The sequence below is a fragment of the Kitasatospora sp. NPDC057904 genome, assembly GCF_042887925.1.
In the GTDB taxonomy this organism is placed as follows: Bacteria; Actinomycetota; Actinomycetes; order Streptomycetales; family Streptomycetaceae; genus Kitasatospora.
In genome coordinates this window covers 88,043-145,713 of record NZ_JBHVOL010000010.1, presented here as the reverse complement: position 1 = coordinate 145,713, position 57,671 = coordinate 88,043, and the positions used below count along the sequence as shown (strand labels likewise).

Sequence of the window (57,671 nt, the reverse complement as noted above, 5' to 3'; positions counted from 1 at the left end):
TTGGGGCCGGGGGCGGAGTGCCACAGCGAGGCGAGCAGGTGGGTCTTGCCGACGCCGTAGCCGCCGTCGAGGTAGACGCCGGCCGGGCCGGTGGGCGCGGGGGCGCTGCGGCGGAACCAGCCGCGCTTGGGCGCGGAACCGTTTCCCGCGCCGAGGGTGCCGGCGAACTGCTCCAGGACCTGGACGGCCTCGTACTGGCTCGGCTGGGTCTGGTCCGGGATGTACGTCCCGAAGCTCACCTCGGCGAACCGGGGCGGGGGGACCATCTCGGCGACCAGGCGCTCGGCGGGCACGACGGGGCGGCGGTCGGTCAGCGCGACCGGGGCGCCGGGCGCGGGCGCGGCGGCTATGGATTCGGTCGCGGTGGCGGGGCGGGGAGCTGCGGGCACGTTAGTAGAGGGTACGCCTGCTCCCGGGCCCCTCCGACCCCGCGCCGGGGGCGGCCGGTGGAACACTGGCGGTATGCACCTGTTGATCAGCCCGCTGACCGAGCCGGTCGCCGACCCGGGCTCGCTGGAGTCGCTCGCCGCCCTCTACGCGTACCCCGACCAGGTGAATCGGGGCCGGCCGTGGCTGCGCGCCAACATGGTGGCCGGACTGGACGGCGGCGCGAAGCTCGACGGCCTGTCCGAGGGACTCTCCGGGGACGCGGACAAGCGGATCTTCGGGGTGCTGCGCGCGCTGTCGGACGTCGTGCTGGTGGGCGCCGAGACGGTCCGCACGGAGGGCTACCGCCCGGCCCGGGCCCGGGCCGAGTTCGCGGCGGCGCGGGCGGCGGCCGGGCAGGCCCCGGCCCCGGCGATCGCGATCGTGAGCCGGTCGCTGGCGCTGGACCTGGACGCGCCGCTGTTCACCGAGCCGCTGGTCCGGACGGTGGTGATCACCACCGAGGACGCCCCGGCCGAGCGCCGCCGGGCGGTGGCCGCGGTGGCCGACCTGGTGTCGGCCGGGCAGGGTTCGGTGGACCTGCGCGCGGGCGTGTCCGCCCTGGTGGAGCGGGGCTGGACGCGGCTGCTGACCGAGGGCGGCCCGCGCCTGCTGGGACAGCTGGCGGCGGCGGGCCTGCTGGACGAGTTGTGCCTGTCGCTGGCCCCGTTGATCACGGGCGGCGACGCGCCGCGCATCATCCACGATGCGGAAATGCCTGACGTGCGGACGATGCGGCTGGTCTCATTGATCGAGCAGAAAGGATTCCTCTTCACCCGCTACCTGCGTCACCTGCGTTCGGATGACCCCGTGACCCCCTGATCGCGATCCCGTTCCCCTTGGGGGCCTTTCGTCCGCGCGGCCCGCGTGCCGGGTGAGCAGCGAGCCGAAAGCTTCCGCCGGGCACTATGGGATGCGATGCCGGGGCCCGGGGGCCGGCCACTGGAAGGGACTCACGTGTTCAAGACGGTACTGATGATCGAAAAGGCGCTCTCCGACGCGGACGTGGAGCTCGTCACCACGCTCCACAGCGACGAGAAGGTCTCCTTCGTCGTCCTGATGCAGCCGCGCGGCCGGCAGGACGAGCTGCTGCGGGCGCTGGACGACGTCGCCCTCGGCCACCTGGACAAGGTGGTGCACGAGCACGACGAGTCCGAGAGCGGGCCGACGGTTGCGTCCGAGTCGCTCGAACACAGCCTGCGCCACCTGCGCCGGGCCGGCGCCGAGGCGGTCGGCGAGCTGGTCGAGGACAAGCCGCTGGAGCGCCTGAAGGCGGTGGTGCGCGACCAGGACGCCGACGAGGTCGTCGTGCTCACCTCCCCGCACTTCGTCGAGGAGTTCTTCCACCGGGACTGGGCCTCGCAGGCCCGGCACAAGGTCGGCGTCCCGGTGCTGCGGCTGTTCGCCAGCGACTCCTGAGCCGACCGACCCGACCCCGACCTTGGTGCAGAATCGTCCTTGCGGTCCGTCCGCGAGGACGATTCGCACGTCGCCCCCGCGGGCAGCGCCCGCCCGCCCACCCAGCCCCCGCCCCAACGGAGCCCCGCCTTGAACGACGCCGCGCACGACCTGCACGCCCCGCACTTCATCGGCATCGGCGGCGCCGGCATGTCCGGCCTGGCGAAGATCCTCGCGGTGCGCGGTGCCAGCGTCTCCGGCAGCGACTCCAAGGAGTCGGAGACCGTCCTCGCCCTGCGCGCCCTCGGCGCGACCGTCCACGTCGGCCACGCGGCCGAGCACGTGCCGGACGGCACCAGCAGCGTGGTCGTCTCCAGCGCGATCCGCGCCGACAACCCGGAGCTGGCCGCGGCCCGCGAGCGCGGCATCCCCGTGGTGCACCGCTCCGACGCGCTGGCCGCGCTGATGGGCGGGCGCCGCGCCCTGGCCGTCGCCGGCACCCACGGCAAGACCACCACCACGAGCATGCTCGCCGTCGCCCTCGGCGAGCTCGGCCTGGACCCGTCCTACGCGATCGGCGGCGACCTCGACGCGCCGGGCTCCAACGCCCACCACGGCACCGGCGAGATCTTCGTCGCCGAGGCCGACGAGAGCGACCGCAGCTTCCACAAGTACGCGCCCGAGGTGGCGATCGTGCTCAACGTGGAGCTCGACCACCACGCCAACTACGCGTCGATCGAGGAGATCCACGAGTCGTTCGAGACCTTCGTCGGCCGGATCACCCCGGGCGGCACCCTGGTCGTCTCGGCCGACCACGACGGCGCCCGCGAGCTCACCGCCCGGGTCGCCGCGCGCGAGGGCCTGAACGTCGTCACCGTCGGCGCCGCCGAGGACGCCGACCTGCGCGTCCTGTCGGTGGTCGCCCGCGGCATGACCAGCGAGGTCACCGTCCTGCTGGACGGCGCCGAGCTGACCTTCACGGTCTCGGTGCCCGGCCGCCACTACGCGCACAACGCCGTCGCCGCGCTGGCCGCGGGCGTCGCGCTCGGCGTGCCGGCCGCCGACCTGGCCAAGGCGCTCGGTGCCTACACCGGGGTGCGCCGCCGGCTCCAGCTCAAGGGCGAGGCGGGCGGCGTCCAGGTGATCGACTCCTACGCCCACCACCCGACCGAGATGGCCGCCGACCTGGAGGCGATCCGCGGGGCCGCCGAGGGCCGCGTCCTGGTGGTCTTCCAGCCGCACCTGTTCAGCCGCACCCAGCAGCTCGCCGAGGAGATGGGGCAGGCGCTCGCGCTGGCCGACGCCTCGGTCGTGCTGGACATCTACCCGGCCCGCGAGGACCCGATCCCGGGCGTGACCAGCGAGCTGATCATCGACGCGGCCCACCGGGCCGGCGCCGAGGTCACCGCCGAGCACGACTTCGCCGCCGCCCCCGCCGTGCTGGCCGGCCTCGCCCGCCCGGGCGACCTGCTGCTCACGATGGGCGCCGGGGACGTCACCAACCTCGGCCCCGAAATTCTGAAGCACCTCGCGAACGTTGCCTCCAACGTCTGACGCACGCCGACGGGAGCCGTGATGAGCTACGAGATCGAGAAGACCGAGGCCGAGTGGCGCGAGCAGCTCAGCCCCGAGGAGTACCACGTGCTCCGCGAGGCGGGCACCGAGCGCCCCTTCACCGGCGAGTACACCGACACCAAGACCGTCGGCGTCTACGCCTGCCGGGCCTGCGGCACCGAGCTGTTCAGTTCCACCACGAAGTTCGACAGCCACTGCGGCTGGCCCTCGTACTACGCGCCGCTGGCCGGGGACCGGGTCCAGTACATCGAGGACACCTCGCTCGGCATGCGCCGGGTCGAGGTGCGGTGCGCGCGCTGCGGCGGGCACCTCGGACACGTCTTCGAGGGCGAGGGCTACGGCACGCCGACCGACCAGCGCTACTGCATCAACAGCGTCTCGCTGACGCTGAAGCCGGTCGAGGACTGACCGTCCGCGAAGGGCCCGGACGTCCGTACGCGGATGTCCGGGCCCTTCGCGTGGTCAGACGACCGGGGCGAAGCGGACCGGCAGGTTCACCAGGGCGCGGTGGAAGGGCCCCGGGCGCCAGAGCAAGTCCTGGGTGGGCAGCGTGAGTTCGAGGTCGCTCAGCCGGCTGGTCAGCTGCTCGATCGCCGAGATCGCGATCAGCAGGGCCGGGTCCCGGGCCGGGCAGGCGTGCGGGCCCGCCGCCCAGGCCAGGTGGGCGCTCTCGCCGCTGCGCAGCTCGGCGCCGTCGGTCGGCGGCGCCGCCTGGTTGTTGGCCGCCGCGTAGGAGACCAGCATCAGCGTGCCGGCCTTGATCTCGCGGCCGTGGAAGGTGATGTCGTACCGCGGGTAGTGCGCCGACAGGTTGGCCAGCGGCGGCTCGTGCCACAGCACCTCGTCGATCGCCTGGTAGGCGGTCATCGCGCCGCCGAACAGCGAGCCGGCGTAGCGCTCGTCGGTGAGCAGGCGCAGCAGGGCGTTGCCGATCAGGTTGGTGGTCGGCTCGTGCCCGGCGATCATGGTCAGGGTGATCTGCCGGATCACCTCGTCGTTGTCCAGCCCGGCCGGGTGGGTGACGAACCAGGAGGTGAGGTCGTGCCGGGGGCGCCGGCGCCGGTCGGCGACCATCTCGGTGACCACGGCGAGGAGGTCCCCGTAGGCGGCCACGGCCTTCTCGGTGGACTCGATCATCTTGGAGATGCCGGCCACCAGGCGGTCGCTGTGCTCCTCGGGCACGCCGAACCACGTGTTGAAGACGAAGACCGGCAGCTGGCGGGCGTACTCGGCGATGAGGTCGGCGGTGCCGGCGGCCTCGAAGCGGTCGATCAGCCGGTGGGCGACCTCGCCGACGCGGCGCTGGAGCACGTGCGGTTCGAGCAGCCTGAGGCCGTCGGTGATCACCGCGCGGTAGCGGTCGTGGACCTCGCCGTCGCTGAACAGGGCGGTGGGGCGGTAGCCGAGCACGACCAGGAGCGGGGAGTCCGGCGGGACGGTCCGCTGCCAGGCCCGGGAGTCCTTGGAGAAGGTGTCGGTGTCGCGCAGGAGGTCCAGCGCGGCCTGGTAGTCGGTGACGAGCAGGCCCTCCACGCCGGGCGCGACCTCGACCGGGGCGACGGCGCCGTGGCGGCGCAGCCGGTCGTAGACCAGGTGCGGGTCGGCGGCGAACACCGGCCCGTAGATCGGCGTCGGTCGGGTCTCGGTGGTCACGGTCCCTCCTGGGGGTCCGGGCCGGCCGGCAGGCCGTGCAGGACGTGCTCGGTGAGCGCGATCAGCGCGTCGAGGCTGGCGCCGCGCTCGCGGGCGTCGCAGAGCACGAGCGGGGTGTCGGGGTGCAGGTCGAGGTGGGCGCGCAGGACCTCGACGGAGTGGACGGGCGCGTCCGGGAAGCCGTTGACGGCGACGGCGTAGGGCAGGCCCTGCTCCTCGACCATGTCCATGATCTCGAAGGAGTCGGCGAGCCGGCGGGTGTCGGCGAGCACCAGGGCGCCGAGGGCGCCGCGGGCGATGTCCTGCCAGAGCGGGAAGAAGCGGCGCTGGCCGGGGGTGCCGAACATGTAGAGCACGACGTTGCCGGGCAGGGTGAGCCGGCCGAAGTCGACGGCGACCGTGGTGGTGGTCTTCTCCGGCAGGTCGGCGAGGTCGTCGACCGGGCGGCCGGTCTCGGTCATCGCCTCCTCGGTGTGCAGGGTGGCGATCTCCGAGAGGGTGCGGATGAGCGTCGTCTTGCCGACCCCGAACGGGCCGGCCACGACGACCTTCATCAGCGTCTGGTCCGGGTCGGGCAGGTAGCCCACCCGGCTGGGCCGGTCGGCCGGGCCGCCGGGGGCCGGGTTACCGGAGCGTGCGGAGTCCAACGAGGAGCCTCTCGACGATGGAGCGGTCGGTCTGCTGGGCGCGCGGGATCGGCGCGCGGGCGTTCAGGCAGCCCGCCTCGACCAGATCGGCCGCGAGGAAGACGGTGGCGCTGACCGGCAGGCGCAGGTGCGCGGCGGCCTCCACCACGGTCAGCGCGCCGGGGCGCAGCAGCTCCCAGAGCCGTTCGTGTTCGTGTTCCAGCCCGTGCGGCGGTTCGGCGCGGGCCGCGTACAACACGGTCAGCCGCTCGAAGCCGGCGCTGCCGGGGCGGGTGCGGCCGCCGGTGGCGAGGTAGGCGGGCACCATCCGCCTGCGGGGTACGCCGGTCATGACCGGGGTGTGCCGTCGGGCTGCCGGGCCGGGCTCGCGAGCGCGCGGCCCAGGGCGGCGACCTGGACCTGCATCTGGTAGGCCACGTTGCCGAGCTGGGCCTCGGGCGTGGTGAAGACGGCGAGCGAGGTGTTCTCCCCGGCCGGGACGACGACGGCGTAGCCGAGGTCGGACTCGACGACGGTCTGGGCCAGCCGGGGCTGGGCGGTGTCGGTGAAGGCGCTGGTGAAGGCCCGGGCGGCGGCGTGGACGGTGGCGGTCATCGCGGCGACCCGCTCGGCGGAGGCGCGGCCGAGCCCGTCCGAGGCGCCCTCGACGAGGCCGTCCCCGGTGGCGATGACGGCGTGCAGCACCCCCGGGAGCTCCAGCAGCGGGGTGAGCACCCACGAGATCTCGTCGGTGGCGGTCGGGCTGGGCGTGCTGCTCACTGCGCGGCTCCTTCGGGGGTGGGGCCTTCGCCCGCTGACTGGGGTGCGCCCGTGGACGGGGGTTCGCCCTGGGGCGGGGTGGCACCGTCCCGGGCGGCGGCGGCCACGGCGGCGCGGCCCTCGCCGGTGCCCTGCTGGAGCGCGCTCCAGTGCCGGGCGGCCCGCTCGGGGGTGCGGGCGGGCGCCCCGGGGGCCTCGGCCGGGCCGGGCCCGGCGGGACGGGCGGGGGCCTCGGCGGGCCCGGCCGCGGGGGCGGCGAGGGGCTGGCGCCGGCGCCGGCTGGGCAGGTCGCTGCCGTCGCCGGGGCGGGCGGTGTCGGGCCGCCCCGCGACGGGCCGTCCGGCGGCGGCGGACGGCACGACGTGCATGGCGGGCGCCGGGTGCGGGCCCGGCTGGTGGTGCCGGTCGGCGAGCGGGGGCAGCCCGGCGTCCTCGCCCGCGTCGCGCATCGGCGGGACGGCCTGGACGGTGGGCGCGGGGGCGGGCCCGGCGCCGGCCCGCAGCGGCAGCGGGGTGAGCACCGACAGCGGCTGCCCGTCGTCGACGACGGTGACGAGCGCGGCCGGGATGCGCAGGATCGTCCGCATGCCGCCGTACGGCGAGGGCTCGATGTGGCAGGAGAAGCCGTACTGGCGGGCGAGCTTGCCGATCACCGCGAAGCCGGTCTTGGGCGGGTTGCCGAGCTCGGTGAGCAGGACGTCGGGCGGGCCGGCCAGCAGGCGGCGGGCGCGGCGAAGCTGGTCGTCGTCCATGCCGATGCCGCTGTCGTCGATGATCACCAGTGCGCCGCGGCCGCCCTGCTGGACGGTGACCGGGACGTCGGTCTCCGGGTGCGAGTAGGCGGTGGCGTTGGCGAGCAGTTCGGCGACGGTGATGGCGAGCGGCTCGGCGGCGCGGGCGACCACGGCGAGGCGGTTCTCCCGCAGGTGGTTGGCGACCTTGATCCGGGCGTAGCCGGGCACCCGGGAGAGGGCGCCGACGACGACCTCGGCGAGCGGGGAGTCGCTGCGGGCGAGGCCGGGCCAGGCCTCGCAGAGGACGGCGACGGTCTGGATCCGGCGCAGCGCGACCTCGTTGCGGAAGTCGACCTCCAGCAGCCGGGGGTCGTCGTTGTCGTCCTGGAGCTGCTGGACCAGGCTCTGGATCTGGTAGAGCAGCGTCTGGATCTTGGAGGTGGCGCCGCGCATCGCGGCGCGGGCGGCGGCGTCGACCCGCTCGCGCTCGTCGGTGATGGCGCCGGCCGCGGCGTCCAGGACGGCCTGGAGGGCCTCGGTCGCGTCCGGGCCGACGACCTGCGCGGACAGCGGGCCGACGGCGGGGGCGTTGACGTGGCTGAGCCGCACCGCGGTCGCGGGCAGGCGCTCGTCGGCGAGGTGGCGGACCTCGGCGAGCAGGGCGGCGCCGCGCTCCTCGGCGACGGCGAGGCGGCGCTCGGCCTCGGCGGCCCTGGTGTCGGCGGCGGCGGTGCGGCCGTCGGCCTCGCGGGTGGCGTCCCGCGCGTCGCGGGCGGCGTCCTCGGCGGCGCGGCCGCGCAGTTCGGCGTCGCGCGTGCGCTCCTCCGCGGCCCGGTAGCGGGCCTCGGCCTCGTCGGTGGCCTCGCGGGCGGCGGCGGCCGACTCGTGCAGCCGGTGCTCGGCGCGGGCGAGCCGTTCCTCGGCGGCGCGGGCGCGCTGCTCGGCGACGTGGGCGCGCTCCTCGGCGACGGCCGCCCGGGTGGTGGCCCGGGCCCGGCCGCGGGCCAGCACGCCCGCCGTCGCGGCGGCCAGCACCGTGGTGATCAGCGCGATCAGCGCGATCTGCGTCATGGGTGTCCTCGGGGGGTTTCCTGCTGGCTGGCTGGTGGCGGGCCGGGCCCGGTCAGTCCCGGTAGCCGATTTCGGGGAGGAGCCGCCGGGCGCGGACGGAGTCCTCGGCGATCTCGCGCGCGACGAGGGCGACCTGGGTCATGGCCTCCAGGACGTTCGGCGCCTCGCCGCCGTCCAGGTGCCGGTACTCGGCCGCGACGGTGAGCACCAGCCGCTCGGGCAGGCCGAGTTCGGGGTGGCGCTGCTCGGCGATCACCCGGCGGGCGGCGTCCAGCGCGGGGATTCCTGCGGTGTGCAGCGCGTGGGTGCGCTCGCGGACGTACGCGAGGTAGGCGATGTGGGCGCGGACGCCGTCGCGGTCGAGCACCGGGCCGTGGCCGGGGACGACGGTCTCGGCGCCGGTGTCGAGGATCCGCTCGCACGCGGCGACGATGTTCTCCAGCGGGCCGGCCCAGTGCGAGGGGTGGTCGCCGGGCTGCTCGGCGGTCGACCCGAAGATGACGTCGCCGGCGAACACCGTGCGCCGGTGCGGCAGGTGGACGATCAGGTCGCCGCCGGTGTGGGCCGAGGGCAGGGCGATGACGTGCACGGGGTGCTCGCCCACCGTGAGTTCGAGCTCGCCGGTGAAGACGGTGTCCGGGCGCACCGGCTCGGTCTGCGACCAGTCGAAGCCGCCGAAGTGCTCGCGCAGGTAGCCGCCGAGCGGGGAGTCCGGGTCGCCGCCCGCGACGAGCGCGTGCTGCTGCTGCGGGGTGGGCTCGTAGTGGATGTGCTCCAGGGCCTCGCGGGTGGAGATCACCTCGGCGTCCGGGACGACGCCGGCTCCCCAGAGGTGGTCGCCGTTGGCGTGCGTGACGATCACCCGGTCGACGGTGACGCCGTCGGCCAGCACCCGGCGGCTCGCGGCGAGGAACTCCGAGGCCAGCGCCGGGTCGTAGGGGGTGTCGATCCAGAGCGCGGTCTTCCGGGAGGTCAGCAGCCCGCAGTTCGCCAGTCCCCAGCCCCGCTTCGGGGGAAGCCACACGTGGAGGTCGTCGGCGATCGCGCTCAGGGAGGCACGGTTGATCGTCATGTGCGCGATTATGCCGACGATGTGTCAGGAGCGGGGCAAAACCTGTGCGATCGCCGCGAGTTCGTGCCCCAGACGCTCCCGAACCGTCCGGATTCGTGCCATCTGGTCGAGACCAATCGTCTCACTCGGCGGGACGGTACGTGGACACCGCGAACTGCCGCGGCCCACGCGGCCCGGCCGTCAGGGCAACTTCGTCAGGGCAGCTGCGTCAGGGCGGCCACGTCAGGGCGGCCACGTCAGGGCAGCGGCAGGATCCGGCACACCTCGACCGTCACGTCCACCGTCTCCAGGCCGATCACCCGCCCCTCGACCGCGACGAATCCTTTCTCCCCCGAGCGGAACAGCGCCGCCAGCGGCGACTTCCGGCCCGCCCCCGCGAGCGCCTCCACCGCCATCGCGGAGCCGAACGCGAACACCCCGCACAGCACGACGCACGGCGCGTGCCGGGGCGTTCGGGTCACGAAGATGAAGCCGTGGTCCCGGATCAGCTCGTCGGACGCGTTGTACAGCGCCTCGAAGGTCATCCCGCCCCACCGGGCCCGCGCCGCCTGCGGGTACTCGATGCGGAAGTCCGGGAACACCGCGCCCAGCACGCCCTCGGTGTACGGGTTCACGCTCGGGCCGCCGATCGAGAAGGTCGGCATCCGCGGATCCTGCGCGCCGGCCGCGACCAGCTCGATCGTCGCCTTCCGGTTGACCTTGCGGAGCAGGTCGATCAGCTGGGCGATCGCCCTGGCCTCCGCCATCGGCATGAACAGCACGTTCTTCGGCGCCCGGGCGGTCAGCCGCAGGCCGTCCCGGGCGAAGGCGAACTCCGCGGCCTCGATGCTCGGGGTGATGATCTGGACCCGGCTGTACGGCGCGAGCAGCGCCCGGAGGAAGCCGTACCGCAGGAACAGCCGGGTACGGGCGAGGGAGCGGGCCGCGAGGAAACCGATCACGGCCGGGACCGATGCGATCAGCACTTGGAGCAGGATCTCCATTTGATCCCCCGGAGGAAGACTCGACCACGAACTGTGCGCCCTGGTTAAGTCCCCTCCCGTGGCCGGAAATACCCCACTCGCGCCGATTCGGAGCGTCACGATCCGCGCACGGACGGTCACCCCAGGCGCTTGATCCCCTTGCGCTCCCCCGCGCAGCGCTGGTACCCCAGCCAGGCGTTGACCGCGAGCATCGGCGCGTTGGTCGTGTCGTTGCTGGTGTACGCGTGCCGGTAGCCCGCCGCCGCGGCGAGCCGCAGCGACTCCAGCTTGGCCAGCTTGCTCAGGCCGCGGCCGCGGAACTCCCGGCGGCAGGCGGTGAACGCGGACCAGTAGCGGTCCGCCCCGTCGGTCTGCGCCAGGGTGAACGCCGCCGGTACGCCGTCCACCACGGCGACCACCGTCAGGGCCGGGTCCAGGTCGGGCCGGGCCCAGTCGCCCCGCAACCACTCCTCGTAGTCCAGGGCGTCCATCGTCACCTCGCCGGGTTCGTCCCGGATGGCCTCCGCCTCCACCAGGAACAGCGGGCGCGGATCGTCGGCCCAGTCGGTGGCCGGGCGCAGCTCGACGCCGGCCGGCCGCACCGGCGCCGGGGGCAGCGGCAGCGTCAGGTCCCGCTCGCCGAAGTGGGCCGCGCTCCCGAGCTCGTAGCCGCGGGCGGCCGCGAAGGCCAGCGAGTCGGGCTCCTCGTCCAGCCAGCTGTGCAGTTCGGTCACCCCGTGCGCGGCCAGGTGCCGTTCGGCCGCGGCCAGCAGCGCGGTCGCCGCGCCGCGCCGGCGGAACTCCGGCAGCACGCTGCCGTTGGCGTGGCCGAGGCCGGTGGTCGACGTACCGAGGGTGAGCCCGCAGCGCACCGCTCCGACCACCCGGCCGTCCAACTCGGCGACGATGGTGCGGAAGTGCTCGTCGGGGTTCTGCCGGGCGTTCGCCCAGAGCAGGGCCTCGGCGGTCCACACCAGGTGCTCGCGCCCGGCCCGGTGGGCGGCCGCCACCGCCTCGGCGTCGGCGGGGCGGAAGTCTCGGATCATCGGTTCGTTCGAAGTCATGGGTTCGCACGCTATCCGCGGCTCCCGTCCCACGCCTCCGGATTTTCCGCGCGCAGGCCACCCCACCTGCGCGAACGGATCGGGTCGCGGGTTAGAGTCCCTCGTCGACAAGCTCAAATAATGCTCTGAGAAGACCGGGTGGGGCTTGGCAGCCACCCCGCCCGGGGACATTCTCGGCAACACGGCCCACGGGCGGTCCCGGCGACGGCGCCCGCACCACCCGACGGCCCCTCACCCCGGCCCTCCGAAGGGGGCGTACCGATGACTTCCCCTGCACTGAACCTGCCCACCCGGGCGGCCTCCGGCGACGGCGCCCCGGCCGGCCCGGCACCCGCGCCCCGGCTGGGCGTCGGCCTCGGCTGGCGCAGCGAGATCGACACCGTGGTGGAGCGTCAGCCCGGCCTGGACTGGGTCGAGGTCGTCGCGGAGAACGTCTGCGCCGGCCACCTGCCCGCCTCGCTGACGGTGCTGCGCGAGCGCGGCGTCACCGTCGTGCCGCACGGCGTCTCGCTCGGCCTCGGCGGCGCCGACCGGCCCGACCCCGAGCGCCTCGCCCGGCTCGCCGGGACGGCCGTCGCGCTGGACTCGCCGCTGGTCAGCGAGCACCTGGCGTTCGTCCGGGCCGGCGGCCTGGAGGCGGGCCACCTGCTGCCCGTCCCGTACTCGTGGGACGCGCTGCGGGTGATCGCCGAGAACGTGCGGATCGCCCAGGACCAGCTCCCGGTGCCGCTCGCGCTGGAGAACATCGCCGCCCAGCTGGCCTGGCCGGACGACGAGCTGACCGAGGGCCAGTTCCTCGCCGAGCTCGTCGAGCGCACCGGCGTACGGCTGCTGATCGACGTCGCCAACCTGCACACCAACCGGGTGAACCTCGGCGTCGACCCGGCCGCCGAACTCGACCGCCTGCCGCTGGAGTCCATCGCCTACGTGCACGTCGCGGGCGGCACGATGGTCGACGGCGTCTGGCACGACACCCACGCCCACCCCGTCACCGAACCGGTGCTGGAGGTGCTGGCCGCACTGTGCGCGCGGGTCGCACCGCCCGGCGTCCTGCTCGAACGGGACGCCGCCTTCCCGCCGCCCAGCGAGCTGGCCGGTGAACTGGACGCCATCCGCCGGGTGCTGGAGGGGAGCATCCGACCATGACCGAACGCCTCGCAGCCGACCTCACCACGGCGCGGCAGGAGCTCGCACGGCGTCAGGAGGAACTGCTGGCCGCCCTGGTGGCCGGCGGACCCGTCCCGCCGGGCTTCGACCCGGCGCAGGTCCGCGCCCAGTCCACCGGCCTCGCCGCCAAGCGGCGGGACACCGTCGCCCGCGTCGCGCCCGAGCTGCCCCGGCAGCTCGGCCCGCGGTACGGGCCGCTCTTCCTCGCCTACGCCCGCACCCACCCGCAGACCGCCGGATACCGGGCCGACGCCCGGGCCTTCGCCGCGTGGGCGCTCACCCACGCGCGCCCGCTGGCCGCCGACTGCCGCCGCGCCCTGGAGCAGTGGCTGCACCCGGCACCCGCCCGTCCACCGGGACCGCTGGCCCGCCTGCGCCGGGCCCTGCGGCGCCGGTAACACTCTTCACTCTCGGGGGAATCAGCCCATGTGGGACAACAGCTTCTTCATCGTTCCCGCCATCCTCGTGGTGGCCGCCGTCCTGTACGTGGACCACACCGGGCGGCGCGTCCGGCACGTCCCGCACCCGAAGGGCCTGCCCGGCGGCGGCCTCCCGCTGCTGAGCGCCGCGTTCCTGGCCGGCGGCCCGGGCCGGGTCTTCGACACCGCGCTCGTCCGGATGCACCTGGCCGAGCGCGCGGTGGTCAGCCGCGGCGGCACCGTCACCCTCACCCACGACCGGCCGTACGACGCCGTCGACGAGGCGATCATGACGGCCGTCGGCCCGACCGGCAGCCGCGACCTCGGACCGCTGCGCGCGGACGTGATGCGCTCCCCCGCCGTCCAGGCCCTCGGCGACGAGCTCGCCGACCGCGGCCTGCTGCGCCACCCCGACCGGCTGAAGGACGCCCGCAAGGCCCGCCGGCTGCTGTGGCTCGCGGTGGGCGCCGTGGTGCTCTTCACCGTGCTCTCCTTCGTGCTCGCCGGCCTGGACGACGGGCGCGGCGACCGGCCGGCCGTGTGGGTCCCGGTGGTCCTGCTGGCACTCGGCCTGGTCACCCTGTTCGCCTCCCGCCCGGCCAAGGGCCGGATCACCCCGGCCGGGCAGCGCCAGCTCTCGCTCATGAACACCGGCAAGCCGTGGACGCCCGGCTCCGGCCTGTACCCGCGCGCGACCGGCGGCGAGGTGCTCGGCGCGCTCGCGCTCGGCGGGCTGGCCGTCGCGGGGGCGGAGCTGGCGAACGAGGAGCTCCAGGAGGCGATGATCGGCGCGGCGGCCCAGCAGGCGGTGGCGCAGCAGGCGGCGGCCCGGGGCGCGTTCGGCGGGTCGTCGTCGGGCTCGGGGTCCTCCTGCTCGGCGTCGTACGCGTCCGACTCGTCGGGCTCGTCCGACTCGTCGTCGTGCGGCGGCGCGGTGTCCTGGTGCGGCGGCTCCTCGGACACCGGGACGTCCTCCGGGTGCGGGTCGTCGAGCGGCGGATCGTCGTCCTCGCACAGCTGCGGCTCCTCGTCCTCCCACAGCTGCGGGTCCTCCTCCTCGCACAGCTGCGGCTCGTCCCACAGCTGCGGGTCCTCGTCCAGCTGCGGCTCCAGCTGCGGGTCGAGTTGCGGTTCCAGCTGCGGGTCCTGACGTCACAGTTCGGTATCGCGCCACCGGAAGCCGTTCCCCGGGTCGTCGGCGGCGGCATACAACAAGGCCATGTGGTTGCTGTTCCTCATACCGGCGTGCGTGGCCGCGGTGCTCTCCTGCCTCCGGCTGGTCCGGATGACCGCCACCGCCGACGCCCTCGCCGGGCCGGACGGGCTGCGCCCGCCGGAGGCCGTCGGGATCGGGCTCTACGAGACGGCGTACCTGGCCGGCGGCCCGGACCGGGTCGTCGAGCTCGCCCTCGTCCTGATGGCCGGCCGCGGCCGGCTGCACCTCGCCCACACCGGCTGGACCACCGTCGTGGACCCCAAGGGCCGCAGCCGGCTGGAGCGGGCGGTCATCGCCACCGTCGGCCCGGACGGCCAGTGCCGCACCGACGGGCTGCGCCGGGCGATGGGCGAGCACCCGACCGTGCTGGAGATCGGCTCCCGGCTCTCGCTGGCCGGGCTGGCCACCCCGGCGCTGATCCAGCGCAACACCGTCGTCGTGGTCCGCCAGGTGCGGCACGCGCTGCTGCTGAGCCTCGCCCTGCTCGCCGCCGCCCTCGCCGTCGGGTCCTTCACCGACGGCGACGCCCTCGCCGCGCTCGCCTGGTTCTCGCTGCCGCTGGTGCTCACCTCCGGCACCCTGCTGATGGCCCGGGTCGACGTCTACCCGTACACCCGCTGGGCCTCCCCGATCGGCCAGGAGGTCCTGCGCGAGGTGCGCCCGGCCCGCCAGCACGGCCTCGGGGACGACGAGGAGCGCGAACTCCTCACCGCCGTCGCCATGAACGGCCCCGCCGCCCTCGCCGACCCCCGCCTGCGCGCGGCCCTGCGCCCCCACCGCACGTGACGCACAAAGAAGGAGGGGCCCGCCGCAGCGGACCCCTCCCTCGTCGAGCGCCCGGTCAGACCAGGCCGTTGAGCAGCTCGCTGACCGGCTTGCGGCGGCCGGTGAAGAACGGCACCTCCTCGCGCACGTGCAGGCGCGCGCGGGACGGGCGCAGGTCGCGCATCAGGTCGACGATGCGGTGCAGCTCGTCTGCCTCGAAGGCGAGCAGCCACTCGTAGTCGCCGAGGGCGAACGAGGCGACCGTGTTGGCCCGGACGTCCGGGTAGCCGCGGGCCATCTGGCCGTGCTCGGCGAGCATCGCGCGCCGCTCGGCGTCCGGCAGCAGGTACCACTCGTAGGAGCGGACGAACGGGTACACGCAGACGTAGTCGCGCGGGCGCTCGTCGGCGAGGAACGCCGGGATGTGCGACTTGTTGAACTCGGCCGGGCGGTGCAGCGCCATGTTCGACCAGACCGGCTCCAGCTGACGGCCGAGGCCGGTGCGGCGGAAGCGGTTGTACGCCTCCTGCAGGTCGTCCGAGTCGGCGGCGTGCCACCAGACCAGGATGTCGGCGTCCGCGCGCAGACCGGACACGTCGTACGTGCCGCGCACGGTCACGTCCTTCGCGGCCAGCTGGGCGAACAGCTCGTCCACCTCGGCGGCCAGGGCGGTGCGGTCCTCGGGCAGGGCGCCCTTGAGCTTGAACACCGACCACATCGTGTAGCGGATGACCTGGTTCAGGTCGCGCGCCTTCTTCTTCTCGGGCTGCTGCTCCGGCTGCCGCTCAACGGTCTCAGTCATGCGCCCATTGTCCTCTCCGTGGAACCTTCCCCGGTCTCCGGGGTCAACAGTCTGTCGAGCGCCGCCACGGCCGTGGCCGCGGAGGCGATGCACGCCGGGATCCCCACGCCGTCGTACGCGGCACCGCACAGCGCCAGGCCGCCGGCTCCGGCCACCGCGGCCCGGATCCGGGCCACCCGGTCCAGGTGGCCCACCGGGTACTGCGGCAGGCCGGCCTCGAAGCGCGAGACGGCGGTGTCGTACGGGCGCGCGGTGAGCCCGATCGCCTCGCCGAGGTCGGCGAGCGAGAGCGCCACCAGCTCCTCGTCCGCCAGCTCGAGCGCCTGCTCCTCGCGGTGCCGGCCCAGCGAGGTGCGCAGCAGGAACGCGTCGGGGGCCGAACGCTCCAGCCAGCCCCACTTGTTGGACGAGAAGGTCGACGCCTTGATCCGCCGCCCGTCCACCGGCGGCACCAGGAACCCGCTGCCGGACGGCACCTCGGCCAGGTCGGCCCGGCGGAACGCCAGGGTGACGAGGGCCATGCCCGCGTACTCGACGGTGTCCAGCTCGGCCGCCGCCGCGGGCACCTCCGTGCGCAGCAGCCGGGCCGCGGCGGGCGCCGGGACGGCCAGCACGACGGCGTCCGCGGCGAGCACCTCGCCGCCGGCCACGACGCGCCAGCCCCCGGGGGTGCGGCGCAGCTCGTCGACGGCGGTGTCGGTGCGAAGGTCCACGCCCGCCTTCGCGCAGGCCGCGGCGACGGCCTCCGGGAGGGTGCCGAGGCCCCCCTGCAGCCCCTGGAAGACGGGCGTGCCGACGGTCTGGGGCCGGGAGGCGAGCTCGTGCACCCCCTCGACGAGCGACCCGCCGCCGCGGGCGATCGACAGCAGCTGCGGCACGGCGGCGCGCAGCGAGATCTCGTCCGCGTGGCCGGCGTAGACGCCGCCCAGCAGCGGCTCGACGAGCCGGTCCACCACCTCGCGGCCGAGCCGGTCGGCGACGTACCGGCCGATCGCGACGTCGTCTCCGACCTCGGTGGCGCCCTCGTGCCGCGCCCGCTCCAGCCCGTCGGCGGACAGCACCTGCGACGCGGCCAGCGCCGCGAGGTCCCCGGGGACGCCCATGACCTGCCCGCCCGGCAGCGGGCGCAGCGCGCCCCTGGTCCAGATGGCGGCCTTCGCGGTGGTCGGCGGCTCCAGCGCCTCCGCCAGCCCGACGGCCCGCGCGAGCTCGACCGCCTCCGGCCGCCGCGCCAGCATCGACTCGGCCCCGAGGTCCACCCGCACCCCGCCGACCTCGCCCCCGCGCAGCTTCCCCCCGAGCCGCCCCGAAGCCTCGACCAACGTCACCCGGGCCCGCGCCGGCCCCCCACCGGCCGCCCCACTGAGGAACGCGGCCGCGGCCAGCCCCGCGATCCCGCCACCGATGACGACGACATGTGCATCCGACATGCCTCGCAGTCTCGCAGGTCCTTACACGGATGCCTCAATCCCCTGCACGCTTCGCGCCGCGCGGCACCAGCGCGTCGAGGTCGATCGTCAGCGGGAACGGCACCGGCCGCTCCAGGGTGCCCCGGAAGATCCCTGCGGGTGCGTAGGAGGAGGTCACCGGCTCCAGCTCGAATGCGTGCACGACGGGCAGGCCGTCCTCATCCTCGACGATCCAGTAGTGGGGGATGCCCGCCTCGGCGTACTTGCGGACCTTGACCGTGCGGGCCCGGTGCGCGGACTCCGGGGCGCCAGGATAGCGAGTCCCGTCCGCGTCCTAGCTGTGATGGAGTTGCGATCTCCCGGTGGGGTCCGTTCGTGCTCGCTTTTCGTCCAATGGGGAGACCTGACAACGGACTTGGGGAGAGGCCCGATGATGGCGAGACGAGCGGGGGCGGTGGCCGTGCTGGCTGCCGTGGTGGCGTTGGGGGCCGGCTGCAGTGCGGCCGACGATGGGAGGCAGGGGTCGGCCGCGGCGCCCGCGGCCAAGGCGCCTGCCGCCGCTGCCGCGCCCAGTGCGGCGCCGACCGCCCAGGCGCCCGCGGGCGGCACCGCGGCGAACGGTGCGGCGAGTGCCGCGCCGGTGGCGGACAACCGGCTGATCGCGTACACGGCGCAGCTGTCGCTGCGCACCAAGGACGTCGGCCAACTGCTCGCCAAGGCGCGGGAGATGGCCGGCTCCGCGGGCGGCTACGTCGGCGGTGAGTCGATAGCCGGGGGCGGTGACGGCGACGCGGGCGGCCAGCTCACGCTGAGGGTGCCGTCGGCGGCGTTCCAGCAGACGCTGGACCAGCTGGCCGGGCTCGGCGAGGTGGTGTCCCGCAAGAGCCAGGCGGACGATCTGACCCAGCAGGTCGCGGACGTGGCGAGCCGGGTGCAGTCGCAGCAGGCGAGCGTGGAGCGGGTGCGGGCGCTGATGGCGCAGGCGAAGTCGCTGAGCGAGGTCACCGCGCTGGAGGCGGAGCTGAGCCGCCGGGAGTCGGACCTGGAGTCGCTGCAGAAGCAACAGAAGGAGCTGGCCGGCAAGACGTCGCTCTCGACGATCACCCTGGAGGTGCACCGCGAGGTGCCGCCGGCCCCCGCCCCGCCACCGGCGCCGAAGGTGGAGGCTAAGGGCTTCTGGGCGTCGGCCGGTTCGGCTCTCGCCGGCGGCTGGCACGTGCTGCTGACGATCCTGCGCGGGCTGGTCGTCGCCCTGGCCGCGGTGGCGCCGTTCCTGCTGGTGCTGGGTGTTCCGGCGGCGGTGGCGTACTGGTGGTGGCGCCGGTACCGCATACCCGCCGCCGTCGCCGCTCCCGGCCCGACGGGAGAGGAGCAGGACTGAACGCACCGGTGGCGGGCCCCTCGGCGGGAGGGGCCCTGCCACCGGGGGGTGTCAGCGCTCGCTGGCCTCGTGGACGAAGGCGACGAGGCGGCTGAGGGCGTCCGGGTCCATGCTGGGCAGGACGCCGTGGCCGAGGTTGAAGATGTGGCCGCTGGTGCCGAGCGCCTGGGCGGCGTGCAGGACCTCGCGGGCCTTGGTCTCGACGACCCTGGTGGGGGCGAACAGCACGGCCGGGTCGAGGTTGCCCTGCAGGCCCCTGCCCGGGCCGACCCGCTCGGCGGCGACGTTCAGCGGCACCCGCCAGTCGACGCCGACGATGTCCGCGCCGGCCTGGCCCATCAGGCCGAGCAGCTCGCCGGTGCCGACGCCGAAGTGGATCCGGGGCACGCCGTAGTGGGCGACGGAGTCGAAGACCTTGGTGCTGGACGGCATGACCGAGCGGCGGTAGTCGTCGGGGGCGAGCGAGCCGACCCAGGAGTCGAACAGCTGGACCGCCGAGGCGCCGGCCTCGATCTGCACCTTCAGGAAGGCGGAGGTGATGTCGGCGAGCCGGTCGACGAGGGCGGCCCACAGCTCGGGCTGCCCGTACATCATGGCCTTGGTGTTCTCGTGATTCTTGGACGGACCGCCCTCGACCAGGTAGCTGGCGAGCGTGTACGGGGCGCCGGCGAAGCCGATCAGCGGGGTGGCGCCGAGCTCCTCGACGAGCATGCCGACGGCCTCGGTGATGTAGGGGACGTCGTCCGGCTCCAGCGGGCGCAGCCGCTTGAGGTCCTCGGCGGTGCGGATCGGGTCGGCGATGACCGGCCCGACGTTCGGCTTGATCTCGACGTCGATGCCGACCGCCTTGAGCGGCACCACGATGTCGCTGAAGAAGATAGCGGCGTCCACCTTGTGCCGGCGCACCGGCTGCAGGGTGATCTCCTTGACCAGCTCGGGCCGCATGCAGGACTCCAGCATGGGGATGCCCTCGCGGACCTTCAGGTACTCGGGCAGCGAGCGGCCGGCCTGGCGCATGAACCACACCGGGGTGTGCGGCACCGGCTCGTGCCGGCAGGCGCGCAGGAACGCGGAGTCGTACGCGGCGCCGCGGCGCGCGGGGATGGTCCGGCCGTCGGGGGCGGCCGCCGTGGTGTCTGCCGTTGTCTCGCTCACGGTGCAAATCTTCGCACGCGCCCCGGACCGCCCTCCCCGGCCGGTCTCGTCGGTTCCTCCAAGATCTGGCCGGGTTTGCCGTTCCGGCACGCCGCTCGGACGGAAGTTGCGGCGATAACCCGCGTCTTCGACCTAGTCTTCGGGGCATGGCAGCGGTCGGCGGGCACCCCGCACAGGGTGGCGGAGCAGGTGGCGGAACTGGTCGGGAGGGCGTGCCGAGCGAGTTCCGGGCCGCCGTGGCGGCGTTCGACGGGGCGCGGCTGCGGCCCGAGGTGCAGCTGTCCCCCGCGCCGGCCCCGCGCCGGCTGGCCCCGCACGCGTTCGCGGTGACCGCCTCGGTCGAGGTGGACGGCGACGAGCTGGCGGACGGCCGGCTGGTGCTGCTCTACGACCCGGCCGGGCAGGAGGCCTGGAACGGGGAGTTCCGGGTGGTGACGATGACCCGGGCCGAGCTGGAGCCGGAGATGGCCGGCGACCCGATGCTGTCCGAGGTCGGCTGGGCCTGGCTGCTGGACGCGCTGCAGGCGCACGGCGCCGGGTACGCGGAGCCGTCCGGCACGGTGACCAGGTGCGCCTCGCAGTACTTCGGCGCGCTAGCGGACCGCCCTTCCTCCACCGAGATCGAGATCCGGGCCTCCTGGACGCCGGCCGACGGCCGCTTCGAGCGGCACCTGGCCGCCTGGGGGGAGCTGCTGTGCACCAGCGCGGGCCTGCCGCCGGTCGCCCCGGCCCCGCAGGCGCCCGCCGACGTCCCGTCACTCGGTGGAGTGGTCCCGATGCCCGCCCGGCGGCGTCCGCGCTCGCACTGAGGAGTGGCGTCGGGGCCGCGCGGCCACGGTCGGCCCGACGCCACCCCCAGGGCTGACGGAGTGTGACTTCGGATCGGCTCTGCGTCAATTCACCGGTCGAAAGCGATCGCCATCGACCCAATCGGGGATGAATCCGATCGATTTTGTGCGAATACCAGGCATGTCGCATCAATCATTTGCGCGATTTGTCCGTATTGTTACTCACTAGATCGTGATCTTTCGCTAAAGCCGGGCACGGTAGCTGCCGAAGCAGACTGTGACCCTTTCCGAACGCGGAACACTCCGACCGCCCCCATCGGGGTTCCGTCCGCCACTCCCCGCAGGAGGCCTGGTGTCGGTCCTTCTTGAGCACCCCGCAAACGTGGTCGCCTACCGCCCGACCAAGCCCACCGCCATGGTGGTCATCGCCGATCCGCGCGTCCGAAACACCGTCACCCGCCACCTGTGGGCGCTCGGCGTCCGCGACGTGATCGAGGTGTCCTCGATCGCCGAGGCCCGCCCCCGGGTCTCCACCCCGCGCGACATCTGCGTCGCCGACGTGCACCTGCCGGACGGCTCCGGGCTGACCATCCTGGCCGAGACCCGCGCCGCGGGCTGGCCCAACGGCCTCGCGCTCTCCGCCGCCGACGACATCGGCGCCGTCCGCAGCGCCCTGGCCGGCGGCGTCAAGGGATACGTCGTCACCGGCACCCGCACCAACGTCGCGATGCCCGGCCGCCCCGGCCTGCCGCTGGGCGCCGCCGGACTGGCCGGGCGGATGCGCCGCCCCGGCATGCCGGGCGTGCCCGGTGCACCCGGAGCGCAGGGTGCCCCGGGCGCCCCCGGTGCGCCGGGCGCGCAGCCGACCGCCTACCGCGAGCTGTCCGGCCGCGAGGTCGAGGTGCTGCGGCTGGTGGCCGAGGGTCAGTCCAACAAGGCGATCGGCGTCGCCATGGGTCTGTCCGCACTGACCGTCAAGAGCCACCTGGCCCGCATCGCGCGCAAGCTCGGCACCGGCGACCGGGCCGGCATGGTCGCGGTGGCGCTGCGCACCGGGATCATCCACTGAGCCGATCGGGGCCGCGCCGTTGAACCGGAACACCGCGGCGGCTCAGGAGGAACGTTTCCTCCTGAGCCGCCGCGGCGTTCCCGGAGGTTCCGGTGGCATAGTCGGTGACCCGGTCTGACCAGTCCGACAACACTCCCGGCTCCGAGGTCCGTCGTACCCTTGGTGAGTGACCGACGCCGTAGCAGCCATCCCAGAAGAAGCAGCCCCGGTCCCGCTCCTTGAGCCCAAGGAGGGGATCCCGCCCGTCGTGGCGGACGAGGAGGCGCTGGCCGCCACCGTCGCCGCCTTCGCCGCGGGCACCGGACCGGTCGCGGTCGACGCCGAGCGGGCCTCCGGCTACCGCTACGGGCAGCGCGCGTACCTGATCCAGCTGCGCCGCGCGGGCGCCGGCACCGCGCTGATCGACCCGATCGCCTGCCCCGACCTCGGCGGGCTCGGCGCCGCCCTCGCGGACGCCGAATGGGTGGTGCACGCCGCCACCCAGGACCTGCCGTGCCTGGCCGAGGTCGGCATGAGACCGCGGCGGCTGTTCGACACCGAGCTGGCCGGACGGATCGCCGGCTTCGCCCGGGTCGGCCTCGGTCCGATGACCGAGAGCGTGCTCGGCCTGAGCCTGGCCAAGGAGCACTCGGCGGTCGACTGGTCCACCCGTCCGCTGCCCGAACCGTGGCTGCGCTACGCCGCTCTGGACGTCGAGGTGCTGGTCGAGCTGCGGGACGCACTCGAACGGGAGCTGGACGCCCAGGGCAAGCTCGACTGGGCGCTGGAGGAGTTCGCCGCGATCGCCGCCGCGCCCCGTCCGGCCCCGCGCACCGACCCGTGGCGGCGCACCTCGCAGCTGCACAAGGTCCGCCGGCGCCGCCAGCTGGCCGTGGTGCGCGAACTGTGGCTGGCCCGCGACCGGATGGCGCAGGACCGCGACGTCTCGCCGGGCCGGGTCCTGTCGGACGCCGCGATCGTCAACGCCGCGCTGGCCATGCCGCTGAACATCGCCGCGCTCCAGGCCGTCCAGGGCTTCGGGCCGCGGGTGCACCGGCGCCAGCTGGAGCAGTGGCTGGCTGCCGTGCAGCGCGGCCGGGAGGTGCCGGAGAACCAGCTGCCGCCGGCCGCCGCGCCGCACGACGGGCCGCCGCCGCCGCGCGCCTGGGCCGAGAAGGACCCGGTCGCCGCCGCCCGGCTGTCCGGCGCCCGCAGCGCCGTCAGCGAGCTGGCCGAGAAGCACAACCTGCCCGCCGAGAACCTGATCACCCCGGACCTGGTCCGCCGGGTGTCCTGGGAACCGCCGGCCGACCCGGGCGCCGCCGGGGTGGCCGCCGCGCTGCGCGGCCTCGGGGCCCGGCAGTGGCAGGTCGACCTGGTCGCCCCGGTGGTGGCCGCCGCGTTCGCCGCGGCGGCGGCCGCCGAGGACTGACCCCGGGCGCGGGCCCGGCCTCGCGCGCCGGCCGAAGGGGACGCCGTCCGGACGGACGGCGTCCCCTTCGGCGCGTCCGGAGCCGCCGCCGGGGAGCGGTCCTGGTCGGACGTGTCGCGGGACACACCGGGTGAACCCTCCGAGAGGCCTGGGCAGGTTGGTTACCGACCGGTAGCATGGCGGTGAAGCGGCGCCGCTCGGGTCTTCGCCGGCGGCAGCCTGCCCACCTCAAATGTTGGTCCCTGGGAGGAGAGCCCCCGTGCCTCGTACCGCGAGGGACGTCGTCTTCGTCGATGGCGTCCGCACCCCGTTCGGCAAGGCCGGCCCGAAGGGCATCTACCACGAGACGCGCGCCGACGACCTGGTCGTCAAGTGCATCCGGGAGCTCGTGCGCCGTAACCCGAACCTGCCCGTCGAGCGCATCGACGAGGTCGCCATCGCGGCCACCACGCAGATCGGCGACCAGGGTCTGACCATCGGCCGCACCGCCGCCCTGCTGTCCGGCCTGCCCAAGTCCGTGCCCGGCTACGCGATCGACCGCATGTGCGCCGGTGCGCTGACCGCCGTCACCACCACGGCCGGCGGCATCGCCTTCGGCGCCTACGACATCGTCGTGGCCGGTGGCGTCGAGCACATGGGCCGCCACCCGATGGGCGAGGGCGTCGACCCGAACCCGCGCTTCGTCTCCGAGAAGCTGGTCGACGAGTCCGCCCTGTTCATGGGCATGACCGCGGAGAACCTGCACGACCGCTTCCCGCACATCACCAAGGAGCGCTGCGACGCCTACGCCGTGCGCTCCCAGGAGAAGGCCGCCAAGGCGTACGCCAACGGCGACATCCAGCCCGACCTGGTGCCGATCACGATCCGCAACACCAACCCCGAGGTCGGCGAGACCGGCTGGGGCCTGGCCACCGTGGACGAGCCGATGCGCCCGGGCACCACGATGGAGTCGCTGGCCGGCCTGAAGACCCCGTTCCGTCCGCACGGCAACATCACCGCGGGCAACTCGGCCGGTCTGAACGACGGTGCCACCGCCTCGCTGCTGGCCGCCGAGGACGTCGCCGAGGAGCTCGGCCTCCCGGTCAAGATGCGCCTGGTCTCCTACGCCTTCGCCGGCGTCGAGCCCGAGGTCATGGGCATCGGCCCGGTCCCGGCCACCGAGAAGGCGCTGGCCAAGGCCGGCCTCACCATCGACGACATCCAGGCCTTCGAGGTCAACGAGGCCTTCGCCGTCCAGGTGCTGTCCTTCCTCGACCACTACGGCATCGCGGACGACGACGAGCGGGTCAACCCGTTCGGCGGCGCGATCGCCTTCGGCCACCCGCTGGCCTCCTCCGGCGTCCGCCTGATGAACCAGCTGGCCCGCCGCTTCGAGCAGCGCCCGGACGTCCGCTACGGCCTCACCACGATGTGCATCGGCTTCGGCATGGGCGGCACCGTCATCTGGGAGAACCCGCATTGGAGCGGAGCGGAAAAGTCGTCTCAGGTCGAGGGTGGTAAGTGAGCATGAGCAACACCACTGAGCTGCTCCAGCAGGGCGCCGAGCTGTTCCCGGGCGAGGTCGTCACGACCGCGCACGTGCGCCACCTGGACCTGCCGCTGCAGGCCGGCAAGCTGGCCCTCATCACCCTGGACAACGGCTTCGACCACACCAAGCCGACCACCTTCGGCCCCGGCTCGCTGCTGAAGCTGAGCGAGGCGCTGGACCAGGTCGAGGCCGAGGCCGCCGAGGGCACCATCGTCGGCGCCGCGATCACCGGCAAGCCGTTCATCTTCGCCGTCGGCGCCGACCTCAAGGGCGTCGAGCTGCTCAAGGAGCACGCGGACGCGCTCGCCATCGGCAAGGGCGGCCACGAGGTCTTCAAGCGGATCGCCGCGCTGCCCGTCCCCACCTTCGCCTTCTACAACGGCGCGGCGATGGGCGGCGGCGTCGAGGTCGGCCTGCACTGCGACTACCGCACCGTGTCGGCGGGCGTCCCGGCGTTCTCGCTGCCCGAGGTCTTCCTCGGCCTCGTCCCCGGCTGGGGCGGCTGCACCATCCTGCCGAACCTGATCGGCCCCGCGAAGGCCGTCAAGGTCATCATCGAGAACTCGATGGCGCAGAACAAGCAGCTCAAGGGCAAGGACGTGTTCGAGCTGGGGATCGCCGACGCGATCTTCGAGCCGGCCGACTTCCTGGAGCAGTCGCTGCTGTGGGCGGCCAAGGTCCTCAAGGGCGACGTGGCCGTCGAGCGCGAGGCGATCGACCGCGGCAAGGCCTGGGACGACGCCGTCGCCTGGGGCCGCCTGGTCGCCGACGCCAAGGTGCACGGCGCGGCCCCGGCCGCCTACCGGGCGCTGGACATCATCGCCCAGGTCAAGGACCAGGACCTGCAGGCCGGCTTCGACGCCGAGGACGCCGCCCTGGCCGACCTGATCATGGGCGGCGAGCTGCGCAGCGGCATCTACGCCTTCAACCTGGTGCAGCGCCGGGCCAAGCGCCCGGTCGGCGCGCCGGACAAGTCGCTGGCCCGCCCGGTCTCCAAGGTCGGCGTCGTCGGCGCCGGTCTGATGGCCTCGCAGCTGGCGCTGCTGTTCGCCCGCCGTCTGGAGGTGCCGGTGGTCCTCACCGACATCGACCAGGAGCGCGTCGACAAGGGCGTCGGCTACGTCCACGCCGAGATCGACAAGCTGCTCGGCAAGGGCCGCATCGGCCAGGACAAGGCCAACCGCCTCAAGGGCCTGGTCACCGGCTCGCTCGACAAGGCCGCCGCCTTCGGCGACGCGGACTTCGTCATCGAGGCCGTGTTCGAGGAGATGGGCGTCAAGCAGACCGTCTTCGCGGACCTGGAGAACGTGGTCTCGCCGACCTGCGTGCTGGCGACCAACACCTCCTCGCTGTCGGTCACCGAGATGGCCTCGAAGCTGAAGCACCCCGAGCGGGTCGTCGGCTTCCACTTCTTCAACCCGGTCGCGATCCTGCCGCTGCTGGAGATCGTCCGCGGCGAGCGGACCGACGACGCCTCGCTGGCCACCGCCTTCGCGGTGTCGAAGAAGCTGAAGAAGACCTCGGTCCTGTGCAAGGACGCCCCGGCGTTCGTGGTGAACCGGATCCTGACCCGCTTCATGGGCGAGATCCAGAGCATCATCGACGAGGGCACCCCGATCGCCAGCGTCGAGAAGGCCGTCGAGCCGCTCGGCCTGCCGATGTCCCCGATCATGCTCCTGGAGCTGGTCGGCCCGGCCATCGCGCTGCACGTCTCGGAGACCCTGCACGGCGCCTTCCCGGAGCGGTTCTCCGTCTCCGAGAACCTCGGCAAGGTGGTCAAGGCCGGCAAGCGCGGCTTCTACACCTGGGTGGACGGCAAGCAGGTCCTCGACCCCGAGGTGCTGGAGCTGCTGGCCTTCGGCGACTCGGTGCTCACCGAGGAGCAGGTCCTCAGCCGTGCCCTGGAGGCCGTGGCGCAGGAGATCGGCCTGATGCTGGAGGAGGGTGTCGTCGCCGAGGCGCAGGACATCGACCTCTGCATGATCACCGGTGCCGGCTGGCCCTTCCACCTGGGCGGGATCACCCCGTACCTGGACCGTGAGGGCGTCTCGGAGCGGGTGAACGGCAAGCGGTTCCTCGCCCCCGGCGTGGCCTCGGTGCCCGCGTAAGGCGTAGCCCGTACGAACGGCGGAGCCCCGGTGACCTGGACGGTCACCGGGGCTCCTTCGTGCGTTCCCCCGGCCTGTCGGGCCGGGAGTGGTGTCAGTGCTTGAGGCGGTAGAAGACGGTGTCGCCGATGACGCCGATCATCTCGTAGTGGGTGTCCAGCAGGTTCTCGATCCTGGGGACCATCACGGGCTGGTAGGGGGCGATGCCGGAGTCGTCGACGAAGACCTCGGGCAGGCCGTTGGCCAGCTCCTTGTCGAAGGTCTGCCAGGCGTTGGAGACGCTGAACTGCTCGCCGACGTTCTGGCTGCCGTCCTTGCCGCCGCTGTAGTTGGTGAGGAAGCCGGCGGTCAGGTAGCGGGTGGCGGGCTTGCGGTCGGCCAGCCAGTACAGCTCGGGGTGCATACCCCAGACCAGCACGGTGTCCTTCGGGGTGGTCTGGGCGGCCACCGCGGTGGCGACCTCGGTGGTGCGGCTGAGCCGCTCCCCCGGCCAGGCCAGGGCGAGGCCCCAGAAGACGGTGGAGGCGACCGTCGTGTACACCAGGACGGGCTTCCAGCGGACCGCCGAGGTGGCCACCGCGCCGGTGCCCAGGAGCACCAGCGGCGGCATCAGCTGGAGGTAGTAGTGGCCGAAGAAGTGGAAGCCCACGCTGACCGCGACGACCGACGAGAGCAGCCACACCCACAGGTCGGCGGTGGAGCCGTGCTCCTCGCCGGCGACCGGCAGCGGGCGGTGGCGGTGCTTGAGCCACAGGCGCCGGCCCACCGGGAGCAGGAAGCCCAGGCCGGCGGCGACCAGGATGGCCGAGTTGCCGAGCGCGCGGCCGGTCATCTGCAGCCAGGCGCCGCCGAAGGAGGCGTAGTCCCCGCTGCCGGTGACCACCCAGAAGAGGAAGCCCTTGGGCTTGGTCAGGATGACCGCGACGAGCGCTATCGGCAGCGCGAAGCCGAAGCCGATCTTGAACAGGGCGGGCGGCCAGCGCACCCCGCGGCGGCGGGCGTCCTGGAGGAGCATCCACAGCACCGGGAGCAGCACCGCGCCGCCGGTCTGCTTGGTCAGCGAGCAGAGCGCGACCGCGATGCCGGCGGCCAGCCAGCGGCGGCGCTCGGCGTAGCGGAAGGCGGCCACCATGGCGGGCAGCATGAAGACCTCGAAGGTCGCCGCCTGGGTGTCCTCCGGGGAGAGCCCGATGGACACCAGCAGGTAGAGCAGCCCGGCGCCGGCGCCGGCCCGGTTGCCCCAGCGGCCGCGGGCGATGGAGGCCAGCAGGATCGCGGTGACCAGGTGGGCGACCACCGCGAGGGTGCGCAGCGGCCACAGCGAGGCGGAGCCGAAGACGGCGAAGCAGGCCTGGTAGAGCCAGGGCAGCAGCGGCGGCTTGCGGTCGACCACGGTGTCGTACAGGACCCCGCCGTCGGCCAGCATCCGGGCCTGGGTGGCCAGGAAGCCCTCGTCGGGGCTCCACACCGGCCGGGCGAAGGAGGGGATGTGGGTGGCGAGCGCCACCAGTGCCAGCACCGGCACCAGCCTGGTCCAGTACCCGGTGGTGACATGGGTACGGACGCGCTCGGGCAGGCGCTGGGCCAGCCCGGCGAGGCGGGGGTGGGTGGGGGTGGTCGGCACCATCACAACCTACCGGGCGGGATCGGCGCGGGCAGCGCCGGTCCCGCCTTTCGGTGCGATTATCGGCTCGTCTTGTGACGAGCTGTTACAGAGTTGGGGCAAACGGCCCTGCGACGGGGCTCAGGCCTCGACGCGGGCCTCCGTGGCGGCCTTGTCCAGACCGGCCACCAGAGCGGTCACCTTGCGGGCGATGTCCGGGGCGTTGAGGCCGATCTCCGCCAGGATCTCGGCCCGGGTCGCGTGGTCCAGGAACTCCTGCGGGATGCCGAAGTCGCGCACCGGCAGGTCCACGTCGGCGTCGCGCAGCGCCTGCGCCACGGCGGCGCCGACGCCGCCCGCGCGGCCGTTGTCCTCGATCGTGACGACGGCGCGGTGCTCGGCGGCCAGGCCCGGCAGGGCCGGGTCGACCGGCTTGACCCAGCGCGGGTCCACCACGGTCGCGGTGATGCCCTGGGCGGCCAGCAGGTCGGCGACCTCCAGGCTGGTGCCGGCCATCGCGCCGACCGAGACGATCAGCACGTCGGCGCGGTGCGCCCCGGCGGACTCCTCCGCGGCGCGCAGCACGTCCATGCCGCCCACCCGGCCGACGGCGGCGACGGCCGGGCCGACGGTGCCCTTGGAGTAGCGCACGACCGTCGGCGCGTCCTCGACCTCGACGGCCTCGCGCAGCTGGGCGCGCAGCTGGTCGGCGTCGCGCGGGGCGGCCAGGCGCAGGGTCGGGACGACCTGCAGGATCGACATGTCCCACATGCCGTTGTGGGAGGCGCCGTCGCTGCCGGTGACGCCCGCCCGGTCGAGCACGAAGGTGACGCCCAGCTTGTGCAGGGCCACGTCCATCAGGACCTGGTCGAAGGCGCGGTTCAGGAAGGTCGCGTAGACGGCGACGACGGGGTGCAGGCCGCCGGTGGCCAGGCCGGCGGCGCTGGTGACGGCGTGCTGCTCGGCGATGCCGACGTCGAAGATCCGCTTCGGGAAGGCCTCCGCGAACGGGGCCAGGCCGACCGGGTGGAGCATGGCGGCGGTGATGCCGACCACGTCCTCGCGCTCGCGGCCGATCGCGACCATCTCCTCGGCGAAGACGGACGTCCAGTCCTTGCCCGCGCTCTTGATCGGCAGGCCGGTCTCCGGGTGGATCACGCCGACCGCGTGGAAGCGGTCCTCGTCGTTGTTCTCGGCGGCGTGGTAGCCGCGGCCCTTCTCGGTGAGGCAGTGGACGATCACCGGGCCGCCGAAGCCGCGCGCCTTGGTCAGCGCGGACTCCAGGGCGGTGAGGTCGTGGCCGTCGATCGGGCCGATGTACTTGAGGCCGAGGTCCTCGAACATGCCCTGCGGGGCGATGAAGTCCTTGAGGCCCTTCTTGGCGCCGTGCAGCGTCTCGAAGAGCTGCTGGCCGACCACTGGGGTGCGCTGGAGCGCGTCCTTGCCCCAGGACAGGAAGCGCTCGTAGCCCTGGGTGGTGCGCAGCGTGGAGAGGTGGTTGGCCATGCCGCCGATGGTCGGCGAGTAGGAGCGCTCGTTGTCGTTGACGACGATGACGACCGGGCGGTCCGTGGCGTCGGCGATGTTGTTGATCGCCTCCCAGGCCATGCCGCCGGTGAGGGCGCCGTCGCCGATGACCGCGACGACCGGGTCGCTGTTGCCCTTGAGCTGGTTGGCCTTGGCCAGGCCGTCGGCGTAGGAGAGCACGGTGGAGGCGTGCGAGTTCTCGATCACGTCGTGCTCGGACTCGGCGCGGGACGGGTAGCCCGACAGGCCGCCCTTCATCCGCAGCATCGAGAAGTCCTGGCGGCCGGTGAGCAGCTTGTGGACGTAGCTCTGGTGGCCGGTGTCGAAGAGGATGCGGTCGCGCGGGGAGTCGAAGACCCGGTGCAGCGCGATGGTGAGCTCCACCACGCCGAGGTTGGGGCCGAGGTGGCCGCCCGTCTTGGAGACCTCCGTCACCAGGAAGGTCCGGATCTCCTGCGCCAGTGCGGCCAGCTGTCCGGGCGTGAGCCGGTCGAGATCGCGCGGTCCCCGAATGCGGGTCAGCAGGGCCACCCGTTCCTCCTCGTTCAGTGTTCGCGGACCGCGGCCGGTCCGACGGGCGTCGCTGCCCGGTGTGCCGGTGCGCCTCGACGGTCCGCTGCGACGGTCGTGGTCGGTGCCGACCGGTCGAGTCTAATGTCCGCCTGCCGGACACCGAGCGGCGCGCCCGGTGCCACCGGCCGGCCATGGACGATCCCCGAGGTGACGGGGGTCCGGGCGGGAGCGGGTCGCGTCAATTCCGATTGACGGAGGCGGCGGCGAGGGCGCCCGACTCCCCCATCTCGCTCATGACGAGCGCCAGCGCGCCCAGCACCTCCGCGCGGCCGCCCAGGGTGCCCGGCACCACGGACAGCTGGCGGGCGGCGCTCGGGATCGCGTAGCGGGCGACCGAGTCCCGGATCGGGGCCAGCACCAGCTCACCGGCCTCGGCGAGGTCGCCGCCGAGGATCACCCGGCGCGGGTTGAGCAGGTTGCACAGGGTGGCGACGCCGGTGCCGATCTGCCGGCCCGCGTCGGCGATCACCCGGCGGCAGCCGAGGTCGCCCTGGTGGGCCAGCTCGACCACCCTGGGCAGGGTGAGGTCGGGGCCGAGGGTCGAGGAGAGCAGGGAGAGCAGGTAGCGGGAGCCGACGAAGGTCTCCAGGCAGCCGCGGTTGCCGCAGCGGCAGACCGGGCCCGCCTCGTCCAGCGTGATGTGCCCTATCTCACCGGCGGTGCCGCCCGGGCCGCGGTAGATCTGGCCGTTGACCACCAGGCCGGCGCCGACCCCGCTGGCGATCTTGATGTAGGCGAGGTCGCTCAGACCGCGGCCGGCGCCCCAGACCAGCTCGCCGAGCGCGCCGAGGTTGGCGTCGTTGTCGACGTGCACCGGCATGCCGAGCCGCTCGGCCAGCTCGCGGCCGGGGGCGATGCCCGTCCAGCCGGGCAGGATCGCGGTGGAGCCGAGTGCGCCGGTCTCCACGTCGATCGGGCCGGGCACGCCGAGGCCGACGCCGATCACCTTGTCCGGGCGGAAGCCGGCCTGCGCCAGGAGCCGATCGACCATGGCCTCGGCGCGGTCGAAGCCCTGGGCGGCGGAGACGTCGACGTCGATCGGGGCGCTCTCCTCGGCGAGCACCCGGTGCGCGAGGTTGCCGACCGCGACCCGCAGGTGGGTGTGGCCGAAATCGATGCCGACGACGATGCCGGCGTCGCCGCTGAGCGAGACGCTGCGGGCCCGGCGGCCGCCGGAGGAGGTGTCGGCGACGACGACGGTGCCGCTCTCCTTCAGTTCCCGCACGATGTTGGAGACGGTGGCCGCCGAGAGACCGGTGCCGCGGGCGATCTCGGCCTGGGTCAGCGAGCCGGCCATCCGCACGGCCCGCAGCACGCGCTCCAGGTTCGCCCGGTGCAGCGATGACTGCGAGCCCGGTGTGTCCGTCGCCATGATCCACCATCCCAGAGGGGCGGGGACCCCTCCGCCGGGCGTCCCCTTCAACTCCTGAAGCCTACGGCTCCGGGTGGGAGGTGGGGGTGTTGGAGGCGGGATCAGGGGGCGGCGAGGGTGACGGCGGGCGGCGGAGGAGGCGGCGGGAGGAGGCGTGGCCGGGCGGGGACGGGGGCGTTCGGGGTGGCCGGCGGGGTCGTCAGGTCACGGTGGGGTTGAGGTGGTGGGGGGATCCCGGGGAGGTCCGGGGGCTTTCGGGCTCCTGCCGACAGCCGAAAACCGGTCACCACTACCATGGTGCCCAATCTCACGCGTCCCACCGGACCGCGGACGGTACCGGCAGGGGACGAATCCAGACATGACGGGGAATCAGATGGCAGGGGATCACCCTACGCCGGGGGCAGGCGAAACACCGGGCAGCGGCCCGCAGGAACACCGCGGCGTCTCGTTCGGGCGCCAGCCCGGCGTCGACCCGGCCGCCGTCGCCGACCAGATGACGCAGCTGGACGGCTCGGCGATCCCGGGACCGGCGGCGCCCGCGGGACCGCCGGCCCAGCTGGCGGCGCCGCCGGCCGCACCGCCGACCGGCCCGGCCTACGCGCCGACCGCCGCCGCCTTCCCCTCCCAGGCCCCGCCGCCGCCCCCGGCCGGCGCGCCCGTCGGCCCGTACGACCCGGTGCCCGGCGGCTACCAGGCGCCCGACGCCGGGCAGTCCTACGGCGGCGGCTACGGCTACCCGCAGGAGCAGCAGAGCGGCTACGCCTACCCGACCACGCCGGTGCCGGCCGTGCCGAAGCAGCGCAACCCCGTCATGGTGTGGGGCGGCATCATCGGCGGCGTGCTCGCGATCGCCATCGTCGCCGCGCTGGTCGTGCTGTTCCAGCAGAAGGACAACCCCGACAACCCGGTCGCGAACACCGGCGGGACCACCACCGGCACCTCCGGCGACGGCGGCAGCACCAGCACCGGGACCAGCAGCGGCACCAGCGGCAACGGCGGCACGGGCGGCAGCGGTGCCAGCTACAACGTCGCCTGGTCCGTCCCCAAGGCCACCGACTCGGACGGCAGCACCCAGATGCTCGGCATCTGGGCCACCGACAAGCTCGCCGTGCGCGTGGACTCCAACGGCATCCGCGCGTACAACCTGTCCGACGGCAAGCCCGCGTGGTCCATCCCGGTGCCGAACGGCGCCAAGGAGCTGTGCGCCGCGTCGAACAGCACCAACTCCAAGAACATCGGCGCCGTCGCCTTCAACACCGGTGACAGCGACTGCTCCACCATGGCCGCCGTCGACCTCACCTCGGGCAAGCTGACCTGGAGCGTCAAGGTCTCCAACGACCGGCTCTCCTCCCCGACCCTGTCCGTCACCGACAAGGTCGTCGCGATCGGCGGCCGGCTGGTCGGCGCGGTCAGCATCGACAACGGCAGCACCGTCTGGTCGTGGAAGCCGCGCGACAGCAGCTGCACCGTGACGGGCCGCACCGCCGCCGCCCAGATCGTGATCAGCGACCGCTGCTACGAGAGCAGCCCGAAGTCCCAGCTGTACGTGGTGGACTCGGAGACCGGCGCGCAGAAGAGCACGCCGCTCGCGCTCGCCGGCAGCATCGAGGCGGTCGACAAGGTCGTCTCCGCGGATCCGCTGGTGGTGCTCATGACCAACGGCACCAACGGCGACTACGTCCTGCCGTTCGACAAGAGCGACAAGCCGGGCAACCCGATGTCGGTCAAGGAGCCCGGCTCCGACAGCCTGCGCCTGACCGGCCTGAGCGACGCGATCAGGGCGAACGTCGTCAGCGGGAACATCCTGTACGCGCAGGTCACCGGGACCAAGGACGCCGTCAACGCGTACGACCTGACCACCGGCAAGCGGCTGTGGTCGGCCGCCAACCCGACGGCCAACCAGGACATCCGGCTCGTCTCCGGGTACGACAAGGACGGCAAGGTCCGCGCCATCCTCACCCAGGGCTACAAGAAGCCCGCCCGGCTCGTGACCCTCTCGCCGACCGACGGCTCGATGACCGACCTCGGGACCCTGGCCATGCCGGACGGCATGGACATCGGCGCCAGCCTGAACGAGTACAAGATGGCGCAGGACGCCAGCGAGGTCATCACCTTCTCGCGGTACGGCTCGGACTCGCCGCTCACCAAGTGGGCGAAGAAGTGACGACGGACTGACGTCGCTCCCGGGGAGGGGCGGGTCGGGGCTTCGGCCCCGGCCCGCCCCTCCTTCGTCGTCCCCCCGCCATTGCGCGGCCCGGGCCGTCCGCCCGCGATTATTCGGCGGGCCCGCGCGTTGCCCATGGGAAGATGCGCAACACCAGCCCGACGAAGGAGTTCAGCGAGTGCCCGGCACCAACCTGACCCGTGAGGAGGCCCGCACCCGGGCCGACCTCCTGCACGTGGACGCGTACGACATCGAGCTCGACCTCGGCACCGCCCGCGAGGGCGGGACCTTCCGGTCCACCACCGTCGTCCGGTTCACCGCCACGACCCCCGGCGCGGACACGTTCATCGACCTCGTCGCCCCGGGCGTCGAGGAGATCACCCTCAACGGCGCCGCGCTCGACCCCGCGAGCTTCGCCGACAGCCGCATCCCGCTGCCGGGCCTCGCGGCCGAGAACGAGCTGCGCGTCGTCGCGAACTGCGCCTACACCAACACCGGCGAGGGCCTGCACCGCTTCGTCGACCCGGTCGACGGCGAGACCTACCTGTACACCCAGTTCGAGGTGCCGGACGCCCGCCGCGTCTTCGCCAACTTCGAGCAGCCCGACCTGAAGGCCGCGTTCACCTTCACCGTCACCGCCCCCGAGGGCTGGGTCGTCGTCTCCAACTCGCCGACGCCGCAGCCGACCGGCGACGGGGACACCCGGGTGTGGGCCTTCGAGCCGACCGGCCGCATCTCCACCTACATCACCGCGCTGATCGCCGGCCCCTACGTCGGCGTCTTCGACAGCTACGAGAACGGCGACCAGAAGGTGCCGCTCGGCGTCTACTGCCGGCCCTCGCTGCGCGAATTCCTCGACGCCGAGGCCGTGTTCGAGGTCACCAAGCAGGGATTCGACTACTTCCAGGAGAAGTTCGACTACCCCTACCCGTTCGCCAAGTACGACCAGCTGTTCGTCCCGGAGTTCAACGCCGGCGCGATGGAGAACGCGGGCGCCGTCACCCTGCGCGACCAGTACGTGTTCCGCTCCAAGGTCACCGACGCCGCCTACGAGGCCCGCGCCGCGACGATCCTGCACGAGCTCGCCCACATGTGGTTCGGCGACCTCGTCACCATGGAGTGGTGGAACGACCTCTGGCTGAACGAGTCCTTCGCGACCTTCGCCGAGGCCGTCTGCCAGGCCGAGGCGCCCGGCTCCCGGTGGCCGCACTCCTGGACCACCTTCGCCAACCAGATGAAGACCTGGGCGTACCGGCAGGACCAGCTGCCGTCCACCCACCCGATCATGGCCGACATCAACGACCTGGAGGACGTCCAGGTCAACTTCGACGGCATCACGTACGCCAAGGGCGCCTCGGTGCTCAAGCAGCTCGTCGCCTACGTCGGCCAGGACGCCTTCTTCCAGGGCGTGCAGGCCTACTTCAAGCGCCACGCCTGGGGCAACACCCGCCTCGGCGACCTCCTCGGCGCGCTGGAGGAGGCCAGCGGACGCGACCTCAAGGCGTGGTCCAAGGCCTGGCTGGAGACCGCCGGCATCAACGTGCTGCACCCCTCGATCGTCCTGAACACCGACGGCGAGATCGAGTCCTTCACCGTCCTCCAGGAGGCCCCCGCCCTCCCCGCCGGCGCCAAGGGCGAGGCCGTGCTGCGCCCGCACCGCATCGCCATCGGCCTGTACGAACTCGCCGACGGCGACACCCTGGTGCGCACCGACCGGATCGAGCTCGACGTCGACGGGCCGCGCACCGAGGTGCCGGAGCTCGTCGGACGGCACCGGCCGGCCGTCGTCCTGCTCAACGACGACGACCTCTCCTACGCCAAGATCCGGCTCGACGAGGACTCGCTCGCCGTCGTCACCGAACACCTCGGCGCCTTCACCGAGTCGCTGCCCCGCGCCCTGTGCTGGGCCTCCGCCTGGGACATGACCCGCGACGGCGAACTCGCCGCCCGCGACTACCTGGCGCTCGCGCTCTCCGGCATCGGGCGCGAGAGCGACATCGGCGTCGTCCAGTCCGTGCAGCGGCAGGTCAAGCTCGCCCTCGACGCCTACACCGACCCGGCCTGGCGCGAGGAGGGCCTCGCCCGCTGGGCCGCCGCCGCCGAGGAGCACCTGCGGGCCGCCGAGCCCGGCAGCGACCACCAGCTGGCCTGGGCCCGCACGCTCTCCTCCGTCGCCCGCACCGACGCCCAGCTCGACCTGCTCGCCGGGCTGCTCGCCGGGACCACCGAGATCAAGGGCCTGGCCGTCGACACCGAGCTGCGCTGGACCCTGCTGGTCCGGCTCTCGGCCACCGGACGCGCCGACGAGGCGGCCGTCGCCGCCGAGCTGGCGCGCGACAACACCGCGGCCGGCCAGGAGCACGCCGCCACCTGCCGCGCGGCCCGGCCCACCGCCGAGGCCAAGGCGCAGGCGTGGGCGGCGGTCGTCGAGTCCGACACGCTCACCAACTACGTGCAGGAGGCCACCATCGCCGGCTTCCAGCAGGCCGACCAGCGGGAGCTGCTCGCACCGTACGCGGCGAAGTACTTCGACGCCGTCAAGGGCGTCTGGGAGACCCGCAGCCACGAGATCTCGCAGCAGATCATCGGCGGGCTGTACCCGGCGCTGCAGGTGTCGCAGGCGACGGTCGACGCCACCGACGCGTGGCTGGCCGCGGCCGAGCCGGCGCCGGCGCTGCGGCGCCAGGTCGTCGAGGCGAAGGCCGGGGTCGAGCGGGCGCTGCGGGCGCAGGCCGCCGACCGGGCGGCCGGGGCACGCTAGGCCCGGACAACGCGGAGGGGCGCCGGACTCGGTCCGGCGCCCCTTCGGCGTTGGTGCGGGTCTTACTGGTGGACGGCCGCGGGGGCCGTCGGCTACTTCTTCTTGCCCTTGCCGTACGGCAGGCCCGCGAGGGCGGCGATGATCGCGAAGGCCGCGATCGGGATCAGCACGTACAGGCCGATGGTCTGGCCGACGCCGAGGCCGGAACCCGGGTCGTCGCCGTCGTCCCGGGTGAGGGCCATGGCGGGCGACGACAGCAGCATCATCAGCGTGACCGTTGCGGAGACCGCGCCGGCTCGCAAAGCGTTCCTCTTGTCCACGTTTTCCAACTTACCCGGGGCTTATGGGGTGGCGCGCGTCGGGGTGGGCCTCATGGGACGGGGGCGTGTGCGGGATGCCCTCCGGGCGGGGGGCCGGGGCAGGGACGGGTGAGGCTCACGGGGTGGCGCGCGTCGGGGTGGGCCTCATGGGGCTCCGGGCAGGGGCGGGGGCCAGGAGGTGGGACAGGAAGGGGGCGGCGGGGGTGGTGGCGAGGGTTTCCAGGGTCACCGGGTGGCCGGCGCCGTCGGCGATCGGGAGGCGCCAGTTCGGGTACTGGTCCCATGTGCCGGGGAGGTTCTGCGGGCGCGGGTCGCCGACCAGGTCGGGCAGCCACACGCCCACCAGCCCGGCCCCGGTGGCGCCCAGGAAGCGGTACAGCACCGGCATCGACAGCGGCTCCCCCGGCGCCAGCAGCCCCAGCCGCGTCAGCGCCGCCCGCCACTCGGCCAGCTCCGCCGCCGCCTCCGCCTGCTCGTCCCCCAGCGGCCGGGCCAACAGCCCCAGCCGGTGGCGCAGCTCGACGTGTTCGCCGGAGAGCCGGGCCGCCGTGCTGGGCAGGTCGTGGGTGGTGAGGGTGGCCAGGCAGCCGCGCCGCCAGCGGTCCGGTGGCAGGACCTCCCCGCCGGCCGCCCAGTCCCGTTCGAACCACAGCACGGACGTCCCGAGGATCCCGCGCTCGGCCAGTTCCTCGCGGACGCCCGGCTCGACCGTGCCGAGGTCCTCGCCGATCACCGCCGTCCCGGCGCGGTGCGCCTCCAGCGCGAGCACGCCGAGCATGGCCTCGGCGTCGTACCGGACGTACGCGCCCTCCGTCGGCGCGTGTCCCTCCGGCACCCACCACAGGCGGAACAGCCCCATCACGTGGTCGATCCGCACCGCGCCGGCGTGCCGGGCGGCGGCCCGCAGCAGTTCCGCGTACGGGGCGTAGCCGGCGGCGGCGAGGGCGTCGGGGCGCCAGGGCGGCAGGCCCCAGTCCTGGCCGTGGGCGTTGAAGGCGTCCGGCGGGGCGCCGACCGAGATGCCGCCCGCCAGCACGTCCTGGAGCACCCAGGCGTCGGCGCCGTCCGGGTGGACGCCGACCGCGAGGTCGTGGATGAGGCCGACCGGCATGCCGGCGCCGTCGGCGGCGGCCCTGGCGGCGGCGAGCTGCTGGTCGACCTGCCAGGCGAGCCAGCGGTGGAACTCGACCCGGTCGGCGAGCTCCTTGCGGGCGCGCTCGGTCCCGGACCCGTCCGGGTGGCGCAGCCCCTTGGGCCAGGCGTGCCAGTCGGGGCCGTGCTCCTCGGCGATCGCGTTCCACAGCGCGTACCGCTCCAGCCACTCGCCCTCGCGGCGCAGGTAGGCCCGGTACGCGGCGTCGCGGCCGGTGCCGCGCGGGACCTCGTGCAGCAGTTCCAGCGCCTCGCGCTTGAGCGCCCAGACGGCGTCCCGGTCGATCAGGCCGTCGTGCGCCAGCACTTCGGCGCGGAGCCGGGCGGCCCGGCGGCCGAGTTCCTCGGCCTCGGCGCGCTGGTCGCCGACGAGGTAGGCGTACTCGGGGACGGCTTCGACGCGCAGGTGGACGGGGTCGGCGAAGCGGCGGGAGGAGGGGCGGTACGGGGACGGGTCGGAGGGGGCGCCGGGGAGGCCGGCGTGGAGGGGGTTGATCTGGACGAAGCCCGCGCCGAGGTCGGCGCCGGCCCACTGGGCGAGGTCGGCGAGGTCGCCGAGGTCGCCCATGCCCCAGGACCGCTCGGAGAGGAGGGAGTACAGCTGGGCGAGGAAACCCCAGCTGCGGGTGGGGAGTCCGGGGAGCTTGTCGGGGGCGACGACGAGGGCCGCGCGCGCCGTGCCGCCGGCGCACTCGGCGGTGAGGACGTGCCGGCCGAGGGGCAGGTCGGCCGGGAGCCAGTGGGAGTGGCCGCGGGGCAGTTCCCACACGCCGCCGTCCTCCAGCTCGACGTGGAGGCGGGCGTCGGCGGGGACGTCGAGCGCGGTGCGACGCCCCTGGCGGACGACGACGCAGGGCGGCAGCAACCGGGCCTGCTGCTCGGCCCGGTGACGGTCCAGCGCCGCCCGCACCTCCTCCGGCGTCCCGGCCTCGACTCCGAGCGCCCGCAGCACCGCCACCAGTGTCCGCGCGCCGACCGGCACCCCGCCGGGCCCCGGGTCCTTCGGATCGACCCCGTGCACCTGTGCCAGCGCCACCAGTTCGGGTGGCGGGGCCGGAGCGTCCTGCGCCGGCACCTTGAGCCCGTCGGCTCCGTCACGGTCGAGATAAGCGGCCACTCGCGGCTCCTGCGATGTCTCGGCAACGCCAGTTCGGGACGACCACAGTCCTACCCGCGTGACGGCCCGATGACGCTGCGCGACACGAGCGCGAGCGGTCGACCGGCCGTCAGGAGGGGCCGGGGAGGGGGAACGGCGCGGCTGCGGGTGGGCGGAGGCGCGCGTCGAGAAAGGGACGAGGAGAGCGCGAGGGCGGCGAGCGGTCGACCGGCCGTCAGGAGGACCGGCCGCCCCGGGCGGTTCTGCTGGTGGGAGGGATGACCCGGGGGGGGAGGCACGGTGATCAATTGGGCAAAGTGGACATATCTGACGACGGCGTTGACACCGGGTTGGGTAGCTGGTGGGGTTGCGGCGATGTGGTCCAGGCCTGGCGAGGAGGCTCCTGTGCAAGCCCGAGTTTCCGTAGCGGCCGGGCGGCGGCTGCGGCAGCAGTTGGAGCAGAGCTCCGCGCTGCGCGATGTCCTGTACCACCCCGCGGCGCTGGCGGCCCGGCGGGCCACCGCGCGGACGTGCCGTCAGCTGGCGCCGAAGACGGCGGACCGGCTGATCGCCGACTTCAAGGGGACGGAGCCGCTGCTGGCGTCCGTGCGCGCCGAGCGGGCGGCCGGGAGCCGCGCGCCGGGGCGGCGGGCGCTGCAGATCGCGGCCGGTGTCGCCGCGGCGGCCGTGGTCGGCGGGCTCCTCGCGGGGCCGGTGCCGTCGGCGGCGGCGTACGCGGGGGTACCCGGGCCGGACGTGGTGAGCACCGCGCCGCAGACGCCGCTGGGGAGCGTGACGAACCCGCAGGTGTTCCCGCGGCCGCAGGAGCAGACGGTGGCCGGGAAGCCGGTCGTGGTGCCGGCCGCGGTGACGCTGGTGACGGCGCCGAAGGCGGACCACGGCGCGGTGGACGCGGTGCACGAGGTGCTCGGGATCGCCGGGGCCACCGACTTCACCACCGTGTCCGACGTCGACGCCCCGCCGGCCGCGGGCTCGCTCGTCGTGTACGTCGGCGGGCCGGCCGAGGGCGCGGGCGGCGCGGTGGACCGGGCGCTGCGCGACCTGGCCGCCGCGGGCGGGACGAAGGACGGCGCCGCGCCGTCGCTGATCGGGATGCCGATCGGCGGCTACGTGCTGACGGCCGGCCAGCTGCCCGCGCAGGGCGGCGGGACGTACGGCGCGGTGGTGCTGGCGGGCGCGGACGCGGCGGGCACCTTCTACGCGGCGCAGAGCCTGCGGCAGTTGCTGGCGGCGGTGCCGGCCGGGCAGGGGCAGAACCAGGCGCCCGGCGCCTCGGGGCTCGGCCTGCCGGGGATCACGCTGCGCGACTGGCCGTCCGGGGCGCCGGTGCGCGGCACCGCGGAGGCGTTCTACGGCACGCCGTGGACGGCGCAGCAGCGGCTGGACCAGGTGGAGTTCCTGGGCCGCTCGAAGCAGAACTTCTACCTCTACGCGCCCGGTGACGACCCGTACCGGCTGTCGCGCTGGCGCGACGCGTACCCGGCGGACAAGACGGCCGAGCTGCGCGAGCTGGGCGGCCGGGCGGCCGCCAACCACGTGACGCTCGGGTACGCCGTCGACCCGGGGCAGTCGTTCTGCTTCAGCTCGGGCAAGGACGTGGACGCGCTGGTGGCGAAGCTGGACGGGCTGCGCGCCCTCGGCTTCTCCGCGTTCCAGCTGCAGTTCCTGGACGTCAGCTACGACGAGTGGCACTGCTCCGACGACCGTTCGACGTACGGCACCGGGCCGGCCGCCGCGGCCAAGGCGCAGGCCGCGCTGGCCGCGAAGGTGCAGGACCGGCTGATCTCGAAGAACCCGGGCCTGGCGCCGCTGTCGATCGTGCCGACCGAGTACCACCAGTCGGGTTCGACGCCCTACCGCAAGGCGCTCGCGGACGCGCTGCCGGCCGGGGTGCAGGTGGCGTGGAGCGGGGTCGGGGTGATCCCGGAGAAGATCACCGGCGCTCAGGCCTCGGACACCGCGGGCCTGTACGGGCACCCGCTGGTCACCATGGACAACTACCCGGTCAACGACGCCAACCCGGACCGGCTCTACCTCGGCGCCTACACCGGGCGCGACCCGGAGGTGGCGAGCCGTTCGGCGGTGATGCTGACCGGGGCGATGCAGCAGCCGGTGGCCTCCCGGATAGCCCTGTCGACGGCCGGCGACTTCGCCTGGAACCCGGCCGCGTACAAGCCGGACGAGTCCTGGCAGGCCGCGCTGCGCACGATGGCCGGGCCGACCGGCGCCTCCGCGACCCCGGCCGGGTCGGCACTGGCGGCCGTCACCGCGCTGGCCGGCAACAGCTCGTCCTCGCCGCTGTCCAAGCAGGAGTCGGGCTACCTGACCCCGCTGATCGACAGGTTCTGGGCGACCGCCGAGCCCACCTCGGGCGCGGCCCCCGACCTCGCCAAGCTGATAGAGGCCGCGGGCCCGCTGCGGGAGGCGTTCGGCGCGATGGCCTCGGCCCAGGAGACGCTGGCCGGCACCGCGGCGACGTCCGCGCTGGCCGCCGAGGCCGGGCCGTGGCTGGCGCCACTGCACGGGTACGGGCTGGCCGGGCAGGCCGCCCTCGACATGCTGCTGGCGCAGCACGGCGGTGACGGCGCCGCCGCCTGGAAGGCCCGGGTGGAGCTGAACCGGCTGCGCGAGCAGCTGGCGCAGAGCCCGGCGACGATCGGCGCGGGCGTGCTCGGCCCGTTCCTGGAGCACGCGCTGCGGGCCGCCGACAACTGGGCGGGCGTGGTCAGCGGCGGCATCAGCCCGACGACGACGATGGGCTCCGCGCACGACCACCTGCCGGCGCTGATGACCGACGGCCAGGCCGACACCTTCTACTGGAGCTCCGCTCCCCCGCAGCCGGGCGACTCGGTCGGCGTGGACCTCGGCTCCGGGCGCCCGGTCAGCGGCGTCACCGTCCTGATGGGCGGCTGGGGCGACGGGCCGGACGCCCAGAGCGCGGTGGACGACTACATCCGCGACGGCGTGCTGGAGTACTCGACCGGCGAGGGCGGCTGGAAGCAGCTGGCCGTGGTGAAGAACCAGAAGACGGTCAGTGCCCAGGTGCCCGCTGGCACGGTGGTGCGGGCGGTGCGGCTGCGCGCCACCGCCGCCCAGAAGACCGCGGTGGCGGTGCGCGAGTTCACCGTGACGGCGCCGGACGAGGCCCCGGCGAGCGTCTCCGGCGGACCGGCCGCGCTGCCCGGCTCCTCGGCGGCGGCGGTGCTGGACGGCAACCCGGACACCGCCTACCGGGCGGCCAGCGCGCCGACCGCGCAGGACGAGCCGCTGACCGTCGAGCTGGGCGCGGCCCGGCCGGTGGACCGGCTCACCGTGCTGACCGACCCGAGCGTGAAGGCCACCGCGACCGTGTCGCTGCGGCGCCCGGACGGCACCTGGTTCGACATAGGGACGATCAACCCGGGCTACAACGAGCTGCCGGCCGGCGGCCAGCCCGCCGACGCGTTCCGGCTGACCTGGAAGCCGGGCGGCGACCCGCCGGTCGTCAACCAGGTGATCCCCTGGTACGCGGACGCCCCCGCGGCCCGGCTCACCCTGGCCGACCCGTCCCTGGACGTCGTGACCGGCGCGGCCGCGCCCGCCCAGACCCAGGCGACGGTCACGGCCGGCCGCCCCGAGGGCACCACCGGCAGCCTGCAAGCCGACGTGCCGGCGGCGGCGAAGGGCCTGACGGTGGCGCCGGCGGCCGGGGTGACGGTGCCGCGCGGCGGGAAGGTCGGGGTGCCGCTGCTGGTCAGCGCCGCGGCCGGGACGCCGTCCGGGACGTACCAGGTACCGGTGCAGTACGTGGCCGGCTCGACCGTCGTCAAGCAGGTGCTCCAGGTGCACGTGGTGCCGCCGACCGGCGGGGCGGACCTCGCGCTCGGCGCGAAGGCCACCTCCTCGGGCGACGAGACGGCGAACTTCCCGGCCTCGAACATCGCCGACGGCGACCCGAAGACCCGCTGGTCCTCGCCCGCGCAGGACAACGCCTGGGTGCAGCTGGAGCTGCCGCAGGCCGTCCGGCTCGGTGCTGCGGTGCTGCACTGGCAGGCCGCGTACGCCGCGTCGTACAAGATCCAGACCTCGTCGGACGGGGTCACCTGGACGACCGCGGCGAGCGTGGACAACGGCAAGGGCGGCGACGAGACGGTGCGCTTCGACGCCGCGAACGCCAAGTTCCTGCGGATGCAGGGTGTGACCCGGGCCACCAAGTACGGCTACTCGCTGTGGGGGATCGAGCTGTACGCCGTGACGCCGCCCGCGCAGCCGCAGCCGCCGGTGGCTCCTCCGGCGCAGCCGGGGACCCCGGGCACCCCCGGCACCACGCCCGCGCAGCAGCCGCAGCCGCAACCGGGACAGCCGGCCGCGGGACAGCAGCAGCCGGCCGCCGGGACGCCGCCCAAGCAGTAGTCCGTGCGGTGGTCCGTGCAGTGGCCCGCACAGCGGTCCGTGCGGTGGTCCGTGCAGTGGCCCGTGCAGTGGTCGCCCGCGGGGCGGCCGTACACACGGCGGGCCGCCGTGCTCCCCGGTGGGGTGCGCGGCGGCCCATGAGGCGTACCGAGATGTGACGGGGCAGGCCCTTGTGGAGCTCTGGTTCAGGCGGAGAGCGGTTCGGGCTGCTCGCCGCGGCGGACTGGGGCGGAGTGGGCGCCGTGCGCCCGGCCGATCGGGACCGAGTGGTTGGGCTCGGTATGGTCGTGGTGCTCGTACTCGCCCCACTGCGGGGCGCGTAGTTGGTCGCCGCCGCCGTACGGCTCCAGGTAGGGCCGCCAGCGGGGGTCCTTGATGCCGGTGCCGATGATCCGCCAGGCGAGGCCGGAGGGCGGCGCGGGCGGGCGCTTCATGCGCCAGCCGAGTTCGGTCAGGTGGCGGTCGGCCTTGGTGTGGTTGCAGCGGCGGCAGGCCGCCACGACGTTGTCCCACCGGTGCTGGCCGCCCCGGCTGCGCGGGATGACGTGGTCGACGCTGGTTGCGGCGGCCCCGCAGTAGACGCAGCGGCCGTGGTCGCGGGCGAACAGCGCCCGGCGGGTGAGCGGGACGGGCCCGCAGAACGGGACCCGGACGAAGCGGGTCAGGCGGACGACGGACGGCGCCGGAAGGGCGCTGGTGGCGCTGTGCAGAGTGACTCCGGTGTCCTCCAGGCTGACCGCCTTGTGGTTGAGGACCAGGATGAGTGCGCGGCGCATCGATACGACGCCGAGTGGCTCGTAGGACGCGTTGAGGACCAGGACATGCGGCACGGATGCCTCCTTGGACGCCTGCGGCGCGTGGCTCGCGCCGGGACGAGCGGTTGGATCACCCAACGGGTGAGTGATCTCCCCCAGTGTCGCCTTACGCCTTCGTACGGCGCCACCACTCCTGTGTAACGGACCTGACGTGATCTCCGGGTGTGGTTTCCGTCATACCCGATATGCCCGGCGGAAGGTCGGGTTGCACCAGGGCCCCCGGTAGGAGCCCTTCCGCTTCCCCTCGGGGGGACTGCTCGGCCGGTCGGAGCAGTGGTGGGGCCGCCTCCGGAGGGTGCCGGAGCGGTGCCGAGGCGGTGCCCGGACGGGTGCGCGCGGGAGCGCACCGGGGCGTTGACGGGGCGTCCGGGGCGGCCCGCGCGCCGTTCGGCGGGTCCGGTCGGGTGTTCGGTGCCCGCTAGGCTGGGGCAACGGTCCGCGGGTCGGGCTCGCTGCGGCACGGGACCGGGCAATGCCCCCTGCAAGGAAGGTCCCGCACGTGTTCCGCTCCGGCGTCCTCGGCCTCGCCGACGCGTCCTCCCAGTCGACGACGCCGTCCCCCGGCCCGACCGCGCCGCAGGTGCCGCAGCTCGACCTGCGGATCCCGACGAGCGCGCAGGAGGTCTCGGACACCACCAAGCAGGCGGCCAGCTGGTTCGACACCCACTGGCAGTCCTGGCTCGCCGCCGGGGTGCGGATCGTCTTCATCATCGTGCTGGCACTGGTGCTGCGCGCGGTGGTGCGCAAGCTCATCACGCAGCTGATAACCAGGATGGCGCGCGCCCACGAGAGCGCCGAGGAGCACGGCCGCATCGGCGGACTGCTCGCCAACACCGGGGTCGTCAACCCGGAGCGGCGCCAGCAGCGCTCGGAGGCGATCGGCTCGGTGCTGCGCAGCGTCGCGTCCTTCGGCATCCTCGGCACGGCGGCGCTCATGGTGCTCTCCGCGCTGGGGGTGAACCTGGCGCCGCTGCTGGCGAGCGCCGGTGTGGCCGGTGTGGCGATCGGTTTCGGCGCCCGCAACCTGGTCACGGACTTCCTCTCCGGCGTCTTCATGATCATGGAGGACCAGTACGGCGTCGGCGACGAGATCGACACCGGGGTGGCCGCCGGCACGGTGCTGGAGGTCGGCCTGCGGGTGACCAAGCTGCGCGGCGCGAACGGCGAGATCTGGTACATCCGCAACGGCGAGGTGAAGCGGATCGCCAACATGAGCCAGGGCTGGTCCACGGCCACCGTGGACGTCCAGGTCGGGTACAAGGAGGACCTCCTCCGGGCCGAGGACCTGATCCAGGAGACCGCCGAGGCGATGTCCAAGGAGGCTCCGTACGACGAGCTGATCTGGGAGCCGGTGTCGGTGCTGGGCGTGGAGTCGGTCGCGGCGGACTCGGTGGTGGTGCGGATCGAGGCCAGGACGGCGCCGGGCAAGGCGGCGATGGTGGCGCGGGCGATGCGCCAGCGGCTGAAGGCGGCCTTCGACCACGCCGGCATCAAGGTCAAGGAGGAGGCGGCGGCCACGGGCGTCGCGATCGCCGCGGCCCCGGACCCGTCGCCGCCGTCCTCACTGGCCGACCCGACCTCGGCGCGCTACAAGGCGACCGAGCCGATACCGGCACCGAAGCCGCCGATGGACGACCTCGCCAAGCCGTAAGCCGCCGACGGACGACCCGCCGAGCCGTAAGCCGCCGATGGACGACCCCGCCGGGCCGTAACACCCCTTCGCAGCGGCCGGGAAGGCCAGGACACGCGGACGAAAGCCCCGCTCCCACCGACGTGGGGGCGGGGCTTCGTGCTGCCCGGTAACGCTTCGGCATCCACCGCCCGGCGGGCCATTGACACTCCGCCGACGCTGACCGTACGGTCCTTCCCAAGCGACTGGAAAGTTTCCTAACAGTTCGCACCGTGGACCCGGGACACCCCCCGGGCGCTCCCCGGACACCCCCGGGAGTTCCCCCGGGTACGCCCCCGACCTGCCGGAAGAGGAGGATTCTGCGCGTGACCAAGACCACCGCCAAGGCCCCCCTCGCCGGCACCCCCAGCCTGCTGCGCGCCATCAACGACCGAGCCGCCCTCGAACTGCTGCTGGAGAACGGACCGCTCTCCCGCACCCAGATCGGCACGCTCACCGGGCTCTCCAAGCCCACCGCCTCCCAGCTGCTGGCGCGCCTGGAGGCGGCGGGCCTGGTCCTGCCGGTCGGCACCACGGCGGGCGGGCCCGGGCCCAACGCGCAGCTGTACCAGGTGAATCCGGCCGCCGGGTACGTCGCCGGGGTGGACGTCACGGCCACCGGGATCCGGGTCGCCGTCGCCGACATCACCGGCAGCACGCTCGCCGAGCACGTCGTGCCGGTGAAGGGCGCCCCGGCCGCCGGGACCGTCCCCCGGGTCGCCGCGGCGGTCGCCGACACGGTCCGGGCGGCCGGGATCGGCGAGGGCGCGCTGCACACCGTCGTGATCGGCGTCAGCGGCGCACCCGACCCCGTCACCGGCAAGCTGCGCTACGCCTCCCACCTGGCCGGCTGGCACTCGCCGACGCTCGTCGAGGAGCTGACCGGGGAGATCGGCGCCCCCGTGTCGATCGAGAACGACGTCAACCTCGCCGCCGTCGCCGAGCAGGCCTCGGGCGCGGCGCGGGGTTCCGAGGACTTCGTCCTGCTGTGGGCCGGTGCCGGGATCGGCGCCGCGATCGTGATCGCCGGGCGGCTGCACCGCGGCTTCACCGGCGGCGCCGGTGAGGTCGGCTACATGCCGGTGCCCGGCTCGCCGGTCGTGCGGGACGTGCGCCGCCGCAACTTCGGCGGGTTCCAGGACCTGGTCGGCGCGGCCGCCGTCCGGGCGCTGGCCCGCGAGCACGGGCTCGGCGCGCCCACCGCCGAGGAGACCATCGCCAAGGCCCTGGCGACCCCGGGCGCCGGCGAGGAGTTCCTCCGCGAACTGGCCGGCCGGATCGCCGTCGGGCTGGCCGTGATCGTCGCCGTCGTCGACCCCGAGCTGGTGGTCCTCTCCGGCGGCGTGCCGAGCGCCGGCGGCGAACATCTGCGCGCGCTCGTCCAGGAGGAACTCGCCCGGCTCTCGATCGCCCGCCCGGAAGTGCGCAGCAGCACCCTCGCCGGTTCACCCGTCCTGCTCGGCGCGCTCCAGCGCGCCCTGGCGGCCGCCCGCGAGGCGGTCTTCTCCACCCACTGACAGCCCCCTGCCCCTGCCGACTCCCCCCCCCCCCCCCCCCCCGACTCCCCCTGCGATCCACCCCTGCACCCACCTCTCCCCAACCCCCGACCGCGGGCGACGAGGCAATGACGCCTGCCCGCGCACCCCCAGGAGGACCTCGAAGTGCACCCCACCACCTCCCGCAGAGGCCGCCGCACGATCGCCGCCGTCACCGGCAGCGCCGTCCTCGCCCTGCTCGCCACCGCCTGCACCGGCAGCAACGACGCCGGCGGCAGCGACGACTCGGCGAGCGGCAAGGACGTCACCATCACCTTCTGGCACGGCTGGAGCCAGGACAACGAGGTGAAGGCGATCAACGACAACATCGCCGCCTTCGAGAAGGCCCACCCGAACATCCACGTCAAGGCCGTGGCCAACATCGCGGACGACAAGGTCAACCAGGCCCTGCGGGCCGGCGGCGACGACGCGCCGGACGTGGTCTCCTCCTTCACCACCAACAACGTTGGCATGTTCTGTTCGACCAAGGCCTTCATCGACCTCAACCCGCTGCTGAAGAAGAGCGGCATCGACGCCGCCAAGACCTTCCCGTCGGCGATGCTCAACTACACGCAGTTCCAGGGCAACCAGTGCACCCTGCCGCTGCTCGGCGACGCCTACGGCCTCTACTACAACAAGAAGGCCTTCGCCGCCGCCGGCATCACCGCCCCGCCGAAGACCTTCAGCGAGTTCGCCGACGCCGCGGCCAAGCTCACCGTCCCCGACGGCGACGGCTTCAAGCAGCTCGGCTTCATGCCGGACTACCACGGCTACGAGTCCACCACCGAGCACTTCCTCGGCCAGTACGGGCCGGCCTACTTCGGCGCGGACGGCAAGTCGGCCGTCGCCTCCGACCCGAAGGTCGCCGCGATGCTCACCTGGCAGAAGGGCCTCGTCGACAAGCTCGGCGGCTTCGACAAGCTGGAGAAGTACCGCTCCACCTTCGGCGAGGAGTTCAGCGAGAAGAACCCCTTCCACACCGGCCAGGTCGCCATGGCCATCGACGGCGAGTGGCGCACCAACTCGCTCGCCGAGAGCAAGCCCGACTTCGACTGGGCCACCGCCCCGTTCCCGGTGCCGGACGACCAGGCCGCCACCTACGGCCGCGGCTACCAGACCGGCACCGTCATCGGCATCGCCCGCAGCAGCAAGAAGCAGGCCGCCGCCTGGGAGCTCGTCAAGTACCTGACCACCGACACGGACGCGGTCGTCGGCTTCGCCAACGCGATCCACAACGTGCCGAGCACCTTCGCCGCGCTCGACTCGCCCAAGCTCAGCGGCGACCCGAACTTCAAGACCTTCCTGGACATCGCGAAGAACCCGAACTCCGGCACCACCCCGGCCAGCGCCAACGGCGGCGCCTACATCGTGTCGCTGCAGAACCTCGGCTACGCGTACGAGTCCGGCAAGCAGCCCGACCTCGCGGCCGGCCTCGCCGCCACCGCCAAGGAGATCGACGCCGCCATCGCCCAGGCGAAGTAACCGGCCCGGCACGGCAGTCCGAAGAACACGGCACTCGGAGCACCCCATGGCACTCGCGTTCGGCACCCGCAAGGGCACCGGACCCGCCGACCCGGCGGCGCACTCCACGCAGCACCTGCTGCGCCGGAAGCGCCGCCGGGAGGCGGCCCGCACCCTCGCGTTCCTCTCCCCCTGGCTGATCGGCTTCGGCGTCTTCTTCCTGTACCCGCTGATCTCCACCGTCTACTTCTCCTTCATGAAGTACGACGGGTTCTCGGCCCCCGCCTTCAACGGGCTGAAGAACTGGGACTACGTCTTCAACCACTACCCCTTCTTCTGGCAGGGCCTGCGCAACACCCTCTGGCTCGTCGTCGTCATGGTGTCCCTCCGGGTGCTGTTCGGGCTCGGCATCGGGCTGCTCATCACGAAGATCAAGAGCGGCGTCGGCTTCTTCCGCACCGCCTTCTACCTGCCCTACCTGGCCCCGCCGGTGGCCGCGACCGTCTCCTTCGCGTTCCTGCTCAACCCCGGCACCGGCCCGGTCAACCACTTCCTCGGCGAGCTCGGGCTCCCGCAGCCCGGCTGGTTCGCCGACCCGAACTGGTCCAAGCCCGCGCTCACCATGCTCGCCATGTGGGGCATCGGCGACCTGATGGTGATCTTCATGGCCGCCCTGCTGGACGTGCCCAAGGAGCAGTACGAGGCGGCCGAACTCGACGGCGCGGGGCCGCTCCAGCGCTTCCGCTACGTCACGCTGCCGAACATCTCGCCGATCATCACGTTCGCCGTGGTCACCGGCGTGATCCAGACCATGCAGTACTACACCCAGGCGATCGTCGCCGGGCGCGTCGCCAGCGGCATCGCGGGCAACTCCGGGCAGCAGTTCGAGCCCGGCTTCCCGCAGGGCTCCACCTGGACCCTGCCGCAGATGGTGTACAACCTCGGCTTCCAGCGCTTCGACACCGGCTCCGCCTGCGTCGTCGCCCTGGTCCTGTTCGCCATCGCGATGGCCGTCACCTCCCTCCTGCTGCGCCGCCGCTCCGGCTTCATGGCGAGCGAGGACTAGCGGACCAGCGGATCAGCGGACCAGTGAGGACCCGTTCATGACTCTCAGCACCCCCGTACTCGCCAAGGCCTCGTCGCCCTCGGGACGTTCGGCCGCCTCCGCGGCCGCCCGGCGGCGCGCCGCGCTCAACTGGGTGGCCGTCCACGCCCTGGGCATCGCCGCCGCGCTGTTCTTCATCCTCCCGTTCGTCTTCGCCTTCCTGACCTCCGTCATGACGGACAGCCAGGCGCTCACGACGAACTACTGGCCCACCTCCTGGCAGTGGGGCAACTACACCAAGGTGTGGGAGGCGCCCGGGTTCCTCACCTGGTGGCGCAACACCCTGGTCTACGCCGGCGCCGGCACGCTGCTGACCGTCGTCTCCAGCCTCCCGGTCGCCTACGCGCTCGCCAAGTTCCGCTTCCGCGGCCGGAAACTGGCGCTCATGGCGGTCATCTCGATGATGATGCTGCCGCCGCAGGTCACCATCATCCCGATGTACCTGTTCTGGGCGAAGCAGATGCACCTCACCGGCACCCTGTGGCCGCTGATCATCCCGATGGCCTTCGGCGACGCCTTCTCCATCTTCCTGCTGCGCCAGTTCCTCACCACCATCCCCAAGGAGTACATCGAGGCGGCCCGGATCGACGGCTGCGGCGACCTGCGCACCCTGCTGCGCGTCGTGCTGCCGATGGCCAAGCCGGCCATCGCCGCCGTCGCCCTGTTCCAGTTCTTCTACTGCTGGAACGACTACTTCGGCCCGCAGATCTACGCCAGCGAGAACCACGCCGCCTGGACGCTCTCCTACGGCCTGGAGTCCTTCAAGGGCGCCCACCACACCAACTGGAACCTCACCATGGCCGCCACCCTCCTCGTGATGGCACCGGTGATCCTCCTCTTCTTCTTCGCGCAGAAGGCCTTCATCGAAGGCGTGACACTGACAGGGGTCAAGGGCTGATGTCCGCAACCAAGTCCGTACTCAAGCTGGCGATCGTCGGCGGTGGTTCGACGTACACCCCGGAGCTGATCGACGGCTTCGCCCGGCTGCGGGACACCCTGCCGATCGGCGAACTCGTCCTGATCGACCCGGCCGCCGAACGGCTGGAGCTGATCGGCGGGCTGGCGCGGCGCATCTTCGCCAAGCAGGGCCACCCGGCGGTCGTGTCCACCACGACGGACGTCGCAGCCGGCGTCGCCGACGCCGACGCCGTCCTGCTCCAGCTGCGCGTCGGCGGACAGGCCGCCCGCAACCAGGACGAGACGTGGCCGCTGGAGTGCGGCTGCGTCGGCCAGGAGACCACCGGCGCCGGCGGGCTCGCCAAGGCGCTGCGCACCGTCCCCGTCGTGCTGGACATCGCCGACACCGTCCGCCGGGCCAACCCGGACGCCTGGATCGTCGACTTCACCAACCCGGTCGGCATCGTCACCCGGGCCCTCCAGGAGGCCGGGCACAAGGCCGTCGGCCTGTGCAACGTCGCGATCGGCTTCCAGCGGAAGTTCGCCGCGCACCTCGGGGTGGCGCCGGAGCTCGTCCGGCTCGACCACGTCGGCCTCAACCACCTCACCTGGGAGCGCGGCGTCACCCTGCTCGACGCCCCCGGCGCGGCGGGCGGGCGGGAGGTGCTGCCCGAGCTGCTCCGCGACTTCGGCAAGGAGATCGCCGACGACCTCCACCTGCCGCAGGCCGTCGTGCAGCGCCTCGGCGTCGTCCCGTCCTACTACCTGCGGTACTACTACCAGCACGACGAGGTCGTCGAGGAGCTCAAGGCGCAGGGCTCGCGGGCCGCGCAGGTCGCCGAGATCGAGCGGCAGCTGCTGGAGATGTACGCCGACCCCGCCCTCGACACCAAGCCCGAACTGCTGGGCAAGCGCGGCGGCGCGTTCTACTCCGAGGCCGCCGTCCAGCTCATCGCCGCCCTGCTCGGCACCGACGGCGGCACCTCCGTCCAGGTCGTCAACACCCGCAACGACGGCGTACTGCCCTTCCTGCCCGACGACGCCGTCATCGAGGTGCCGGCCGAGGTCGACGCGGCCGGCGTCCGCCCGCTGCCGCAGCGGCCCGTCGAGCCGCTCTACGCCGGGCTCGTCGCGGCCGTCACCTCGTACGAGCACCTCGCCCTCGACGCCGCCCTGCGCGGCGGGCGCGACCGCGTGTACGACGCGCTGCTCGCCCACCCGCTGGTCGGCCAGTTCGACCTCGCCGACCGGCTGACGGACCGGCTGCTCGCCCACAACCGCGAGCACCTCGCCTGGGCCTGACGTCCGGGGCGCCGGGCGGTCGCGCTCGTCCTGACGTCCGGGCGTTCGGGCGTTCGGGCGTCCGGGCGTGCCGGCGTGCAGGCGCCCCGGGCATCCGGGCGTGCAGGCGTCCCGGGCCCGCTGTGACGGCCCGACGTCCGCGCCCCGGCGTCACCGTGGACGGCCCGGCCCGCGATATGAGGGTGTCGCGGGCCGGGCTCCGCGAGCGGACCGCCCACCCCCGGCCGGGGCACCACCGGCCGGGCCACCCGGCCGGGCACCCTCGGCCGGGCCACGTACGAGTCGCGGGGACCTGATGACCCACCAGCCCGAACCACTCCTGCCCGGCGTGCTCGCCATCGACGCCGGCAACTCCAAGACCGACGTCGCCCTGATCGGCGCGGACGGCACCGTCCTCGGCACCGCCCGCGGCGGCGGCTTCGCACCGCAGAAGATCGGCGGCGAGGCCGCCGTCGCCGGCCTCGCCCCGCTGGTCGACGAGGCCGCGCGCGCGGCCGGGCACCCCACCTGGACCGGCCGGCTGACCACCCACGTCAGCGCGTGCCTCGCCAACGCCGACCTCCCCGTGGAGGAGGAGGCGCTGCGCACCGCGCTGGAATCCCACCCCTGGGGCGTCAGCAACACCGTCGTCAACGACACCTTCGGCCTGCTGCGCGCCGGCACCGACGGCCCGCGCGGCGTCGCCGTCGTCTGCGGCGCCGGCATCAACTGCGTCGGCGTCCTCCCGGACGGCCGCACCGCGCGCTTCCCCGCCCTCGGCGAGCTCACGGGCGACTGGGGCGGCGGCGCCAGCCTCGCCGGCCACAGCATGTGGCACGCCGTGCGCGCCGAGGACGGGCGCGGCGGGCCCACCGCCCTCGCCCGGGCCATCGCCGAGCACTACGGGCTGCCCAGCGCCGGCGCCGTCGCCGAGGCCGTCCACCTCGGGCACCTGCCGGCGGCGCGGCTGCACGAGATCGTCCGGGTGCTGTTCGCCGTCGCGGACGCGGGGGACCCGACCGCGCGGGAGCTCGTCGACCGGCAGGCCGACGAGATCGTCCGGCTCGCCGTCGTCGCGCTCACCCGGCTGCAGCTGCTCGACGCGCCCGCCCCGGTCGTGCTCGGCGGCGGGGTGCTCGCCTCCCGGCAGCCGCTGCTCCTCGACAACGTCACGGCGCGCCTCGCGAAGGCCGCGCCGCTGGCCGAGCCGCGGGTCGTCGTCGCGCCGCCGGTGCTCGGGGCGGCCCTGCTCGGGCTCGACCACCTGGGCGGCGACGCACGGGCGCAGGCGCGGGTGCGGGAGGCGTACGAGGCCGGGCGGCCGGTCGCGGCGTGAACCGGCCCTGAGCCTCCGGTCGTCCTGGCCTTCCGGCCCTCTTGAACTTCCGGCCCTCCTGAACTTCCGGCCCTCCTGAACTTCCCGTCCCCGTCGGGTCCGCACATCCGACGGGGGCGGGAACCGCACCCCGGCCCGCACACGTGTAACCGGATGTCCGCGTCCACGACCGGATGTACACGTCCGCCACGTTGCCGGGGAGACTGGTGCCATGGCCACGCCCCGCATCCTGCTCACCGCCGTCCTCTCCTGCACCGCCGTGGCCCTCACCGTCGCCGGACTCGCCTCCTGCACCCCCGTCGACGAGCACCCGACGGCCGTGAGCGCGTCCAGCGAGTCCGGCGGCCCGGACGACGACCCCGGGGACGCCGGCGACCCCGGGGACGCCGGTGACGCCGGTGACGACGCCGTCGAGGCGGTCCCTTCACTGCCGTCCGCCCCCGCCACGTGCTCGCCGGCCGGCGAGCACCCCGGGCACACCGTGCTGCTCGTCGTCGCCGCGGACCCGGCGGACCCCGCAGGGGCGGCGGACGCCGCGGGCGCCCTGGACGGCCCCGGGCTCACCGCCCGGGCCACCCGGTACCTCTGCTCGCCGAACCGCTTCGAGCCCGTCGGCCGCCCGATGCGCTACTCCTTCGCCGCCGCCGGCGTCGACGCCGCCCTCGTCGACCGCCGGAACGGCGACCCCGCCAAACCGGTGCCGCTGCCAGAACTCCTCACCCACCTCGACGACTGCCTCGCCGCCCGCCCTCCTGCCACCCCCTACGGCTGCTACGGCAACACGTACGACGTCGTCCTCGACTCGCACGGGCGCATCATGCGGATCACGGAACTCGGCCGCCCGTAGGGATTCAGCGGGCCGGGCCCCCGCGATAGGTTGGTGCCCCGGATCGATCGGAGGGGCGGGTGACGTGCGCGAACACGAGCCGGACGGCGCTGACCACCCCGTCGTCGACCGCCCTGGCGCTGACCACCCCGCTGCGCCGGAACACCCGCCGCGCCGCGCCCGCGCCATCGCCGACAAGATCGACCACCTGATCTCCCGCGACGCCGCCCGGGCCGCCGGACGCGCCCCCACCTACCGCGAACTCGCCGACCGCATCAACACCCTGGCCGGACGCGACGTCATCTCCAAGGACACCATCCGCAACCTCCACCACGGCGTCACGCAGAAGGGCCAGAGCCCCAACCCGACCGTCGACACCCTCGACTGGCTCGGCCGCGGCTTCGGCATCCGGCAGGGCGCGGCCTACTTCCTGGACGACCGCAGGACCGCCGACGTCGACGAACAGCTCGACCGCCTCGACAAGTTCGGGGACCTCCGGCAGGCCCTCGGCAACTCCGGGGTGGTCAGCCTGGTCAAGCGCGCCTCGGGACTGTCCGACAACAGCCTGAACATGCTGCTCGTCCTCGCCGAACGGCTCAAGACCCTGGAGGAAGGGGCGTCGGGAGCGGACGGCCTCAGGGGCTCGGACGCGAACTGAGGCCGTCCGCCTGCTCGTGTGCCCGCCCGCATGTACGCCCGCTCGCCTGCACGTGCGCCCGCTCGCCGATCGCCGCCGACTGAAGGAACGTTTTCCCGCATGCCACTTCCCCGCGGCCTCCGCAGGCGCTGCGAGAACATCCTCGGCGCCCTCGACCTGCCCGTCCCGTTCACCGTCGAAGGCTTCCGCGCCTCGCTCGAACGCCACCGGGGCCGGCCGATCGCCATGGAACCCCTGCCTGCCCTCGGCCAGGACGCCCCCTGCGGACTGTGGATCGCCCTCCCCAGCATCGACGTCGTCTTCTACGAACGGCACACCACCCCCGCCCACCAGGACCTCATCAAGCTCCACGAACTCGGGCACGTCGCCTGCGAGCACACCGGCGTCCTCGAACTGCGCCACCTCACCGGTCTGTTGCCGGACCTCACCCCCGAATTCGTCGCCCGGGCCCTCGGCCTGGCCCGCACGAGCTACACCACCGTCGAAGAACAGGAGGCGGAGATGATAGCCCTGCTGCTCGCCGACCTCGCGGGCACCGACCGCGCGCGCACGGAATCCTCCCAACGGCTCGTCGACAGCATGCTCAGCCCGGTCGAACCCCTCCGGCGCGGGCGGCGGTCCGCGGGAGGGCGAGGCTGAGGATGCTGCGCTCCGTCTTCGAGATCCTCGTCCCCGCCCTCCTGTGGACCGCCGTCGCCTGGCGCGCGCCCCGGGCCTTCCGCTCCCCCGCCACCCGCGCCCTCTGGGGCACCGTGGCCGCGATGGCGCTCGCGCTCACCACCCGGCCCGCCCCCGTCGCCCGCCTCCTGGAGGACGGCACCGGGCTGCCCGAGGTGTCCGTCCTGATCAAGCACCTCCTCGGCATCGCGGCGGCGACCTGCCTGCTCGACTACGTCTTCGCGATCCACGGGAAGCCAGGGACGGGCATCCGCTCGGCGAAGGTCCGGCACGCGGCGGCGGCCGTGACGTGCGGGGTGATGGCGGTGCTGTCGGTCTTCTTCTTCAAGCACGAGCAGATCGGGCCCGACGGCATCGACGCGCACTACGCCGACCGGCCGGTGCAGCTCTACCTCACCGTCTACTACCTGTTCTTCTTCGCCTCGACACTGCTCGCCTCCCGGCTCTTCTGGTCGAACCGGCTCAACGTGCCCCGCGGCCTCCTGCGGACGGGCGTCCGGCTGATGGCGGCGAGCACCGGGACCGGGGCGGTGTACGTCCTGTACCGGGTGTACTACATCGCGGCGCACACCGCCGTCGCACACGACCCCGTCACCGGGAAACCCGCCCCGCCGTACGACCCCGTCGGCGAGCTCCTGCCGGCCACGGCGGCCGTCCTGCTCGTACTCGGCCTCGCCATGCCGCCCCTGCGGACGGTGAGCCGCTACGTCCGCGACCAGCACGCCATGTGGCGGCTCCACCCCCTCTGGGCCGACCTCGTCGCGGCGGCGCCGCAGGTCGTCTTCGGCACCCCGGCGGGACGGGTCCGCAACCTCTTCGCCCTCGGCGACCGCTCGCTGGACGTCGCCCACCGGGCGTTCGAGATCCGCGACGCGGCACTGGCCCTGCGGGACGGCCTGCCGTCCTCGGCCCCCGGCACGGGCGCGGCGGTCGCCGCGGTCGCGCCGGGCGACCGAGCGCGCGCCGAGGCCGCCTGGTTCCACGCCGCCCTCCACCACCACACCACCGGCCACCCCCCGGCCACCGGCATGCCCCCCGAACCCGCCCACCCCGGCGGCGCCACCCCGCAGGAGGAGATCACCTGGCTCCTGAAGGTGGCCACCGCCTACCGCCGCCTACCCGCCTGAGACCGCGCGCAGGAGGTCGGGCCGACCGACCTCTGGCGCCCGCCCCCTGGGAATCGAACGAATCAACACCACACCACCCGGGGCCATGCGGCGCACAGAAAGTCGCCCAAGTCGACCTCCCGAATGCGAATCCACACAGAACCGCCCGGGGCAGCGAAGGCTGGTGCGCGAGAAGTCGGCCCCGTCGACTTCTCTTACCTGGCCGCTGGGGGCCAGGCGAAGCGACGCGGGACCACCTGGCACAGCGGCGCACAGGAAGTCGATCCGGCCAACTTCCCGCGCCCGGCGAATAGAAGCGGCTCCACCCCGGGGCGCCGGCGGGCGGAGTGGAGGCGCCCGCACAGGAAGTCGGCCAAATCGACCTCCCACGCACCCCGCGCACCCACCCCAACCGACGGCCGCGCGCACGCAAGCCAGCAACTGGAAGCACCCCAGCCGGACGCAGGGCCAGCGGCACACAGGAAGTCGAGCCCATCGACTGCTCGTACCTGGCCGCTGGGGGCAAGGCGACGCCACGCCGCACCACCTGGCACAGCAGCGCGCAGGAAGTCGAGCCCGCCGACTTCCCGCGCCCGGCCATTGCGGGCAAGGCGAAGCCACACAGCGCCACCTGGCACAGCGGCGCACAGGAAGTCGAGCCCGCCGACTTCTCGTACCTGGCCGCTGGGGGCAAGGCGAAGCGACGCGGGACCACCTGGCACAGCGGCGCACAGGAAGTCGATC

At 73.8% G+C, this 57,671-nt stretch carries 45 protein-coding genes and 2 pseudogenes (1 of these 47 cut by a window edge); 28 read left to right on the top strand and 19 right to left on the bottom strand.

What is annotated here, in order from left to right:
* Positions 1 to 350: the start of a cell division protein ZapE gene (gene zapE, locus ACFVSN_RS25150; protein ID WP_380505534.1), read on the bottom strand. 697 nt of this gene lie to the left of the window's left edge; 350 of the gene's 1,047 nt are visible here — the first part of the coding sequence; the start codon lies at positions 348 to 350; its stop codon lies off the left edge, out of view.
* A gap of 112 nt (positions 351 to 462) precedes the next feature.
* On the opposite strand from zapE, the gene ACFVSN_RS25145 reads away from it, so the two are divergent.
* From ACFVSN_RS25145 to msrB, 4 genes are all read left to right on the top strand, one after another.
* Positions 463 to 1,248, top strand: a complete 786-nt coding sequence (locus ACFVSN_RS25145; RefSeq protein WP_387601031.1) for a pyrimidine reductase family protein — start codon at positions 463 to 465, stop codon at positions 1,246 to 1,248.
* A gap of 135 nt (positions 1,249 to 1,383) precedes the next feature.
* Positions 1,384 to 1,845, top strand: a complete 462-nt coding sequence (locus tag ACFVSN_RS25140) for an indole-3-glycerol phosphate synthase (RefSeq protein ID WP_380444414.1) — start codon at positions 1,384 to 1,386, stop codon at positions 1,843 to 1,845.
* Positions 1,846 to 1,995: 150 nt separating this feature from the next.
* Entirely contained in the window at positions 1,996 to 3,378 is a 1,383-nt protein-coding gene (murC, locus tag ACFVSN_RS25135) for a UDP-N-acetylmuramate--L-alanine ligase (RefSeq protein WP_387956690.1), read from the top strand.
* Positions 3,379 to 3,399: 21 nt separating this feature from the next.
* Positions 3,400 to 3,807, top strand: a complete 408-nt coding sequence (gene msrB / locus ACFVSN_RS25130) for a peptide-methionine (R)-S-oxide reductase MsrB (protein ID WP_380444412.1) — start codon at positions 3,400 to 3,402, stop codon at positions 3,805 to 3,807.
* 54 nt (positions 3,808 to 3,861) lie between these two features.
* Here the strand turns inward: msrB and ACFVSN_RS25125 are convergent, their stop codons facing one another.
* The 8 genes from ACFVSN_RS25125 to ACFVSN_RS25090 form a co-directional block, all read right to left on the bottom strand.
* Positions 3,862 to 5,052: a cytochrome P450 gene (locus ACFVSN_RS25125; RefSeq protein WP_380444410.1), complete on the bottom strand. Its 1,191-nt coding sequence runs from the start codon at positions 5,050 to 5,052 to the stop codon at positions 3,862 to 3,864.
* Positions 5,049 to 5,606: an ATP/GTP-binding protein gene (locus ACFVSN_RS25120; protein ID WP_359961171.1), complete on the bottom strand. Its 558-nt coding sequence runs from the start codon at positions 5,604 to 5,606 to the stop codon at positions 5,049 to 5,051. The genes ACFVSN_RS25125 and ACFVSN_RS25120 overlap by 4 nt, the downstream gene beginning before the upstream one ends.
* Positions 5,607 to 5,676: 70 nt before the next feature.
* A complete protein-coding gene (locus tag ACFVSN_RS25115) occupies positions 5,677 to 6,030 on the bottom strand; it encodes a DUF742 domain-containing protein (protein WP_359960768.1) in 354 nt (117 codons plus the stop codon).
* A complete protein-coding gene (locus ACFVSN_RS25110; protein ID WP_380444406.1) occupies positions 6,027 to 6,458 on the bottom strand; it encodes a roadblock/LC7 domain-containing protein in 432 nt (143 codons plus the stop codon). The genes ACFVSN_RS25115 and ACFVSN_RS25110 overlap by 4 nt, the downstream gene beginning before the upstream one ends.
* Positions 6,455 to 8,263, bottom strand: a complete 1,809-nt coding sequence (locus ACFVSN_RS25105) for an ATP-binding protein (RefSeq protein WP_387956618.1) — start codon at positions 8,261 to 8,263, stop codon at positions 6,455 to 6,457. The genes ACFVSN_RS25110 and ACFVSN_RS25105 overlap by 4 nt, the downstream gene beginning before the upstream one ends.
* 52 nt (positions 8,264 to 8,315) lie before the next feature.
* Positions 8,316 to 9,335, bottom strand: coding sequence for an MBL fold metallo-hydrolase (locus ACFVSN_RS25100; RefSeq protein ID WP_387956617.1), 1,020 nt, complete (start codon positions 9,333 to 9,335; stop codon positions 8,316 to 8,318).
* Positions 9,336 to 9,571: 236 nt separating this feature from the next.
* Positions 9,572 to 10,300, bottom strand: a complete 729-nt coding sequence (locus tag ACFVSN_RS25095; protein ID WP_380447887.1) for a hypothetical protein — start codon at positions 10,298 to 10,300, stop codon at positions 9,572 to 9,574.
* A 134-nt stretch (positions 10,301 to 10,434) separates the two neighbouring features.
* Complete coding sequence (locus tag ACFVSN_RS25090) at positions 10,435 to 11,361, bottom strand: GNAT family N-acetyltransferase (protein WP_387956616.1); 927 nt, start codon at positions 11,359 to 11,361, stop codon at positions 10,435 to 10,437.
* A gap of 282 nt (positions 11,362 to 11,643) precedes the next feature.
* Here ACFVSN_RS25090 and ACFVSN_RS25085 point away from each other — a divergent pair.
* The 3 genes and pseudogenes from ACFVSN_RS25085 (at position 11,644) to ACFVSN_RS25075 (ending at position 14,949) form a co-directional block, all read left to right on the top strand.
* A pseudogene (locus ACFVSN_RS25085) lies at positions 11,644 to 12,926 on the top strand (DUF692 domain-containing protein).
* 28 nt (positions 12,927 to 12,954) lie between these two features.
* Positions 12,955 to 14,097, top strand: a complete 1,143-nt coding sequence (locus ACFVSN_RS25080) for a TIGR04222 domain-containing membrane protein (RefSeq protein ID WP_387956615.1) — start codon at positions 12,955 to 12,957, stop codon at positions 14,095 to 14,097.
* A gap of 69 nt (positions 14,098 to 14,166) precedes the next feature.
* Positions 14,167 to 14,949 carry a TIGR04222 domain-containing membrane protein gene (locus ACFVSN_RS25075; RefSeq protein WP_380447882.1) on the top strand — a complete coding sequence of 261 codons (783 nt, stop codon included), beginning with the start codon at positions 14,167 to 14,169 and terminating at the stop codon, positions 14,947 to 14,949.
* A gap of 55 nt (positions 14,950 to 15,004) precedes the next feature.
* Here the strand turns inward: ACFVSN_RS25075 and hemQ are convergent, their stop codons facing one another.
* From hemQ to ACFVSN_RS25060, 3 genes and pseudogenes are all read right to left on the bottom strand, one after another.
* A complete protein-coding gene (gene hemQ, locus ACFVSN_RS25070) occupies positions 15,005 to 15,730 on the bottom strand; it encodes a hydrogen peroxide-dependent heme synthase (protein ID WP_363655129.1) in 726 nt (241 codons plus the stop codon).
* A complete protein-coding gene (gene hemG / locus ACFVSN_RS25065) occupies positions 15,727 to 17,160 on the bottom strand; it encodes a protoporphyrinogen oxidase (protein ID WP_380505526.1) in 1,434 nt (477 codons plus the stop codon). The genes hemQ and hemG overlap by 4 nt, the downstream gene beginning before the upstream one ends.
* Positions 17,161 to 17,194: 34 nt before the next feature.
* Positions 17,195 to 17,446: pseudogene (locus ACFVSN_RS25060) on the bottom strand (Uma2 family endonuclease); the annotation flags it as partial.
* Positions 17,447 to 17,569: 123 nt separating this feature from the next.
* On the opposite strand from ACFVSN_RS25060, the gene ACFVSN_RS25055 reads away from it, so the two are divergent.
* Complete coding sequence (locus ACFVSN_RS25055) at positions 17,570 to 18,520, top strand: DUF4349 domain-containing protein (protein WP_387956614.1); 951 nt, start codon at positions 17,570 to 17,572, stop codon at positions 18,518 to 18,520.
* Between the two features lie 51 nt (positions 18,521 to 18,571).
* Here the strand turns inward: ACFVSN_RS25055 and hemE are convergent, their stop codons facing one another.
* A complete protein-coding gene (gene hemE / locus ACFVSN_RS25050; RefSeq protein WP_387956689.1) occupies positions 18,572 to 19,624 on the bottom strand; it encodes a uroporphyrinogen decarboxylase in 1,053 nt (350 codons plus the stop codon).
* 197 nt (positions 19,625 to 19,821) lie between these two features.
* Here hemE and ACFVSN_RS25045 point away from each other — a divergent pair, with 197 nt between their 5' ends.
* The 5 genes from ACFVSN_RS25045 to ACFVSN_RS25025 all read left to right on the top strand — a co-directional run bounded on the left by ACFVSN_RS25045 (position 19,822) and on the right by ACFVSN_RS25025 (position 26,579).
* Positions 19,822 to 20,484, top strand: coding sequence for a DUF3000 domain-containing protein (locus tag ACFVSN_RS25045; protein ID WP_380447875.1), 663 nt, complete (start codon positions 19,822 to 19,824; stop codon positions 20,482 to 20,484).
* Positions 20,485 to 20,815: 331 nt separating this feature from the next.
* Complete coding sequence (locus tag ACFVSN_RS25040) at positions 20,816 to 21,532, top strand: response regulator transcription factor (RefSeq protein ID WP_359975679.1); 717 nt, start codon at positions 20,816 to 20,818, stop codon at positions 21,530 to 21,532.
* A gap of 166 nt (positions 21,533 to 21,698) precedes the next feature.
* Complete coding sequence (locus ACFVSN_RS25035; RefSeq protein ID WP_380496619.1) at positions 21,699 to 22,943, top strand: HRDC domain-containing protein; 1,245 nt, start codon at positions 21,699 to 21,701, stop codon at positions 22,941 to 22,943.
* A gap of 259 nt (positions 22,944 to 23,202) precedes the next feature.
* Positions 23,203 to 24,447, top strand: a complete 1,245-nt coding sequence (locus ACFVSN_RS25030) for an acetyl-CoA C-acyltransferase (RefSeq protein ID WP_363655388.1) — start codon at positions 23,203 to 23,205, stop codon at positions 24,445 to 24,447.
* 2 nt (positions 24,448 to 24,449) lie between these two features.
* Complete coding sequence (locus ACFVSN_RS25025) at positions 24,450 to 26,579, top strand: 3-hydroxyacyl-CoA dehydrogenase NAD-binding domain-containing protein (protein ID WP_380441992.1); 2,130 nt, start codon at positions 24,450 to 24,452, stop codon at positions 26,577 to 26,579.
* A gap of 94 nt (positions 26,580 to 26,673) precedes the next feature.
* Here the strand turns inward: ACFVSN_RS25025 and ACFVSN_RS25020 are convergent, their stop codons facing one another.
* From ACFVSN_RS25020 to ACFVSN_RS25010, 3 genes are all read right to left on the bottom strand, one after another.
* Positions 26,674 to 28,206: an ArnT family glycosyltransferase gene (locus tag ACFVSN_RS25020; protein WP_380441990.1), complete on the bottom strand. Its 1,533-nt coding sequence runs from the start codon at positions 28,204 to 28,206 to the stop codon at positions 26,674 to 26,676.
* Between the two features lie 117 nt (positions 28,207 to 28,323).
* Positions 28,324 to 30,240, bottom strand: a complete 1,917-nt coding sequence (dxs, locus tag ACFVSN_RS25015) for a 1-deoxy-D-xylulose-5-phosphate synthase (RefSeq protein ID WP_380441988.1) — start codon at positions 30,238 to 30,240, stop codon at positions 28,324 to 28,326.
* Positions 30,241 to 30,460: 220 nt separating this feature from the next.
* Positions 30,461 to 31,654, bottom strand: a complete 1,194-nt coding sequence (locus ACFVSN_RS25010; RefSeq protein ID WP_380441986.1) for an ROK family protein — start codon at positions 31,652 to 31,654, stop codon at positions 30,461 to 30,463.
* A 373-nt stretch (positions 31,655 to 32,027) separates the two neighbouring features.
* Between ACFVSN_RS25010 and ACFVSN_RS25005 the strand changes: the two genes are divergently transcribed.
* Positions 32,028 to 33,818: a PQQ-binding-like beta-propeller repeat protein gene (locus ACFVSN_RS25005; RefSeq protein WP_387956613.1), complete on the top strand. Its 1,791-nt coding sequence runs from the start codon at positions 32,028 to 32,030 to the stop codon at positions 33,816 to 33,818.
* A gap of 178 nt (positions 33,819 to 33,996) precedes the next feature.
* The gene (gene pepN / locus ACFVSN_RS25000) at positions 33,997 to 36,579 is read left to right on the top strand and encodes an aminopeptidase N (RefSeq protein WP_380441982.1); all 2,583 of its coding nucleotides are present in this window, start codon (positions 33,997 to 33,999) and stop codon (positions 36,577 to 36,579) included.
* 92 nt (positions 36,580 to 36,671) lie between these two features.
* Here pepN and ACFVSN_RS24995 read toward each other — a convergent pair whose 3' ends face one another.
* Together ACFVSN_RS24995 and malQ are read right to left on the bottom strand one after the other, a co-directional pair.
* Positions 36,672 to 36,899: a hypothetical protein gene (locus ACFVSN_RS24995; RefSeq protein ID WP_380441980.1), complete on the bottom strand. Its 228-nt coding sequence runs from the start codon at positions 36,897 to 36,899 to the stop codon at positions 36,672 to 36,674.
* 115 nt (positions 36,900 to 37,014) lie between these two features.
* A complete protein-coding gene (malQ, locus tag ACFVSN_RS24990; protein WP_387956688.1) occupies positions 37,015 to 39,126 on the bottom strand; it encodes a 4-alpha-glucanotransferase in 2,112 nt (703 codons plus the stop codon).
* A 426-nt stretch (positions 39,127 to 39,552) separates the two neighbouring features.
* Here malQ and ACFVSN_RS24985 point away from each other — a divergent pair, with 426 nt between their 5' ends.
* Complete coding sequence (locus tag ACFVSN_RS24985; RefSeq protein WP_387956611.1) at positions 39,553 to 43,560, top strand: beta-N-acetylglucosaminidase domain-containing protein; 4,008 nt, start codon at positions 39,553 to 39,555, stop codon at positions 43,558 to 43,560.
* Positions 43,561 to 43,745: 185 nt separating this feature from the next.
* Here the strand turns inward: ACFVSN_RS24985 and ACFVSN_RS24980 are convergent, their stop codons facing one another.
* Positions 43,746 to 44,390 carry an HNH endonuclease gene (locus ACFVSN_RS24980; RefSeq protein WP_387956610.1) on the bottom strand — a complete coding sequence of 215 codons (645 nt, stop codon included), beginning with the start codon at positions 44,388 to 44,390 and terminating at the stop codon, positions 43,746 to 43,748.
* Between the two features lie 457 nt (positions 44,391 to 44,847).
* Between ACFVSN_RS24980 and ACFVSN_RS24975 the strand changes: the two genes are divergently transcribed.
* The 12 genes from ACFVSN_RS24975 to ACFVSN_RS24920 all read left to right on the top strand — a co-directional run.
* Entirely contained in the window at positions 44,848 to 46,026 is a 1,179-nt protein-coding gene (locus ACFVSN_RS24975; protein WP_380441974.1) for a mechanosensitive ion channel family protein, read from the top strand.
* Between the two features lie 344 nt (positions 46,027 to 46,370).
* On the top strand, positions 46,371 to 47,561 hold the full coding sequence (locus tag ACFVSN_RS24970) for an ROK family protein (RefSeq protein WP_380506929.1): 1,191 nt from the start codon (positions 46,371 to 46,373) through the stop codon (positions 47,559 to 47,561).
* Between the two features lie 144 nt (positions 47,562 to 47,705).
* Complete coding sequence (locus tag ACFVSN_RS24965; protein WP_380441970.1) at positions 47,706 to 49,061, top strand: ABC transporter substrate-binding protein; 1,356 nt, start codon at positions 47,706 to 47,708, stop codon at positions 49,059 to 49,061.
* Positions 49,062 to 49,107: 46 nt separating this feature from the next.
* A complete protein-coding gene (locus ACFVSN_RS24960; RefSeq protein ID WP_380441968.1) occupies positions 49,108 to 50,106 on the top strand; it encodes a carbohydrate ABC transporter permease in 999 nt (332 codons plus the stop codon).
* Positions 50,107 to 50,143: 37 nt separating this feature from the next.
* Complete coding sequence (locus ACFVSN_RS24955) at positions 50,144 to 51,043, top strand: carbohydrate ABC transporter permease (protein WP_380441966.1); 900 nt, start codon at positions 50,144 to 50,146, stop codon at positions 51,041 to 51,043.
* Entirely contained in the window at positions 51,043 to 52,344 is a 1,302-nt protein-coding gene (locus tag ACFVSN_RS24950) for a 6-phospho-beta-glucosidase (RefSeq protein ID WP_380441964.1), read from the top strand. The genes ACFVSN_RS24955 and ACFVSN_RS24950 overlap by 1 nt, the downstream gene beginning before the upstream one ends.
* 295 nt (positions 52,345 to 52,639) lie before the next feature.
* Positions 52,640 to 53,659, top strand: a complete 1,020-nt coding sequence (locus ACFVSN_RS24945) for an N-acetylglucosamine kinase (protein ID WP_387956609.1) — start codon at positions 52,640 to 52,642, stop codon at positions 53,657 to 53,659.
* Between the two features lie 211 nt (positions 53,660 to 53,870).
* A complete protein-coding gene (locus tag ACFVSN_RS24940; protein ID WP_387956608.1) occupies positions 53,871 to 54,506 on the top strand; it encodes a hypothetical protein in 636 nt (211 codons plus the stop codon).
* A 64-nt stretch (positions 54,507 to 54,570) separates the two neighbouring features.
* On the top strand, positions 54,571 to 55,143 hold the full coding sequence (locus tag ACFVSN_RS24935) for a hypothetical protein (RefSeq protein WP_387956607.1): 573 nt from the start codon (positions 54,571 to 54,573) through the stop codon (positions 55,141 to 55,143).
* Positions 55,144 to 55,242: 99 nt separating this feature from the next.
* Positions 55,243 to 55,782, top strand: coding sequence for a hypothetical protein (locus ACFVSN_RS24930; RefSeq protein WP_387956606.1), 540 nt, complete (start codon positions 55,243 to 55,245; stop codon positions 55,780 to 55,782).
* Positions 55,783 to 55,784: 2 nt separating this feature from the next.
* Complete coding sequence (locus ACFVSN_RS24925; protein ID WP_387956605.1) at positions 55,785 to 56,948, top strand: MAB_1171c family putative transporter; 1,164 nt, start codon at positions 55,785 to 55,787, stop codon at positions 56,946 to 56,948.
* Positions 56,949 to 57,274: 326 nt separating this feature from the next.
* On the top strand, positions 57,275 to 57,671 hold a 397-nt coding region (locus tag ACFVSN_RS24920; protein ID WP_387956604.1), incomplete at its 3' end, for a hypothetical protein.

Coding starts and splice junctions, on each gene's coding strand:
- ACFVSN_RS25145 (WP_387601031.1), top strand. CDS start 463: ATGCACCTGTTGATCAGCCCGCTGACCGAGCCGGTCGCCGACCCGGGC.
- msrB (WP_380444412.1), top strand. CDS start 3,400: ATGAGCTACGAGATCGAGAAGACCGAGGCCGAGTGGCGCGAGCAGCTC.
- ACFVSN_RS25120 (WP_359961171.1), bottom strand. CDS start 5,606: ATGAAGGTCGTCGTGGCCGGCCCGTTCGGGGTCGGCAAGACGACGCTC.
- ACFVSN_RS25115 (WP_359960768.1), bottom strand. CDS start 6,030: ATGACCGGCGTACCCCGCAGGCGGATGGTGCCCGCCTACCTCGCCACC.
- ACFVSN_RS25105 (WP_387956618.1), bottom strand. CDS start 8,263: ATGACGCAGATCGCGCTGATCGCGCTGATCACCACGGTGCTGGCCGCC.
- ACFVSN_RS25100 (WP_387956617.1), bottom strand. CDS start 9,335: ATGACGATCAACCGTGCCTCCCTGAGCGCGATCGCCGACGACCTCCAC.
- ACFVSN_RS25090 (WP_387956616.1), bottom strand. CDS start 11,361: ATGACTTCGAACGAACCGATGATCCGAGACTTCCGCCCCGCCGACGCC.
- ACFVSN_RS25080 (WP_387956615.1), top strand. CDS start 12,955: ATGTGGGACAACAGCTTCTTCATCGTTCCCGCCATCCTCGTGGTGGCC.
- ACFVSN_RS25075 (WP_380447882.1), top strand. CDS start 14,167: ATGTGGTTGCTGTTCCTCATACCGGCGTGCGTGGCCGCGGTGCTCTCC.
- hemQ (WP_363655129.1), bottom strand. CDS start 15,730: ATGACTGAGACCGTTGAGCGGCAGCCGGAGCAGCAGCCCGAGAAGAAG.
- hemG (WP_380505526.1), bottom strand. CDS start 17,160: ATGTCGGATGCACATGTCGTCGTCATCGGTGGCGGGATCGCGGGGCTG.
- ACFVSN_RS25055 (WP_387956614.1), top strand. CDS start 17,570: ATGATGGCGAGACGAGCGGGGGCGGTGGCCGTGCTGGCTGCCGTGGTG.
- ACFVSN_RS25045 (WP_380447875.1), top strand. CDS start 19,822: ATGGCAGCGGTCGGCGGGCACCCCGCACAGGGTGGCGGAGCAGGTGGC.
- ACFVSN_RS25025 (WP_380441992.1), top strand. CDS start 24,450: ATGAGCAACACCACTGAGCTGCTCCAGCAGGGCGCCGAGCTGTTCCCG.
- ACFVSN_RS25020 (WP_380441990.1), bottom strand. CDS start 28,206: ATGGTGCCGACCACCCCCACCCACCCCCGCCTCGCCGGGCTGGCCCAG.
- ACFVSN_RS25010 (WP_380441986.1), bottom strand. CDS start 31,654: ATGGCGACGGACACACCGGGCTCGCAGTCATCGCTGCACCGGGCGAAC.
- ACFVSN_RS25005 (WP_387956613.1), top strand. CDS start 32,028: ATGGCAGGGGATCACCCTACGCCGGGGGCAGGCGAAACACCGGGCAGC.
- ACFVSN_RS24975 (WP_380441974.1), top strand. CDS start 44,848: ATGCCCCCTGCAAGGAAGGTCCCGCACGTGTTCCGCTCCGGCGTCCTC.
- ACFVSN_RS24960 (WP_380441968.1), top strand. CDS start 49,108: ATGGCACTCGCGTTCGGCACCCGCAAGGGCACCGGACCCGCCGACCCG.
- ACFVSN_RS24955 (WP_380441966.1), top strand. CDS start 50,144: ATGACTCTCAGCACCCCCGTACTCGCCAAGGCCTCGTCGCCCTCGGGA.
- ACFVSN_RS24950 (WP_380441964.1), top strand. CDS start 51,043: ATGTCCGCAACCAAGTCCGTACTCAAGCTGGCGATCGTCGGCGGTGGT.
- ACFVSN_RS24945 (WP_387956609.1), top strand. CDS start 52,640: ATGACCCACCAGCCCGAACCACTCCTGCCCGGCGTGCTCGCCATCGAC.
- ACFVSN_RS24940 (WP_387956608.1), top strand. CDS start 53,871: ATGGCCACGCCCCGCATCCTGCTCACCGCCGTCCTCTCCTGCACCGCC.
- ACFVSN_RS24930 (WP_387956606.1), top strand. CDS start 55,243: ATGCCACTTCCCCGCGGCCTCCGCAGGCGCTGCGAGAACATCCTCGGC.
- ACFVSN_RS24925 (WP_387956605.1), top strand. CDS start 55,785: ATGCTGCGCTCCGTCTTCGAGATCCTCGTCCCCGCCCTCCTGTGGACC.